Genomic DNA, 56,051 nt, shown 5'->3' with positions numbered 1-56,051 from the left:
CTGGCCAACTACCTTACCGAAAGGCTCTTACGAATAGAGCAGTTTTCCACTGCTATCTCCACCTTCGAGTCGGCGGAGGCGGCGCTGGCCATGCTCTTGCAGCAGCCCCGACGGAGGCGCCGGCCGTTATTTTCCTGGATTTGAATATGCCCCTTATGAATGGCTGGCAGTTTCTGGATGCGTTGGCTCCGCACGAGAATCTATTGCGCGGCCATTGCCATATTTTTATTCTTACTTCTTCTTTGGCGCTGACCGACATGGAAAAGGCGAAGACCTATGACCTGGTTACGCGCCTCATTCATAAACCCATAGACCGCCTGGAAATACAGGCCATCTACTCGCAGCTACAAGGAGAAAGGGCCGAATAAGCAGCGCTATTTCAGCTCTTTGAGCTTGATGCTGCGAAACGACACGCGGTTGCCGTGGTCTTGCAGCAGCAGGTGACCGGCTGGGGCCTCGCCGAAGTTGGGCCAGACGTGGTACTTGCTCTGGGCTACCAGGCGGCGGAATTCGGGCGAGCCCCGCTCATACTCCAGCACTTTGGCCCCGTTGAGGTAATGCTCGACGTGGTTGGTGGTGTACACGACCACGCGGCCCACGTTCCACTCCCCGATGGGGTGCACGAAGCGCGCCGGCTTATCGGCCGTTTTTAAATCGTAGAGGGAGGCCAGGGTGCGGTCGCCATCCCGCCCCAGTTTGGCATCGGGGTGCAGCGCGTCGTCGAGCACCTGGTATTCCAGGCCAATGGCCGAGCCTTCGGTTTGCTCGGCCAGCGTCACAAAATACTTTACCCCGCTGTTGGCTCCCGGCGTCAGCTTAAACTCGAACGACAAGTCAAAGGCCTTATACTCGTCGGTGGTCACGATGTCGCCGCCGTTGGCAGCCTCCTTCCCTTCCGAGGGCAGCACCGTCAGAGCGCCGTCGGCAATCTGCCAGCCCTGCGCCGGAAAACTCTTCCCCCTGGCGCTACGCCAGCCCTGACTGGTCTTCCCATCAAACAACAGCTTCCAGCCCTGCTGCCGCTCGTAGGCCGTCAGGTAGTTGGGGACGAAGTTGGCCACGTAGACACCGGCCGGAAAAGCCCTCGGCTGCAGGTGCGTGGTCTTGATACGAATGTTCTTGAAATATACTTTTTTACCCGCCTGCGCCGCCTCGCTGATGGCATGGACCTGCAAGCCGATAAAGCCTTTGGGGTCTACCGGGTCCACCACGTAGGCCACGGGTACATCATTAACCCAGGTTTTCATCTCGTTGCCCAGGCATTCTATCCTGAAGTGGTTGTATTTACCGGCTTTAAAAGCCGTTTTGGCCTGCGGATGCAACTCGAGCGGGTAGAGCCACTGGCGGCGGGCTTCGTCGTAGATACCTCCCGACCAGCGCCGCGCCGAGGGGTCAATCTCGACTTGCCGTCCGTATACGTTGCCGGGCTGGGCCAGCGAGTCGCAGTGGCTGCGCGTCTGCACGCCCGAGTTGTTTTGTGCGCCCTCAATTTTGACATCCAGCTCCAGGTCAAAATCGCCATACTCCCGCTCCGTCACTAAAAACGTGTTGCCCGAATTCAGGACTGTCGTTCCCACAATAGCGCCGTTTTCAACGGTATAGCGGGCCGTACCCCCAGCCTCTTCCAGCCCGTAAGGGTTTTTCCATCAAATAGACTGTGCCAGGTATCGTCAGGTGCCGCTCCAGGCCGGGGCAAGAAGGACATGAGCAGTAACGAAACCGCGCAGGCAGTCAGCAGGCCAGTCTTCTGAAGGAACGTCATGGGTGGGAAGTAAGGCAAGCCAGCAGCAGGCGCTTGTCGCATTAAAACTAGCAACCAGCAAGATACGGCCTACCGGAATTTTTCAACTAAGCGGCGCTTTTATACCTGACGAAGCCATTCCGACACGCCATTTATGTCCTCTGAAAGTGCAAGGGTTCCAAGATTTCTACCAATTAAGCTAAAAGCGCTTCATTTTACATCTTTTCAGGAGGGAGCGCAATAACCGCCAAAAATGACTAATAACGCCTTTTCTTGAAGTATTGTCCCGGTGTTTGTCCCGGTTTATGGTAGTTACTGCGGGGAGTGCTTTTATGCGGAAACATTTATTCCAGCTTCCTATCTACTGCGTGGTCGTGCTCAGATTGGTTGTTCTAGCCAAGGTGTTTCTCAAGCTCCGCTTTGTCGCATACTCCCCCAAGGGCAGCTTTGTTAGCGCCTATCTAACAAGTATCATGATGCTTAAGTGATTATTCTGACTTACTTGGTTCTCGACGGTGAGCGTAGCGACGTGGCCCTGGGCATTGATGTAGTGCAAGAGCGGAAGGCCCGGCCCCGTGCCCTCACTCGTGGGCGTGGTGATGAAAGGCTGGAATATTTTGACCTATTTCTCCGAACTCATGCCCGTACCAATATCAGAAACTCGGTTATGCACCTGCTGGGTCAATTAGAACCTCTCTGTTTGTGTAGCCGCAAACGAACGCCCAGCCAACGGATAGCCTCCTGGCCCGGATTGATACCCAAACCACCAGCATTTGCACCTGGTATCTGTGCGCGATAGTGGGTACTTTTGGGCATGCTGGCCGCCGCTCCACCTCTGGCGCAACCTGCTGCCTATCAACTATGGACCAACCTATTAATCCTTTTTCGACCTGGCCCGCGCTCCCCGCTGCGGACTGGGCTGATACCCGGCAGACCCTGCACCTGTGGACGCAGATAGTAGGCAAAACGCGCCTGGCCCTTAGTCCCATGCTCAACCACTGGTGGCAGGTGCCGCTGTATGTCACGCCCCGCGGCCTGAGCACCGGCCCGATGCCTTACGCGGGTGGCTCCTGCGAGGTGGTATTTGATTTTCGCCAGCATAAGCTGCGGGTGCACACCAGCGCCGGCCGCAGCCTGGAGCTGGCGTTACAGCCCCGCTCGGTAGCCGATTTTTATCGCCACTACCGGGCCCTGCTACGCGAAGCCGGCATTGCCGTTAAGCTCTGGCCCGTGCCAATGGAGCTGGAGGACACGACGCCGTTTCATCAGGACGAACATCATAAATCGTACGATGCGGCAGCCGTAGGCCGGTTCTGGGACGTGCTGCTGGCGGTCGACCAGCTGCTGAACGCCTTTCGCGGGCGCTTCACGGGCAAGTGCAGCCCGGTCCACTTCTTCTGGGGCTCCTTTGATTTGGCGGTAACGCGCTTTTCGGGACGGCCCGCGCCGCCGCACCCCGGCGGCATGCCCCACCTGGCCGACTGGGTGACGCGCGAATCCTACTCCGCGGAGCAGATTGCTGCCGGCTGGTGGCCCGGCGGCAATGGCCAGGAAGCGGCCTTCTACAGCTACGCCTACCCCGGCAACCCCGCTGTGGCCGACGCAGTCATTGAGCCCGTCGCGGCATTTTACAGCGGCGAGATGGGGGAGTTTTTCCTGCCCTACGAAGCCGCCCGCACGGCCCCTAACCCGGCCGACGCAGTCCTCGGCTTCCTGCAAAGCACTTACCAGGCCGCGGCCAGTCTGGCTCACTGGGACCGGGTCGTGCTGGAGCGAGCGTAGGTTGCGAGTGGGCAAGGGAATCTACGCCAGCGCTGGCCTCATTAGCTGCTGTAGAGACCCAGGCGGGGCAGCCAGGATTCGTACCAAAGCCGCCCGCAATGGGACTACCCGGATGGTAGGCGCGACCGATATTTTTGAGCTACTAATACACTAATAATCTGCTTACTATCTTGCTCTCATGATGCGCGCCGACTGGATTGGCTTGGCTACCCCCATTCACCTCGAAACCGAGCCCCACAGCGGTTGCGCCCACACCGGCCCCGCCCACGTGCATCCGGTACTGCCTTCGGCCAAAGGCTGCGAAGAGTGCCTGGCAAACGGCGACGACTGGCTGCACCTGCGCCTCTGCATGGAATGCGGCCACGTGGGCTGCTGCGACTCTTCGAAAAACAAGCACGCCACCCACCATTTTCACGCCACCGGCCACCCCGTCACCCGACGGAGGTGCGCGTGCGCCTCTGGTACGGCGCCGCGGCCCGGCCCGACGAGCAAACTACCGTCATCCGCCGCGAGATTGAGCGTTAAGCTAGGGTGCTACAGCCTTCGTTCGGGGCTCCCATGCCACCGCATAGTTAAGAACTTGGGGAGTCCCCACAATAAATAATTCACCACCGTCAGTAAACGCAACCTCTACCGTTGGCTCCTGCCAAATGCGCAGGGCATCGTCCTCTTGCACGGCAGCGCCGCCGAGATGGCCCGTGACAGCCAGCACGTACATAGTGTAGGCACAAGTAGGGTCGAGCGGGAGTGTCATAGTAGCCCCGGCCGAAAAGGCAAGCCGGCGAATGGTCAGCCCGGCGGTTTGGCAGTGCGCGGGGCTGCCGGCCCCGAGGTAGGTACGCGTCGTAACACCCTGCACCTGCACGGGCGCAAAGTCCTGGTCGTGGTAATCGACGTAGGCCGGGGCCTGGCGCAGGGCCTGGGCAAAGTCGGGGTCAAACCAAAGCTGGAACGAGCGGGTGCCGGCGCTGATTTTCTCGGCGTGTTGCAAGCCGCTACCAGACTGAATAACTTGGAAATCGCCGGTTTGCAGCGGAGTCCAGACCTGCGACGCCGTATCGAAGTGGCACACGCTGCCCTCCAGCACGAATGTCATGATTTCGAAGCCCTGGTGTGGGTGCAGGGCGAATTCGCAGTCCTCCAGCGCCACGGCGTGCGACCAGTAGAATACGTTCGAATACGGGGCCGTGGCGGCCGTGGCCCCGCTGGCCACCGGCTTGTTGACAACGAAGCGCCCCCCAAAAATGCGGGCTTGGACTTGCTGGCTTTTCTTGAGAAGCTGAACCATGAGGAAATCGCAGATGGGGTAAGGCAATAAGTTTGCGGCCGCCGGCTCCGGACTGCGCCACCAAACTAGGGGCTAGATACCGCGGTTGGTAGCAGCGGGCCGGGTAATCAAAAGTACCGACTTGCCTTTTTCTTACCTTGGTAGCCATCAGACTCCCAGTTACCTTTAGGTTACCTCACTCAACCGTTCCGGTTATGGATATCCCACACGTTCCTGCCTGCCCCGAGCGTCTGCGCTCGGCCCGGGCTACGCTCAGCCTGATTGACGGCAAGTGGAAAATCCCCATTATCATTGCCCTAGGCTACGGTCCCGGCGGTTCAAGGAGCTGAGCCGCGAAATCGAAGGCGTGTCGGCCAAAATGCTCAGCAAGGAGCTTAAGGACTTGGAAACGAATGGGCTGATTACCCGGCTGCCGCACGGCTCGCCTACCATTGCCGTTACCTACGTGCTGGCCCCGTTGGGCAAGTCGCTCGATAAGCTGCTGGTGGAGCTGCGCGAGTGGGGCGCGGCGTTCCGGGCGAGCACCGCCGTGGCTGGTTACCCCAAGGATACCGCTAACCTTTTGGTTACCAAATAGCCAGAAGTCCGGACGGATAGGTTTGTGACATCATTTTCACCAACCTCTTTTACGTCTGATGAAACCTTTCCTCCTTCTGCTGACCGTGGCTGCCTTGGGCCTCGGCAGCTGCAGCACCCCCACCCAAGCCAGCTCCGAGCCGGCAGCCGCAGCCAAACCCACCGCTTTGCCGGCCGCGTTTACGCCGCAAAACAGCGCCATCCTGCTCGTCGACCACCAGGACATGACTGTGGGCTGGATTAAAAGTCAACCCAAGGAAAACGTGCTGGCCAACGTGCGCCTGCTGGCCCGCCTCGGCACCGAGATGCACATCCCGCTCGTGGTTACGAGCACGATGGAAGTCCAGATTGGCACCAATATCAAGGAAGTGCAGCAGCTGGCTCCCGCAGCCTACGCCCAGCGCGTGAAGCGCGGCGGCACCCTCAACTGCTTCCTCGACCCCGCTTTCGCGGCCGCCGTGAAGGCCACGGGTCGCCAGAAGCTCATCGTCGCGGGTCTCACCACAGACATCTGCCTTATGCACACCGTGAAAGGGGCCCTGCGCGCCGGCTACACCGTGCAGGTGGTGGCCGACGCCTGCGGCAGCATGACGCCCCTGGCCGATGAGGTGACCTTCGCCCGCCTGCGCGGCCTGGGCGCGACCGTCACCGACGGCAACCAAATGCTGTCGGAGCTCTACTCCGATTTCGGGACGCCCGAAGGCCAGCGGGCGCAAAAAATCAACCTGGAGGAAGTCATCAGCAAGCTGCCCAAGTAAGCGGGCGCGCCGGAGCCCGGCTTCGCAAGAGCCGGGCATTTCTGCCACCTTGTTTTTTGCTCGATGAAGTTCTTTCCACTCAGCCTCACCCTGCTGCTGGCCGTACCCGCCGCAGCCCAAACCGCCGAGCCGGCGCCGGGCGCCGCCCCGCACCCGGCCGGCGCCCCCTTGCCCGTGGAGGTCATGGCCGGCCATCAGCAGCTCATCCTGCAAACGGTAGTCAACAGAAAGTTTGCGCCCGACAGCCGGTTCGCGTTTTTCAACCTGACCACTTTCGGCGCCGATTATCACAATGAGCCCACCAAAAACAGCTACCTCACCAGTGCCGCACTCAAGGTTGAGTTGCTGCCGCGTTTCTCGGTGTTTGGGGGCCTGAACATGAACTCAACAGTGGGGTTTCGGCCCACCGGCGGCCTCGATTACGTGTTCACCAACCCGACCTGGCTCGTGGTGGCCGAGCAAAGCGTGGACCTGACCGAAACCCACAACCTGCAAAGCCTGGTCCTGGTCGAGTTTAAGCCTCAGCTCACGGAGCGGCTGGCTCTCTACAGCCGGGTGCAGGGCCTCTACAACTATAACACCCAAGAAGAAGCCCACGACCTGAGCTACCTCTACCTGCGCCTGGGCCTCAGCTACCGCACGGCCGGCTTCGGCCTGGCGGCCAATCTCAGTCGCTTCGGTCCCTTCAAGGTGCTAAAAGAAAACTACGGCGTGTTTCTTCGCAAGGAATTTTTCTGATTTGCCCATCCCCCATGCCCGAACATTCGCATCCCGCATCCGAAAAAGAAACCAGTCGCCTGGAGGCCTTCAGCGATGGCGTATTTGGGGTGGCCATCACGCTGCTGGCCATTGAGATTACGGTGGACCACCATACGCCCGCTACCGACGCGGGCCTCCAACGCGCCCTGCTGGCCCTGTGGCCCGTGTACGTGGCGTATTTCGCCAGCTTTGTGCAGATACTGTTTATGTGGCTGGCCCACCACACCATTTTCGGGTTGGTGCGGCGCGTGAATACCGAGCTGATGCTGGCCAATGGGCTGCTGTTGCTGCTGGTAGTGCTGGTGCCCTTTCCCACCAAAACCCTGGGCGAATTCATTCACACCGACGCCCGGCATACGGCGGCCATTTTCTACACGGGCTACTTTGTGCTCATCAGCGCGGCCTTCGTGCTGCTCACACGGGTGGCCACGGCCCCACGCTACCACCTGCTCCGCGAAGGCGTGGCGCCGGCCACGCTGGCGCAGCTCCGGCGCAGCCAGGACCTGGGACTGCTGTGCAATGTGCTGATTGCCGCCACGGCGTTCCTGAATGTCTGGCTGGCATTGGCGCTCAGCACCAGTATGTGGATGTATTGGGCGTCGCTCTCGCGTAAAAATCAACTACCCGAATCAGCCCTACAATCACCCGCTAGGCCGGGCGGCAATGATTGAGTTCCGCGCCGCTTATCCCAGAGCCGGTTATACACGGAGAATGGGATAAACCACCCGAAGAGCTGCTTCCTTAAAGTCGATGTAGACAAAAAGCTTCTTATTACACAGCGCCAGAATTTGCTGAAAGGTGGGAATGGCGAAGGTCACCCCCGCTTGTTTCTGCGGGCTGGTAACGCAAACCTGCTGCAGTTGCTGTAACGACTGGTCTTCGACGGGTCCAGTGCCCGTGGTTACGCGGTCGAGGGTGGCATCGTGAAGGCTAATGAGCTGGCCGTCTTTGGTCGTGCGCAGGTCGATTTCTACATAATCTGCGCCCTCCCGGATAGCTTGCTCGTAGGCCGCCAACATGTTTTCGGGGAAGGTAGTGTCGTACCCCCGGTGGGCGATAACCACAAAGTGGTGCCGGGGCGTCGGGAGCGGATTTGGCACAGGCGGTGGTGCCTGCCAGGCCCCACCAAAGCACGGCGCTGAGCAACCAGTTCTTCGGCATTCAGGAGTAGGGGGCTTAGCGCGGATTCTGGGGCAGTGTACGTTTTTTGCCAGCCTGGCTCCCCCTCTCCTTTTCGGAGAGGGGGCCGGGGGTGAGGCGTACGCAAGAACAGAACCCGTACACTGACCCAGAATTCGCGCTAGGTGTTAAATTTTCCCAAAAGGACGGCCGTACTATGGGGTTCTGGTTGCTTAAACATGATGAGCAAGTTATCTCTAATAGTAGGGTGAATTCGGTAGTTGTTGGGATAGTGGCCTGGGTTAAAACGTTGGTCTAAAGGTTGAGAAATTACCACCCTGTTCTCTCTCGCTTAACTTCGCCTCACAATTTCTTCTTTGATAAATACTAAGCATAATCCAGCAATCATGCTGAGGTAACTGCCGCGCCGGTGCTTTGCAGTGCTTTAATACAGCACCTACCAAGCACCACTAGCGCGTATGAAAAACGGGTACTTTTCCTTCTTATTCTGGCAGGCTACGGCGGGCCTGCCCTGGCGGGGCATGCTGCCGCTGCTGGTGCTGACGCCTGCCCTGGCCCTGGCCCAACAGACCATCAAGGGCACCGTAACAGACGAAAAAAACGCGGCGCTGCCCGGGGTGACAGTGCGCCTCAAAGACGGCAGCAATGCCGTGGGCACCGGCACCGACGGCACGTACAGCATCAAAACTACTGGGCCGGCCGACGTGCTGGTTTTCTCCTTCGTGGGCACTGTGACCCAGGAAGTTATTGTCGGTAACCAAACCACCGTCAACGTGACGCTGCTACCCGATGCCCAGCAGCTGAAGGACGTGGTAGTGATTGGCTACGGCACCCAGAGCCGGCAGGACGTCGTCGGGGCCGTCACCTCCATCAAAGCCGAGCAGTTTAACCCTGGCGTGCTCACTACCCCGCCGAACTACTGCAAGGCAAGGTGGCGGGCCTCAACATCACCAAAAGCGGCGACCCCAACCAGCGGCCCTCGGTGGTATTGCGCGGGCCGAGCACTATTCGCACCCTGAACGGCGGCATTACCGAGCCGTTTTACGTGATTGACGGGGTGCCGGGCGCGAGCATCGACCTGCTGGCCCCTGACGATATTGCCAGCATCGACGTGCTGAAGGATGCCTCGGCTACGGCCATCTACGGCACCCGCGCGGCCAACGGGGTTATTATCGTGACTACCAAGCGGTCCAAGCCCGGCCAGACCCGCCTCACCTACAGCGGCTACGGGGCCGTGTCGAAGGTATCGAAGCGCATCGACATGCTGAGCGCCGACGAGCTGCGCCAGTACCTAAAAACTAACAATGCCAAGCCGCTGGCAATGCCTACCGACGACGACGGCTCAAACACCAACTGGCAGGACCTGATTGAGCGCACCAGCTACGCCACCAATCACAACGTGTCGTTTACCGGCTCGGCCAATGCCACTGACTACGGAGCCAGCGTCAATTATCTGAAAAACAATGGCATTCTGATAAATACCTCCCTGGAGCGTCTTATTACCCGCGGGTTTATCAACCAGCGTTTCTTTAACAACCACCTGCGCCTGGGGCCAACATCATTAACAGCAGCACTACCCAAAACGATATTCCGCAGACCTACGTGCTGCCGGGGATGCTGTTTTACCTGCCCACGGTGAGCCCTTTTAACCCCGATGGCACCTACAAGGAAAACTTTACCCGCACCGGCAGCGGCCCGCTCAACCCGCTCTCGCTGGCCAACAACAATAGCTACGTCACTAACGATAATAAGACACTACTCAACGGCATCGTGCAGGTCGACATTATCACGGGCCTGAAGCTGACGCTGAGCGGCTCAACCCAGCGCGACCAAGCCAACTACAGCAGCTACCTCAACAGCCAGTCGGGCCTGGCCGTGAACCTGGGCGGGGTGGCCCGCCGCGCCGAGTACCAGACCACCAACGACGTGCTGGAGGCCTACGCCAACTACGATAAAACGCTGGGGCTGCACAGCGTTCAGCTACTAGGGGGCTACTCGTACCAGCAGGACCGCACCAACGATGGCTTCGGCATCACGACCCAGAACTTTGCCAATGATGCGCTGGGCTCTAATAACTTATTCCTGTCCAACCCATCGTCGCTGGCCCAGATTGCTTTCGACAACAACCCCATCTCGACCCTACGGCTCCTCTCGCAGTACGGCCGCGTGCAGTACCAGTACGGCGAACGTTACCTGGCGCAGGCTTCGCTGCGACGCGATGGCTCGTCGGCCTTCGGCGTGAACAATCGTTACGGCTACTTCCCCACGGCGGCCGTGGGTTGGCGCATCATCGGCGAAGATTTTATGCGCCGCTACGAGGCCGTGAGCGACCTCAAGCTGCGGGCTGGCTACGGGGTATCGGGCAATAGCCAGGGCTTCGACGCCTTTTCGGCCATCCTCATCTATGGCACGCCGCCCGGTAGCAGCAAGTACCTCAACAACGGCACCATCTCGAACGTGGTGAACGCGGTGCGCAACGAAAACCCCGACCTGAAGTGGGAGAGCACTGCCACCTACAACGTGGGCCTGGACTTCGGCTTTTTGAAGAACCGCATCACGGGCTCGGTGGACTACTATGTGAAGAAAACCAGCGACCTGATTGACGACGTGCTGCCAGTGTCGAGCACCGAGTTTCAGTACACCACTTACACGGCCAACGTGGGCAGTATGACCAACCGTGGCGTGGAGGTGGCCCTGAGCGTGGTGCCGGTGCAAACGGCAGCCTTCACCTGGCGCTCGTCGCTCAACTTCTCGCACAACTACAACAACATTGACAACCTCTCGACCGACCGTTTCACGATTCCCTATATCCAAACGGCGCAGCTCGGGGCAAGGGGCAAAGTGGCAACTACAGCCAGATTGTGCAGCCCGGCTCGCCACTGGGCACCTTTAAGCTGTGGCACTACCTGGGTAAAAACGACCAGGGTGTGAGCACTTACCAGAAGGCCGACGGTACTACCACCGCTACCCAACCCCTGACCACCGATATGCAGCTGGCCGGCAGCGCCCAGCCTACTCTCATCTACGGCTGGGTCAACACGTTTAGCTATCAAGGCTTCGACCTCAACTTTTTAGTGCGCGGAGTACTGGGTAACAAAATCCTAAACGCTACCCTGGCTGGCCTTAATAACCCGGCCGACGCGCGCCTGCAAAACATCCCGCGCTTCACGCTGGGCGAGTCGCCCAACGACATCAATGCCTACCTCATCTCCGACCGCTTTCTGGAAAGTGGCTCGTACCTGCGCCTCGACAACGCGACCCTGGGCTACACCCTGCGCCCCAGAACCGAATATGTAAAGGCTATCCGGCTCTACGTGACGGGTAGTAACCTGTTTGTCATTACCAAATACCGCGGCGTCGACCCGGAAATCAACATCGGCGGCCTCACGCCGGGCATCGACAACAACAGCTTCTACCCCAAAACTCGCACGTTCACGCTGGGCCTTACGGCTTCGTTTTAAGCGCAGTAACTTATCAGTGGGCGGTCCATGCTGAGCCTGCCGAAGCATCTCTACCGCTTCGTTGAGCAGTTTGCGCATAGCGCGGCAGGGATGCTTCGACAAGCTCAGCATGACCGCTTTTTGGTGTAGTGCTTCTCAAACTTAATCTTATGAAAAGTAAAGCTATTCTCCTTACTCTGAGCGTACTGGCCGTGGGCGCTTACTCCTGCAAAAAGCTGGACGTGCCGGTCGAGTCGCAGTTCGTGGCCTCCAACTTTCCCAAAACGCTGTCGGACTACAACGCCTCGATGGGGGCCATTTACTCCAACCTGTCGTCGCAGTTTGCGGTGCCCTACTGGCGGATGCAGGACATGAGCACCGACGAGGCCATTTTGCCCGCCCGCGACGGCAACTTCGACGACGGCGGGCAGTACCGGCAGCTGCACTACCACACCTGGACGCCCGACCACCCCAACGTGCTCACCATCTGGCAGTGGGCCTACGGCGGCATCACCACCTGCAACCGCCTGCTCAACATTACCAACTCGTTTGGCTTTTCGGATGCCGAAAAGGCCAACCACCTGGCCGAAATCCGGGCCATGCGGGCGCTCTATTACTTCTTTCTGCTCGATTTGTACGGTAACGTACCCATTGTGACTGACTACCCGGTGGTGAGTTCGCCAGCCACCCAGCCCCGCGCCGACGTGTACAAGTTTATCGAGAGCGAACTGACGAGCCTCACCGGCAAGCTGCCGGCCAAGAGCAGCAATGCGGCCACCAACACCCAGCAGTATGGCCGCCCCACCAAGGGCCTGGTGTATGCCCTGCTGGCCAAGCTCTATCTCAACTCGGAGGTGTACGGCGGGGCAGCCCGCTACCCCGACGTGGTGCGCATGGCCGACAGCGTGCAGGCCAACCCCAACTACAGCCTCGATGCCCGCTACCGCGATATTTTCCTGCCCAACAACGGGCCGCAGATTAAGGAAACCATCTTCGCCATTCCCTACGACCAGCAAATTCCGGGCAATCAGTTCACGCGCTTCGGCTTCTTTTACTACCTGGTTAATGCCTATGGCTTCAACGTGGGCCTGAGCATTGCCATGAGCACCACGCCCGAGTTTTACGCCCGCTTTAACCTACCCGGCGACTTCCGCACTACTACCTGGCTGGCGGGCCCGCAGTTTGTGCCCGATGGCAACGGCGGCTTCACCAGCACGCCGGTGTACTACCCTGGCACCACCACCCAAATTAACATCAACCCGGTGCTGACGTTGGTGCCACCCAAGCCCATGGACGTGGGCAATACCATCGCTACCCAATCGGAGGGCGTGCGCTCCATCAAGTACTACCCCGACCCTACTATCATTCAGGCTACCCGCCTCAACGGCAACGACGTGCCCGTGCTGCGCCTGGCCGACGTGCTGCTGATGAAGGCCGAGGCCATTTTGCGCGGGCCAGCGCCACTACCGTGAGCGGCGAGCTGCAAACGCCGCTGCTGCTCGTTAACAAAATCAGGGCCCGCGCCGGGGCGCAGCTGGCCACTAGCATCACCCTGGATGGGATGCTCGACGAGCGCGCCCGCGAACTGAGCTGGGAAGCCTGGCGCCGCAACGACCTCATCCGCTTCGGCCAGTTTGAAACCGAGTATCCGCTGCCTAACGACGTGCTTAAGATGGACAAGAGCACCTTCCGTCGCCTCTACCCCGTGCCCACCATCGAGCTGCGCCTGAACTCGGCCCTGCAGCAGAATACCGGGTATTAGCGGCGCGCCGGCCCCATCTTCCTTTCCCACGAAAAAACCATGAAAATCACGCTGCAACTATCCGCGCTGGCGGGCATCCTGGTGCTGGCTGCATTCACCAAGCCCGCCGAGCCGCTGCGAATGAATCAGATTCAGGTCATCGGCTCGCACAACAGCTACAAGCAGGCCATCGACCCCAAGCTGTTTAAGGTGCTGCAAAAGGCCGACTCGGCCAGCATGAGCCGGATTGACTACGAGCACCTCTCGCTGAGCGAGCAGCTCAACAAGGGGCTGCTGGCCCTGGAAATTGACGTGTACGCTGATACCCAGGGCGGCAAATACGCCCACCCCAAGGGCCTCGACCTGGCCCCCGGCCAGGCGCCCTACGACGAGGCCGGGCTGATGAAGCAGCCGGGCTTCAAGGTCTTCCACATTCAGGACCTCGACTACCGCAGCAACGCGCCCACCTTCAAGCTGGCCTTGCAGGAGTTAAAAAAGTGGTCTCTGGCCCACCCCACGCACCATCCGGTGTTCATTACCATGAATGCCAAAAGCGAAGCCCTACCCCGGCCGGGCCTCACGGTGCCCGAGCCCTTTACGGCAGCGGTGTTTGATGCCTTGGACAAGGAAATCCTGGATAACCTGGGGGCCGACAAACTCATTACCCCCGACCAGGTGCGCGGCGCCTACCCCACTCTGGAGAGAGCGGTGCTGCACCAAAACTGGCCTACCCTGGCGGCGGCGCAGGGCAAGTTCGTGTTTGTGCTCGATGAGCTGGGTGAGAAGCGGGCTACCTATATCCAGGGTCACCCCTCGCTGAAGGGCCGGGTGCTGTTTGCCGATGCCGAGCCCGGCACGCCTGAGGCCGCCATTCACATCATGAACAACGCCAAGAAAGACCTGGCCGCTATCAAGAGCTTGGTGGAGAAGGGCTATATCATCCGCACCCGCGCCGACAGCGATACCCAGGAAGCGCGCCGCAACGACCCCAGCAGCTTCATAGCAGCGCAACAGTCGGGCGCCCAGATTATCAGCACCGACTACTACCTGCCCAGCACGCACTTCCAGTCGCCCTACGTGGTCAGCTTCGCGGGCGGCACCTACTTTCGGCCCAACCCGGTGAATACGGCCTCGTCGGCTTCGGCCGCCGTCAAATAGCCCGGTGAGCGCGCGGAGGAAAACGTGGCAGCATTGGGCCGGCTGGTGGTTAGTACTGGGGCTGCTCGCACTGGCAGTCCCGACAGCGGCCCAGGCGCCGGTAGAGGTAGTGCGGCAGGGCCACGTAGCGGCCGACAGCCTATATCAGCTTTTTTACCTGCCCATTGAGGTGCCGGCGGGCACGACCGAAATCAGGGTGCAGGAAGACTACGACCACGCGGGCGGCAACGTGCTCAACATGGGCATTTATGACCCTAGGGGCTACCAGCCAGGTACTCCAGCAGGCTTCCGGGGGTGGTCGGGCGGGGCCAAAACGACCTTTTTCATCAATGCCCAGACCGCTTCCACGGGCTACGTGCCCGGTCCCGTCGGGGCCGGCACCTGGCACGTGCTGCTCTACCCCTCCACCATTGCCCCAACCGGTATCAACTGGAAGCTGACCGTGACGCTGGTGCCGGGCGCGGCGGGGCAGGCGTTTCGGCCCACGCCCGCGCCGGCCGTGGCCAACACCCGGCCGGGCTGGTACCAGGGCGACCTGCACCTGCACACACTGCACTCGGATGGCCGGCGCACCCCACAGGAGCTGGCCGACGAAGCTGTGGCCCAGGGCCTGGACTTTCTTATCTCGACCGAGCACAACACCAACAGCGCCAACCTGAGCTGGGGGACTTACGCCCGACCCAACCTGCTGCTTATCAACGGCGAGGAAGTGACCACCACGGCCTTCGGGCACTGGAACGCGCTGGGCCTGGACTATACGACCCTGATTGACTGGCGCTACGCGCCGCGCGACAGCGCCATTGCCCGCTACGTGGCCCAGGTACACGCCGTTGGCGGCCTGGCCATTATCAACCACCCCTTCTTCCCCGATACCGTCAACCGGTTCCGGTTCGGGGTGCGGCATTTCGACGGCATCGAAGTGTGGAATGGCCGCTGGGATGCCCGCAACGAGCGCGCCCTGGCCTGGTGGAATGCCCTGTTGCGCCAGGGCCACTCCCTGCTGGCCGTGGCTGCCAGCGACACCCACACCGCCGCCCCCTCGCCCAACCAGCTCGGCCGGCCCCGCACGGTGGTGCGGGCCAGTAGCTTGTCGCGGGCGGGCATTATGCAGGGGCTGTGTCGGGGTAGGGCCTACCTGGTGGCTAACCGGCCCATCGGGCTAACCTTGACCGCGCGGGCCGGCACCCAAACGGCAGATATCGGCGACACGCTGGCGGTGGCCGCCGGGCACGCCGTGCGGGTGACCCTGGCGTTGCGTGGCGCGCCGGCCGGCACCGTTACGCTGCGCGGTGAGGGCGGCGTACTGGCCCACGGCCCGGTGGCGGCCCGCGGGACCACGGCGCTGCACTGGCGGCTGCCGGCGGCCGGGCTACCCCATTACCTGCGGGTGGAGGTGCGCACCCCGGCCGGCGCCGTGCTGGCGCTCACTAACCCCATCTGGGTGCTCCCTGCGCCTCGCTGAGGCACTTTTTGCAAGTTACTGAAGGTATTTTTCTATGCGTTTTGCTAAAATATGGCTGCTATTTGGCGGCCTGCTCGCCCATTTGGGCCCGGCTGCGGGGCAAAGCTACAGCCAGTACGTAGACCCGCTCATTGGCTCGGAGGGGCTGGGACGAGTGTTTATTGGCCCCACCGCGCCCTTTGGGATGGTGAAGCCCGGCCCCGACTGCACCAGCAGCCCCAACAGCGGCTGGCTGCCCGAGCCTACCCCCGTTACGGGTTTTGCCCAGGTGCACGTGAGCGGCACCGGCGGCGGCCCCAAGTACGGCAACATTCTGCTGATGCCTTTCAGCGGGCCGCTGGTGCTGGGCGACAAGTCGGCGCACCGCCAGGCTGAGCACGTGGCGCTGGGCTACTACCGTACCCAGCTTGCGCAGCCAGCCATCAGCGTGGAGATTACGGCCTCGCCCAAGGTGAGCTTCTACCGCCTGGCTTACCCCCCTGGCCAGCCCCGGGCGTTGCAGCTCGATGCTGGCTTTTTTCTGGGCGAGCAGCCCGAGCCCGACGCCCGCGAGGCCCAGCAGTTTGTGGGCTCGGAAATCGAAATCGTGTCCGATACCGAAGTGAGGGGCTACAGCCGCATCCGGGGCGGCTGGAACAACGGCCGGGCCTATACCGTGTACTTCGCGGCCGTGTTCGACGCGCCGGTGGCCGAGTTTGCCACCTGGAAAGGCACCCGACTGCAACCCGGCCAGCGGTTGCAAGCCGACTCGGGCGAGAAAACCGGGGCCTTGCTGCGCTTTGCCAGCGGCCCCGGCGACTCACTCAAAGTGAAGGTGGGCATCTCGTTTCTGAGCGCGGCCAGGGCCAGCGACAACGTGCGGGCCGAGCTGCCGGGCTGGAACTTTGCCCAAGCGTTGGACCTGCTGCGCACCCGCTGGAACGAGCTGCTGGGCCGGGCCGAACTTGGGGCTGATACGCCCCTCGACCAGAAGAAGCTGTTTTACACCGGCCTCTACCACACCATGCTCATGCCCGTGGACCGCACCGGCGAGAATCCGCTCTGGAACGGGCCGGCACCGTACTACGACGATTTTTACGCCATCTGGGACACGTTTCGGACTTCCAACCCGCTCATTACCCTGCTTACCCCGGAGCGCGAAACGGCCATCGTCAACGCGCTGCTCAACATTTATCAGCACGACGGCTACCTGCCCGAGGCGCGCAGTGGCAACGCCAACGGCCGCACCCAGGGCGGCTCCAACGCCGAGGTGCTCATTGCCGATGCCTTCGTCAAGCACCTGCCCGGCATCGACTACGCCCAAGGCCTGGCCGCCATGCTGAAGGATGCCACCGTGCCGCCCGGTGGTAATGAGGAGCAGGAGGGCCGCGGTGGCCTGCCCGATTACCAGCGCCTGGGCTACCTGCCCTACGGCGTGCCCCGCGCCGGCAACCGTACCCTCGACTACGCCTACGACGACTACTGCATTGCGGTGGTAGCCAAGGGTCTGGGGCAGCAGGCCACGTATGAGCAGTACCACCGCCTGGCCGATAACTGGCAAAACCTATGGCGCGCTGATTACCGCAGCCACGGGGCCACGGGCTTCATCATGCCCCGCGACGCGGCCGGCAAGTGGCTCGATACCATTGCCTACGGTACGTCCAACATCCAGCACCCCACCTTCGTGTATACGCCGCTGATGCGCGAGTACCCGTGGTACGTGTGCCACTGGTGCGGCTTTTTCTACGAGGCCACGTCCTGGGAATACTCGCTGAGCGTGCCGCATCAGGTGCCAGCGCTCATTGCCAAGTCGGGGGGTGGGGCAGCGTTCCGGGCCCGGCTCGATACGCTGTTTGAGCGGAAATACTACAACGTGGCTAATGAGCCGTCGTTCCTCACGCCCAGCCTCTACCACTGGCTGGGGCGGCCCGATTTGAGTAGCCAGCGCATCCGCCAGATTATTGCCCAGAGCTTCCGCCCCACGCCCACCGGCCTGCCCGGCAACGACGACTCGGGCGCCATGTCGTCGTGGCTGGCCTTCCAGATGATGGGGCTTTACCCCAACGCCGGCCAGCCCTACTACCTGCTCAACGCCCCGCTGGTGCGCCAAACCACCCTGCACCTGGCCGGCGGTAAGAACTTTACAATCACCGCCCATAACCTCTCGGCTACCAACTGCTACGTGCGAGCGGCCCGCCTCAACGGCCGGCCCCTGCGCCAGGCCTGGCTGGCCCATCAGGACCTGGTGCGCGGCGGCGAGCTGGTGCTGGAAATGGCCGCCCAGCCCGGCGACTGGGGCACCCAGCTCCTACCCCCCTCCGCCGACTAGCTCGCGCTCCCATGATGAAAAAACTCCTGCTCCTGCTGCTACCTGCGCTCCTGGCCCGGCCGGCGGCGGCCCAGCTGCTGAAGCCCGTAGTGGGCCCCGGCACTACCTTCGGCTACGTGTTTGACCTACACGGCCAGCACGCGCCCTTTGAGCTGGCCATTGCCGGCGCTACCGATACCCTGCGCCTGAACTGGCGCATTCGAGGCCTCGCGGGCGGGGCCTACGCCGTGTCGCCCACGGCCTGGCAGCGGGCCGACAAGCTGAATTTTGCCCAGCCTACCCCCGGCCGCACCGTGCGCCTGCCCAACGACCAGACGTTTATGCTGCTCTCTAAAAGTGCTTTCGCGGCGCTGGTGGCCCGGCATCGCTACGAGTATGACCACACCGTGTATGAGCTGCGCGCCGACACCGCCCCGCTGCTGCTCGGCGGCCGGCCGCTCGATGTGCTGCATGTAGTGGCCCTGGGCGACCCCACCGAGCTGTGGATTCTTAACAACCCTGACTTTCCCGTCATTTGCCAGGCACGGCATAATCCGCTGGGTATTGACTTTGTGCTGACCGGGATAAAGTAAAAAATATGTCTTGAGCACTACCCTACCCTCTCAATCGTCGTCATCGTCGGTGGCCGGGCCGCTAAGGGTGGCGGGGTAGGGCTGCCGGCCCTTGGCAGCAAACCAAAGGATGCGGTTCAGCACGTCGTCGCGACCGTTGTCAATGTGGTCAAACTCGGGGCTGCTGGAGAGCCGGCCGAAGTGCAGGGCCGCGCCCGTCAGCTTTGAGAGCGGCGGGTTGAGCTGGTTGAGGGGCACGCGGTTGGGCAGGCTGCGGAAGGGGCGAAGTTGGGCCGGTCGGTGAAGCACTCGAACAAGGGCAGGGCCGTAGCATCGATGTTGTTCATGGGGGTAGGCCCAGAATCTGCTCAATGGAGCGTACAATGCCGGTCTGATTGTAATTCTTGTGCACCGGGCGGCGCAGGCGGCTGTAGGCGCTCACCACGAAGCCCGTGGTGCGGTAGGCCGACACGTGGTCCCAGCCGGCCTGCGAGTCGTCTTCGGTCACAAACACCACCGTGTTTTTCCAGAACCGGCTCTTGCTAAGCGCGGCCAGTATGCGGCCCAGGGCCAGGTCGTTGTCGGCCACCATAGCACGCGGGCGGGCATGCCCGGCCGGGTGCCCACCGTGTGGTCGGTCGAGAGGGCCATCACCGACAGCTCGGGGAAGGCATCGCCGGGTTGCTTCTCATAGGTCGCTAACTCTTTAATGAATGCGGCGGCCCGAATCTGGTCGGTAATGCGTAGCTCGTCGGAACCGGGGTAGTTGGGCGAGAGCAGCGGCCGCACCCGCGAAATGGTACTGGTATTGGTAAAATTGAAAGGTTTGCCGGCCTGGTAGTTATTGTAAATGTCCGTCCAGCTCAGCTGGGTGTCGTAGTGCGGCTTGCTGGCCTCGCCGTAAATGCGCACCGAATGACCGTGGTCAGCGGCGTGGTTCCAGATAAAGCCCGTTGGGCTGTACACCAAGGCATCTTCCTGCACGTGGGGGTAGCTGCGAAACCAGGCCCGCACGTTCTTTTCCACGTAGTCCGATACCATGCCTGCGTCGGTCCATTGGTGGCCCTCGGCCGACGACTTGCCCGACACGTAGTAGTTATCCAGCAGCAAAAAATCGCGGGCCAGCTGGTGTTGGTTGGGCGTCACGCTGTCGCCAAATATGCACAGCGACTTATCGCCCCGGCCCTGCGGCAGGTCGCCGAGCACCTGGTCGTAGGTCCGGTTTTCCTTGATAATGTAGAGCACGTGCTTGAATACTGAGGGCTCGCCGATGCGCTCGGGCAGCGGTACCGGCGGCTGGCCGGGCCGCGGCAGCCGCTGGGCCAGTTCCTTACGAAACGCGAAAGCCAGCTCGCACACCCGCGCCGTGTACCGGGCCAGCTGCGCGGCGTTGGGCAGCGCAATCAGCGACACCGTGGCCCGCTGGTGGTGCGAGTTGAAGGCCGGGGCGGCGGGGTGCAGCAGCGGTTCCAGCGCGCCGCCTGCCTGCAGCAGGTCAGTGGTGCTCACGCGGGCGCCTTCGCCTTCTAGGTTGGCCACAAACAGCGCGTGAGCCCCCAAAGCCAGGCCGCCGGGATAGGCCTCGGTGGGTATAAAGCCCGCAGCTGGCTGGCACCCGGCGCACCGGCGCGGGCGGCGGCCTGGCCCAGCGCCACCACGGCCACGGCATTGTCGAGGCCGTTGGCCACGTAGAGGGTAGTGCCGTCGGCGCTCAGGGCCAGCGCGTTGGGCGAGTCGCCGCCGTAGCCGGGCGGGGTGGGCAATAGCTGCACGGCAATGGTTTCGCGCAGGCGCAGGGTACTGGTTTCCAGCACGCTCACTGCGTCGCTGTTGCCGTTGGCCACGTACACGTGCTGCTCGTCGGGGCTGGTCAGTACGGCATTCGGGTGCAGGCCCACCGGTATTTCCCGGATAAATTTGCCGTCGGCCTGCTCCAGAACTGATACGGTGCCCTGGGCAATGGCCCCGGTTTTAGGGTCGATGTAGGCGCGGCCGTAGGGCACGCCAGCCACTTCGCGGTGCAGGGTGTCGGTGGGTAGCGGCCCGCCCCAATTGCTCACGAACACCCGCCCACCGGCCACGGCCACGCCGTAGGGTGCTACCCCCGTAGTCCGGGTCCAGAGGCGCTCGCCAGTGGTCAGGTCGAGCTTGGCTAATTGATTATTACCGTTGAGTACCACATAGAGGCAGCGACGGCCGCCCTCAGTGGTCAGGGCCAGGTCGTTGGGCAAGGCCAGCGGGGCATGCACTGGGGCAAACGAGAATACGCGCCGCAGGCGTAGCTGACCATCTGTGTACTCTGCATCGAGCACGCCGCCCTGGTGAGTCTGGCCGTTGTCGGCGCTCCAGAGCAGGTGCACTACCCCCTCCTGGCGCAATACCTTCAGGCCCGAGTAGGTGCTCATCATGCCCTTAGTACGGGCGTCGGCAGCATAGGTCCAGCGGGCTGCCACGGTGCGCTGCAGGGTATCTATCAGGGCCACGCCGTAGCGGTCCTCTACCGCCAGCAGCGGGGTGTCGGGCACCAGCTGCACGTCGAGGGCGTGGTTTTCAAGGTCGGTGCTGCCATAGGCCACTACCCGGCCGGCGGGCGCCAGCAGGCGGTTGTAGGGCATGAGCACCGGCAGATGGGTGCTGTGCAGGGTGCTGTCGTCGTAGAGGCTGTGCTGGGTAGCCTGCTCGGGAGTGAGCACGGACTGAGCGCGATGCGGGCCCGAGCAGCTTAATAAACCAAATACCAGGTAACTAAGTAAGGCGCAACCACTATACCACGTGTGCTTCATCATTTCAGAACGACCAGGTGGCAATGGCCATGTGGCCCGGCCCCCGGCCGGGACGTAAAAGTAGAGTTGGCGATAGGGTGACAATATGTGTAAATTGTTACCATTCTAATTATTACCCTACTGCTGCTGAGGTGGTCGGGTAAAGCCGGACAGAACCTAATTGCCCGCATTCTGAGCCATCCCAACCCGCCAAAATCCGGCGCGAGGCCCTAACGGGAATTTCTGTTCTCACTCTTGCGCCACTCCTGTTACCCGGACGAGCACCCGCACGAGGTAAGTAGCCCGCTGCTGACTGGAGCAGTTTCAGAGTCAGTGTACAGCCGAGCAAGTAGCGCGGACTTTTAGTCCGCGAGTGACAAGCGGCCTAGTTTGCGAACTGAAAGTCCGCGCTACTGTACGGTGACTTCGAAACCACTCTAGTAGAAGGAAAAGGCGGAGCAGAAAAGATTGATGTCTACATCAATCAGCTAATGCAAGAGTTTCTAGATAAATGCGCTTACTATTATAAATTGACTGAAGCACTCAGGGATTTGTTCAGGCATATATTTAAAACTAAGGCTGAAAGCAATACTTTTTGGGCTAAAATAATTTCAATAGCTTCAATTATTATTTCGATAACCAGCGCAGGTCTTAATTTTTATACTGATTCTCAAAAATCGAAGAAGGTAGAACCACAAATAATAAAATTAGATACTAGCAGTATTGATTATTACATTAGAAACAATAAAAATTCTAGAAACCCCAGGCAGGAAGACACACTGGCGAGGGAGAGCAAGCAAAGGCTTCGTTTAGATTCTTCTAAAATAAGGGAAAAAATATAGAAAAATCTCACGTAGCTGGCACCCCATCATACCACTCCCCCAAAATCTTCTGCCAGGCATCCAGCACCGCCGGGGCCAGCAGCCGTGCCTTGTCTTTAGCGTAGCGGTCTGTCACATCCTCTTCAGCGTGCCCGAGCACCAGCTTGGCCAGCGCCTTGTTGCCGTTGCTCACCTGCTTGAGCAGCGTGCCGGCTGTGTGCCGCGCCGTGTGGGTGCCGATGACCTGCCAGATAGGCCGCCAGTTGTGCACCACCTTACCACCCGTAATCAGCCGGTCGTCCCATTCCCGCGTGAGGCCCGCCGACTGCGCAATCTCCTTAATTCAGTCGCCGCGCTGCTGCCAGGTACGGGCCGGAAACCGCCAGCCGCGCCGCTCCCCGATTTTCACCGCGATGGGTGGCAGCGGTACCGCCGCTTCATTACCCGTTTTCCCTTGCGCGTGGAGCAGCGCGGGCACCTGGCTACCATCCGCCAGGGTAAGGGTAATCCGCTCGCGTACGTCAAACTTTTCAAGGTCTTCATACCGCCGCCCGCTGAACAGCTGAAACAGCCACCGGTCCCGCTCCTCCGCCAGGTGCTCCGCCGTGGGCCGCCACCGGATGAGCCTGCGCACCTCCTCAATCTCCAGGTCCAGCTGCGGCGCGTTCTTGGCCGAGTATTGCAGCCACGGCACATCGGCCTTCTCCCCAGCTGCTCGAAGCACTTGCGCAGCCCGGTAAAATGCACCTTGATAGTAGCGTCCGACTTCTGCAGGTCCAGCAGGTGCTGCAGGTATTCCTTTGCGACCTTCTGCGTCACATGCGTCGGTCGCGGGTCCGGCTGCCAGCTCTCCATCATTGTAGCCAGCTGGTCGTACTTGCGCAGCGAGTCCTTGCCCAGGTTGCGGTTTTCCGCTTTCCATTCCTCCAGCACCTGCCGGAAGGTGCGAGCCTCGGCAGCTTTCACCGGTATGGGCTCAGGAGTCGCCGGCTGAGCAGCCGGCAGCAGTTCAGCTACCATCGCAGCCTTGGGCAGCTTCTGGCCCGGTGCCAGGTCGTACAGCCGGTTGAAGGTATCCGTAACCTCCTTGGTGAAGGCGCTCAGCCGGGTATTGATGTTAATGGCCGTATCAGGATGGGTAGGCACGGTGCCCTTTTCCTTCTCTGTAAGCTTACGGCCTTCCAGCACGCTCTGCGAGCCGTCGTGCCACAGCTCCTCCACCTCGCCATCCCTGCCCACCCGCCTGGGCAAGACCAGTTCGCCCGTATTCACCTGCAATTCCTCCCCATGCCACCGCGCTGTGAGCCGCACCGGGCACAAGCCCTGTCGGTTAGTAGCCGCTGGCCGCAGATACAGCCGTACGCTGATTATCTTCTTGTAGGTAGTAGGGCGTAGCATGCTCTTCGGTTGTGTCCCGGTATTGTTCCCGGTTTGTGTCCCGGTTCACACCCAAAGATAACCGACAACACCCGACTAGCCAACCCCAAAAAGTGCCCCTATAGCCTAGAAACGAAGAATGCCCACCGGTTAGGGTGGGCATTCAAGGTAGTAGCGCTCCCTCCTGGGCTCGAACCAGGGACCCTCTGATTAACAGTCAGATGCTCTAACCGGCTGAGCTAAGGAAGCTTTATATTCCGAAACCGGCGCTTTCGGGCTGCAAAGATAGGGAAGGTGTTTTTCAAAAAACAAGCTTCCATCCATAATTTGCGCGCTTTTTTCAAAAAAAGTCCTTTAGTTTGTGATTGTCAATAAGCTACCATCGAGGTTGGTCGTGTACTGCCGCAGGGAACGGGTAGCGGGGCCCGACGTCACCTGGCCTTGCAGACTGAAGTGCGAGGTACAGCAGCTATCCTGAAAGTAGAGATGTGAGCTGTGGTCGAGGCTAATAGTAGCGCAGGCACTTAGCGGTTGGTAAGGGCAATTGCGCTCAAAGGCCAGGTAGCTGGTAGCATTCTGCCGGACCACGTAGATGCCCTTTACGCCACCGTGCCCATTAGCGCTACCCGGTGGAATAGCTACTACGCCATTATCGAAACGCAGGGCCTTATTTTGCTGGTCGAGCAGGTCAAGCTGCACGTTTACTGGCACATACGGGATGGTAGAGGCTGCATCGGTATTGCTGTTGCAGGCGGCCAGCAGCCCACTGGCTAACAACCCTAGAAGAAGAATGCGCATCACAGAGATAGCTAATAACTGAACTTCTCAACGCACAAAAGCGCCCGGTAGTCTACCGAACGCTTTTTGCGGGAGTGTTTTTACAGAAAGGCTATTTTTTAAACAATGAATTGACGAACGTGTGGCGGTCAAACAGCTGCAGGTCAGTCATCTTCTCCCCAACTCCTATGTAGCGAACCGGAATACTAAACTGGTCGGAAATGCCAATAACCACGCCGCCCTTGGCAGTGCCATCGAGCTTGGTGATGGCCAGGGCCGATACCTCGGTGGCGCGGGTAAATTCCTTGGCCTGCAAAAAAGCGTTCTGGCCGGTGCTGCCATCAAGCACGAGCAATACCTCGTGCGGGGCTTCGGGGATAACCTTTTGCATGACGCGCTTGATTTTACTCAGCTCGTTCATCAGGTTCACTTTGTTGTGCAGGCGGCCAGCAGTGTCGATGATGACCACGTCGGCACCCATCTCTACACCTTTTAGCACGGCATCGTAGGCCACGGCGGCAGGGTCGGTGTTCATACCGTGCGAAATAACGGGCACGCCCACTCGCTGGCCCCACACAATAAGCTGGTCTACGGCCGCCGCCCGGAAAGTATCGGCCGCGCCGAGCACAACTTTCTTGCCCGCCGCATGAAAGCGGTGCGCCAGCTTGCCGATGGTCGTGGTTTTGCCCACGCCATTTACCCCAACTACCATAATGACGAACGGATGGCCTGGGCTATCGGGCCGGTCGAGGATAGCCCGCGAGCCGGTGCGGTCGCCGTGCGCATCGAGCAGGCCCACAATCTCTTCGCGCAAGATGCGGTCGAGCTCGCTGGTGCTCACGTACTTGTCGCGGGCCACACGCTTCTCAATACGGTCGATGACTTTCACGGTGGTATCGATGCCTACATCGGCATGCACGAGCAGCGTTTCGAGGTCGTCGAGCACCGCTTCGTCCACGGTATTTTTACCCACCACGGCCTTGCTCAGCTGGTCGAAGAAGCTGGTTTTCGTCTTCTGCAAGCCTTCGTCGAGAGCCTGCTGCTGCTCTTTATTTTCCTTGTCTTTCTTAAAAAAGTCGAAGAGGCCCATATACCAGAGTTATCATGCTGAGCGGAGCGAAGCACCTTGTCACGTTCGCGCCGGAGGGTGAGGGTAGGATATCTGACGAAAGCAGCCGTGATAAGATGCTTTCCCGACTGACGAACCGAAGGTCGGCGTCAGCCTGACAGAATAGAAATTGGTAAACACGAAAAAAGTCCCACGAAGGTGGGACTTTTTTGCTTCATCTGCGGCTGGGCAGCTTACTTATTGCTGGCCAGTACTTCCTGCACCTTGTCAACTGGTACCATTTCCTCCTTAAAGGTGTAAGCACCGGTCTTCTCCGAGCGCACGGCACGAATTACTTTCGCCCAGTCTTTGCCGGTGGCAGTTTTCAGGGTTGCTACTACTTTCTTAGCCATGACTCAGGTTATTTAATTTCCTTGTGAACAGTCATTTTACGCAGAATCGGGTTGAATTTCTTCAGCTCGATGCGCTCGGGGGTGTTCTTGCGGTTCTTGGTGGTGATGTAGCGCGAGGTGCCCGGCATACCCGAGTTTTTATGCTCGGTGCACTCCATGATAACCTGCACCCGGTTTCCTTTCTTGGCCATCGCGACGGGAGGGGGTTAATTTTTTAATTTAGGACTGCAAAGGTACGGTTTTTTTTCGAAAAACCGCAACGTATTGTCGGCCTGCTTTCTGCCCATCCAGCCCGGTGCGCCTGGCACGAGGGACTTTTTAGCAACAAACCCGAAAAAGATGTCCTTTACAGTACCGAAAGCGGATACTAATACACAATAAAGCCTTGCTCCTTGGCCTTCTTCAAGGTGGCCATGATGCCGTTCTTGTTGATGGTGCGGATGGTCGAAGCAGCAACTTTCAGCGTAACCCAGGCATCTTGCTCAGGAATGTAAAAGCGCTTTTTCTGCAAGTTGGGGTAGAACTTACGCTTGGTCTTGTTGTTGGCGTGCGACACGTTGTTACCTACGCGGGTGCGCTTGCCGGTCAAATCACAAACTCGGGCCATGATATCGAAGGGTTAGATGATGCTATTCCGAAACGGGCCGCAAATATCGGCAAAATTCAGCCAACCACCAAATTAGTGCGTAGGTAAAGCGCGGATACGCTTTGGTCGCCCACCTGCTTAGTGAAAATAATATTGTTTTTTTAAATATATTATATATTCAATATTATTCCGACTTCTTTCTTTCTTTTTGCCAGGGGCAATGGCGGCAGCCGCTGCCGCAGCAGGTGCCCCGGCGCAGGTGGTATTGGGCCGTAAACACCAGGTAGCCTTCGGGCGTGTAGTAAAAGTCGCCGGGCTGCAAGGGCTGGGGCCGGGCGTTAGCGGGCATCGGGCAAGGCGGCGATGCACTCGATTTCAACCAGCGCGTCGAGGGGCAGGCGCGATACCTCGACGGTAGTGCGGGCCGGGCGATGCGCGCCGAAAACATCGGCGTACACCGTATTCATGCGGGAAAAATCGGCGAAATTTTTCAGAAACACCGTCGTTTTCACGATGTTGGCCAGGTGCAGGCCGCGGCTCGATAATACGGTATGCAGGTTGGCGAGCACCTGACGGGTTTGCTCCTCAATAGTAGTGGCCTCGATGCGCATGGTGGCGGGCACGAGGGGCGTCTGGCCCGAGCAGAAGACAAAGCCGCCCGCTACAATGGCCTGGGCATAAGGACCCACGGCCTGAGGGGCATCGGGGTGGTGCAGGGTTTCCATAGGCCGCAAAGGTAGCCGAAGCCCGGCGGCGGGCCGAAAAAGCCGCTGCTTTGTTTGTAATTTTGAGCGACCCGACAGTCTTCTCTCCCACCCTTTTAGCCGCCTTTTCCTTATGCAGTCGACCACCGATAACACGCTGACCAGTTCGCGCGCCGAAGAGCTTATGCAGCTCGAAGACCAGTACGGGGCGCATAACTACCATCCGCTGCCCGTGGTGCTAAGCCGGGGCCAGGGCGTGCAGCTCTGGGATGTGGCGGGCAAGCAGTACTTCGACTTCCTTTCCGCGTATTCGGCCGTAAACCAGGGCCATTGCCACCCGCGCATTATCGGGGCGCTCACCGAGCAGGCGCAGAAGCTGACGCTGACTTCGCGGGCATTTTTCAACGACCGGCTGGGCGCGGCCGAAAAGCAGCTTTGCGAGCTGTTTGGCTACGAGAAAGCGTTGCTGATGAACTCGGGAGCGGAAGCCGTGGAAACGGCGCTTAAGCTGGCCCGCAAGTGGGGCTACCAGGAAAAGGGCATCGCGCCCAACCAGGCGCGCATTGTGGTGGCCGAGCACAACTTCCATGGGCGCACTACGGGCATTATTTCGTTCAGCACCGACGGCGACAGTACGGGCGGCTTCGGGCCTTTTGTGCCGGGCTACCAGGTGGTGCCATTTGATGATAGCGAGGCGCTGGCCGAGGCACTGAAAGACCCGCACGTCTGCGGCTTTTTGATTGAGCCCATTCAGGGTGAGGCGGGCGTGGTAGTGCCCCACGAGGGCTACCTGAAACGAGCCGCCGAGCTGTGCCGCGAGCACAACGTGCTACTCATCACCGACGAGATTCAGACCGGCCTGGGCCGCACCGGCAAGCTATTGGCTACGGACTACGAAGAAGTGCGCGGCGATATTCTTATTCTGGGCAAAGCCCTGAGCGGCGGCGTGCTGCCGGTATCGGCGGTGCTGGCCGATGATGCGATAATGCTCACCATTCAGCCGGGGCAGCACGGCTCCACGTTTGGCGGCAACCCGCTGGCCTGCGCCGTGATGCAGGCCGCGCTCGACGTGCTGCTCGACGAAAAGCTGGCCGACAATGCCTATCGCCTGGGCGAAATTTTTCGCCAGCAGATGCGGGCCGTGCAGCAGCGCCGGCCCGACGTGGTGGAGCTGGTGCGCGGTCGGGGCCTGCTCAACGCGGTGGTTATCCGGCCCGCCGCCGATGGCCGCACCGCCTGGGACGTGTGCGTCAGCCTCATGGAGCACGGCCTGCTGGCCAAGCCCACGCACGGCGACATTATCCGCTTTGCGCCGCCGCTGGTGATTACGGAAAGCGAATTGCGCAAAGCCTGTGGCATTATTGAGGCAGTACTTATGGCCTTCTAAGCGCAAGGTTTCGCGAGGCTTGAGATGCCTGGCTGACTAGTCCTTTGCGAAACCTTTGTTGACCTCGTGAAACCTTGCGCTTATGCTTTCTTACTGGGAACACCAGTCTTTTTTCGGGCCGGCCGATGTGGTCATTATCGGGGCGGGGCTGGTGGGCCTTACGGCGGCGCTTTATTTGAAGCAGCAGCGGCCTGGCTGGCGGGTGGTGGTGCTGGAGCGTGGGCTGCTACCCAGCGGAGCTTCGACCAAAAACGCCGGCTTTGCCTGCTTTGGGTCGGTTTCGGAGCTAATCGAGCAGGAAAAACGCGGCGACCTGCAAGCCGTGGTGGCCGCCCGCTACGCGGGACTGGCCCGCCTGCGCGAGCTGCTGGGCGACGCCACCCTGGATTACCAGCCCGTGGGCGGCTACGAGCTGTTTCGCCACCAGGAAGCCGCCCTGGCCGCCGAATGCCGGGCTAAAATCGGGTATTTCAACGAGCTGCTGCGGCCGGTAGTGGGCCCCGCTTGCACTTTCCGCGATGCCAGCGACGAAGCGGGCCGCTTTGGCTTCGGCGGCGTAAGCGCATTGCTGAAAAATGAGCACGAAGGCAGCCTCGACGCGGGCCGCATGATGCGCGCCCTGCTGGCCCGCGCCTGGGCCGCCGACGTGCCCGTGCTCACGGGCTGTGATGTAGCAGCCCTGGAAACTGTGGGCACGGGGCAGCTGGTGCACCTGGCGGCCGGCCCCGCCGTGCAGGCCAGCCAGGTGCTGCTGGCGACTAATGCGTTTGCTGCCGAGCTGCTGCCCGAGCTGGCCGTGACGCCCGGCCGCGGGCAGGTGCTCGTGACCGAGCCGCTGCCCGACGTGGCACTGCCTGGCACCTTTCACTACGACCACGGCTATGCCTACTTCCGCCAGCTGCCCGACCACCGTATTCTGCTCGGCGGCGGGCGCAACCTCGACTTTGCGACCGAAGCCACTACTGCACCAGGCCTCACAGCTCCCGTGCAGCAGTACCTGGAGAATCTGCTGCACGAGGTCATCGTGCCGGGTCGGCGGCCCCGCATCGACTACCGCTGGAGCGGGGTCATGGGCTTTGGCCCGGCCCTGGCCCCACTTATCGACTGGGTGCGGCCCGGCGTGCTGGCCGCCGTGCGCTGCAACGGCATGGGCGTGGCCCTGGGCGCCGGAGTTGGCTATGCTGCCGCCGTTAAACTGGCCGGGGCGTAGCGGAAAGCGCCCGGTATCCGTAGAGTAGACTCCGCGTCTTTCTTTTGACTTTTTCCTATGCCTTTTGCTACGCGCTTTCGCCTGGTTCGCTCCTATTCGCTTGCGCTCGTGCTGGCAATTGCCGGCCTGGCCAGCAGCTGCCAGAGCAGCCGACCCAGCTTCTCATTTCAGCCGGTACCGAGCCAGACGGTAGTGGCCAGCCCCGTATCGGTCCCGGTCGGCCCGACCAGCGAGCCGGCGCCGGAAGCTGCGCCAGTGCTTACCACTACCGCGCACCATATGTCCGCGTCGGCTCGCCCACTGCGCCGCGCCGCGCCGGAGGCCCCGCTCCGGCACCTGGCGGCAGTAGTCACCGGACATCAGCTGATGCCTCGCCCTGGCCGCAAGCCTACCACTGAAGGAGCGGCCGAAAGCGGGCTGGGCCGCGTGGCGCTATTTTTTATCGGGGTAATAGCGGTGGTGCTGGCCGGTCTGGCCGCGCTGGTAAACCTGATTTTCAGCGTCGGCTTCTTTACCGCGCTGGGCTACACAGCGGCAGGGCTGGTCGTGCTGGCGCTACTGTACTTGTTAGTAAGTGGCAAAAAGAAAAAGACGTGATATAATATAGAATTTACCCTATTTTTATGAAATAAAGCCCAAGCTTATTCTGGAAAGCCGTTATTTTGCGGCTTAGCGGGCACACAAATAACCCGGCCGCTTGTTGTCTTTGCTATGATTCCAACTCACCGCCCCCGCCGCAACCGTAAGTCGCAGGTTATCCGCGATATGGTGCAGGAAACCCGCCTTACCGCCCACGATTTTATCTACCCGGTTTTTATAGTTGAAGGCCAGAACCAGCGCCTCGAAGTGAAGTCGATGCCCGGCGTGTATCGCTACTCGGCCGACCGTATTATCGACGAGATTGGCGCGGCCGTGGAGCTGGGCATCAACGCTTTTGCGCCTTTTCCGGGCCTCAACGACGCCCTGAAAGACCCGCTGGCCCGCGAATCGGCCAACATGGACGGACTGTACCTGAAAACAGTGGCCGATATCAAGCGGCAGTTTCCCGACGTAGTACTTATGACCGATGTGGCCATGGACCCCTACTCGTCGGATGGTCACGATGGCGTGGTAAACCAGGAAACCGGCGAAATCCTGAACGATGCCTCGCTCGAAGTGCTGGGGCAGATGGCGCTGGCCCAGGCCCGCGCCGGGGCCGATATTATCGGGCCGTCGGACATGATGGACGGCCGCGTGGCCTGGATACGCGACGTGCTCGACCGCAACGCGTTTCAGCACGTCAGCATTATGAGCTACACGGCCAAGTACGCCTCGGCGTTCTACGGCCCATTCCGCGATGCGCTCGACTCGGCGCCCAAAAAAGGCGACAAGAAAAGCTACCAGATGAACCCCGCCAACCGTCTCGAAGCCCAGCGCGAGCTACAGCTCGACGAAGCCGAAGGCGCTGACATGGTGATGATTAAGCCCGCCCTAAGCTACCTCGACATCATTCGGGAGGTGAAGAACAACACCAACCTGCCCGTGACGGCCTACAACGTGAGCGGCGAGTACGCCCTCATCAAGGCCGCTGCCCAGCAGGGCTGGGTCGATGGCGAAAAGACCATGATGGAAGTGCTGCTGAGCATCAAGCGCGCCGGGGCCGATGCCATCCTGACGTATTTTGCCAAGGAAGCGGCCGAAGTGCTACGGCGGGGTTAGCGTGATGAGCAGTGGACGCCTCCGTATTTGCTTGATTATAAGCCCCGCGCTACTGCTCGTTTCCCAGCCTGCACTGGCGCAAAAAAAGCGGCCGCCCACTCCGGTGCCGAATCCTTACGCGGCCGTTGACCGGAAAATGGCCGCGCTGCCTGATTCCACTACGCGCAGCGTGGCCAGCTTGGCTCGCTACATCAACGCAACCTTTACCACGGAAGACGATAAGGCGCGGGCGGCCTTTGGGTGGGTCGCCCGGTCTATTCGCTACGATGTGGCCAACCGCTATAACTTCTTCTATGCCCAGGTGCCGGCCGACTTGGTGCATGAAACTCTTGCTCAACGAGTTGGCGTTTGCACGAATTATGCGGAGCTGTACTGTACCCTGACCAAAGCCAGCGGCCTAAGCAGCTACGTAATAACGGGCGGCACCAAGCACCGCGACGGTACGCCGGCGGCCATCGGCCACGCCTGGTGCGCTACCCGCCTGCACGGCCAGTGGTACCTGATGGACCCTACCTGGGCGGCGGGCTACGTAGTGGAAGAAACCTTTGTACCCCGCCTGGACAATAGCTTTTACAAGGTTAGTCCGGCCGTGCTGATTCGCACGCACCTGCCCTTCGACCCCATGTGGCAACTGCTGACCACTCCTTACACGGCCCAGCAGTTTCAACAGGGTAAAGCGCCGAGCGTAGCTGCGCAGCCGCCCTTCAGCTTTGCCGACTCAGTAGCGGCCTACGAACAGCAGGATTTGCCGACGCAGCTCCGAGCTACCCGGCGGCGGGTGGAGCGGAATGGGGTGAAGAACGATTTGACCTTCAATCAGGTGCTGCACCTTAAGCAGCAGGAAGACAACTACTTTATCTCCCGTTACAACGAAGCCCTGGAGGCGGCCAATGCTGGCAACGAGAAGCTGAATACGTTCATTAGCTACTTCAACCGGCAGTTTCAGCCGCCCCGGCCCGATGCGGAGTTGGCCTCGCTGCTGCTGCCCGCACAGGCCGATTTTATGCACGCCCGCGCGCTGCTTGCCAGCCTGGGCAGCCCCTTGCCCGAAGTCATTCGTCAGGCGCGCAGTGGCCAGTTGCTGGATTTCGTGCAGCAGTGCGAAAGTCGGCTCCAGGAAAGCCAGGCCTTTGTGGCCAAGTACTTGCAAACGCGCAAGCTGTTTCGCCCGCTGCTATTTCGGGGAAGCGGCGGCGAATACCTGACGCGCTAAGGCGCGCCACGACGCCAACCCCTGCAACTTATTACCCATGACAACTGACCTGACTACCCGCCGCGCTACGACGGCCGACCTGCCGGCCATCGTAGCGCTGGTGCGCGCCGTGGTACCGCTGATGAATGCCAGCGGCAACTTTCAGTGGACCACCGACTACCCCAACGAAGGCGTTTTCCGTCGGGATATTGAGCAGCAGCACCTGTGGGTGGCCGAGCGCCTGGGCGAAATCGAAGGCGTAGCCGCCCTTACCCAGGACAAGGACCCTGAATATGCCGATGCGGACTGGGATGCGAACGAGCCGGCCCTCGTGACGCACCGCCTGGCCGTGCTGCCCGCAGCGCAAGGCCGGGGCGTGGCCGCCGCGCTGCTGCGCCAGGCCGAGCACGAAGCCAGCCAATTAGGCCTACGCACCCTGCGCGTCGATACCAATTCGGAAAACGCGGCTACGCAGCGGCTTTTCCCGAAGCTGGGGTATCGGTTTGCAGGCGAGATACAGCTGGCATTTCGGCCGGGGCTGCGGTTTTTCTGCTACGAAAAGCGGCTGGGGTAATGGGGCGGACTACAGTCGGTCAGTGAGCTGAAAATCGGCCGCCAGCAGGTCGGTAAGGGTCTGGTCGATGACTACTCCGGCGAGCGGGTCTTTTTCAACGGGCCAGTTGGACTTATAATAGACCACCGATTGGGTTTGCGCATCGTAGATAAACACCCCAACGCGGGTAGCAGACTGCGCCACAATGGGCGTCAGCACACCCAGGCTTAACAACGCAATTCCCAGCCCTTTAGCCAATTGACCGCGATAATTGCTGGCCGTGCGCGTGTAGCCGGCTACGTAGCTCAGCAGGCAGTAGCCGCTGCCGGCGGGCCAGCAGCAGGGTATCGAGCCAGGGTACGGGCATAGCCAACGGGCGCTTGCGGGCGTGTTCCAGTATCACCACGGCCCTGACGGTTAACAGGGCTGCCGCTTGCTGGCGGGCCGTATCGGGCAGGGGCAGCGGGCCTACGAGGCGCAGCTTTTCCTCGTGGCGCAACAGGGCCTGCCGCAGGGCATCGCTGGCATCGGCCGAGGCGGCGGGGTCATAGGCCGCCTGGTTGCCCTGGCTGATGCTACGCACGATGCCTACGGGCGGCAGATACACCATCTCATGGATGTCGGCCACCCGAAAGCCGGACGAGGCCTTATACGAAAAAGCACTGACTGCCAAGGCCCCGGCCAAGAGCAGCCCCCCGAAGTAGGCACGCATCGCAGAGAGTTTACGTAGTGATAACTGTGCGGGAAGTTAGCCACCCAACCGGCGTCTTTAAGAAGTAGCGCGTTGAAACGGCCACTTCCCGGCACGCCGGCTCCATAGCAAAAATGCTATACTCCCCAGCGCCATCATGCCCACGGCGGCCAGCTGAAAATACAGCTTGAAATGCACCCCGCCCCAGCTTACCTCGGCCGGCGCAATACCCACGAACACCGTCAGCCACACCAGGATAACGACGATGACGGGCAAGGGATAGAGCGGCATTTTGAAAGGCAGCGACGCTGTACCGCGCCGGCGGCGCAGCAGCACCAGCCCCACGGCCTGCCCCACAAACTGCACCAGAATGCGCATGGCCAGAATGGCCGAAATAACCTCGCCCAGCCGGAACAGCAGGCTGAATACGAAGCCCACGCCGCCCAGCAGCAGCAGCGACACGTAGGGAAACTGCTTGGTGGGGTGCAGCTTGCCAAAAACCGGCAGAAACTCGCCATCGGCCGCCGCCGCGTAGGGAATGCGCGAGTAGCCCAGCAGCACCGCAAACAGTGAGGCAAATGCCACCAGCAGCACCAGCGCGGTGGCTGCCTGCGCCGCAGCCGGCCCGTAGAGCCGCTCCATAAACACGCTGATAATGAACTGTGACTTGTCGCCCGCCCCAGCCTGCCAGGTCTGTACTTCCTGCCACGGAATAACGGTACCCACGCTCCAGTTGAGCAGTAGATACAGCGCTGCGATGCCCAGAATACTCAGAAAGATGCTGCGCGGAATGACGCGCTCCGGGCCTTTGATTTCGGCGCCCAGGTGGCACACATTGTAATAGCCCAAGTAAGAATAGACGGTTTTAACGGCCGCCTGGCCCATTGCCACCGAAATGAGCAGCCCCGGCAGCCTGCCCACGCCCCGGCCGGCAGCCAGGCCACCGGGTGGTTGGCGTGGGTGAGGCCGCCGAAAATCAGCCAGCCCATGAGGCCCAGCACGCCCACCCACAGCGCCACGCCCAGCTTGCCAATATCCTCAATACGGCGGTAGAGCAGCGCAATCAGCAACAACACGACCGAGCCGGCTACCAGCTTGGGCTGCCACCACAGCGGCAGCGGCACGAGGTAGCTGAAGTACTGGGCAAAGCCAATGGCCCCCGACGCCAGCACCAGTGGCGACTGAATAAGCGTTTGCCAGACGTAGAGAAACGACATGTAGCGCCCCCACTTCTGCTCGCCGTAGGCCAGCTTGAGGAAGCGGTACGAGCCGCCCGCCTCGGGGTAAGCCGCGCCCAGCTCGCTCCAGATGAGGCCATCGACGGCGGCCAGCGCCGCGCCTACCAGCCAGGCCAGCAGGAAATTAGGCCCCATAAACCCCATGACAAGCGGCAGGGTCACGAAGGGGCCGATGCCCACCATGTCAATCATGTTGAGGGCGGTGGCCTGAACCAGGCCCAGGCGGCGCTGCAGAGTCGGTTGCGACATTTATGTAGCTGTCAATTGATGGCAGTTAGCGGTTAGCTACAGGCCCTACCGGGCAAAGCTAGCAGCTAACCGCCATCAGCTGACTGCTGGCAAGCTACCGCACGCCTAGCGGCTTGGTGACCGGCGCCAGTCCCTCGGCCAGCTTCAGCAGGCGCACCAGCTCGGCACGGTAGCCATCGGGGTCGGGGCCGCGGCCGGCTTCGGCCAGGTGGATGGCCGTGGCCCAGGTGGTAGCTCCGCTCTGCTCACTCTGGCGCAGCAGCAGGCCAAACTCGGCCACCGCGGCCGCAAACTGCTGGTCGGCCGAGGCTTGCCCGACGGGCGTGGCTGCCCCGGCCAGCGGTTGGGCCAATAGCTTACTTTTCAAGCCTTGCGGCTCCTTGTAGCGCAGCTTCACGGTAAGCACCTCGGCGGCAGGGCTGGCGGGCGTAGTCGGGGCCGGCGGCTGATATTTCAGCCCATCGACCAGCGGGCTGGCCGAGCCCACGGGCACCAGTTCGTAAAGGGCCGTGACGGTGTGGCCCGCCCCCAGCTCCCCGGCATCTTTGCGGTCGTTATTGAAGTCCTCATTAGCCAGCAGGCGGTTTTCGTAGCCGATGAGGCGGTAGCTGGCTACCCGCGCGGGGTTGAACTCAACTTGAAGCTTCACATCTTTCGCCACCGTGAAGAGCGTGCCGCCAAACTGAGCCACCAAAGTGCGGCGAGCCTCGTCGAGGTTGTCGAGGTAGGCATAGTTGCCGTTGCCTTTGTCGGCTAGCAGCTCCATGCGGCTGTCGCGCAGGTTGCCGCGCCCCACCCCTAGCACAGTCAGAAACACACCGGTTTCGCGCTGCTCCACAATAAGTTGCTCCATAGCCGCCTCGGAGCTTTCACCTACGTTGAAGTCGCCATCGGTGGCCAGGATGACGCGGTTATTGCTTTCTTTCTGAAAGCTTTGCTGCGCCACTGCGTAAGCCAGCCGCAGGCCCGCGCCGCCCGCCGTAGACCCGCCCGCCTGCAAGCGGTCGATGGCCTCCAAAATATCGGCCTGCCGGCTGCCGGCCGTGGGCGGCAGCACCAGGCCGGCAGCTCCGGCATAGGCCACCAGCGCCACGTGGTCCTGAGGCCGCAGCTGGCGGACCAGCAGTTTCAGCCCGGCCTGCACCAGTGGCAGCCGGTCGGGCTCGTCCATCGACCCCGATACATCGACCAGAAATACCAGGTTGGCGGGCGGCAGGCTGGCCGTTTCCATTTTTTTGGCCTGAATACCGATGCGAGCCAGCTGGTGACCGGCAGCCCAGGGGCATTCGCTCAGCTCGGCGCTGATGCGCACCGGGTCGGGGCTGGCGGCGGCCGGCGCGGGCAGCTGGTAGTGGAAGTAATTGAGCATTTCTTCCACCCGCACCGCGTCGCGGGGCGGCAGCTGGCCTTCGTTCAGGAAGCGCCGCACGTTGGTGTAGCTGGCGTTGTCCACGTCGAGGCTAAAGCTGCTCAGCGGCTCTTTGCCTACCGACAGGAATTTGTTTTCCTCTACCCTGGCGTAGGTATCGCCCGCGCCGGCTTCGGGGCGGGCAGGCAGCACTGCCTGGTCATAGGCGACTACAGGTGGTGCGAAGCGGGCGGTCTTGCGCGGGTTAGATGCGGCGCCCCGGATTTGCACGCCGGCTGCCCGGCCCTGTAAGGCTTGGGGCACGGCTGATACAGTGGCCACGCTGCCCGTCACGCTTTGCTTTTGGGCAGCTCCATACCCAATTACCACCACCTCATTCAGCGACTTCTGGTCTTCTGGCAGCACTACGTTCAGCGGCTTGCCATCGGTGGACACGGGCTTTTCCTGCGTCACGTAGCCCACGAAGCTGAATACCAGCTTGCCTTTACCGGGCACGCCGGCCAGCATATACTGCCCGTTTTGGTCGGTACTCGTGCCCAGGGCAGTGCCTTTCACCAGCACCGTTACGCCGGGCAGGCCCGCGCCTTTGACATCCGTGACGCGCCCGCTGACGGTGCACGTGGCAGCCGTGGCTAAGACGGGAGCGCCTGTTTGCTGAGCCGCCGATACAAGTGCCGGCCCCAAGGCCAGCAGCAGCGGTAAAATCATTTTTTTCATGAGGTGGAGCAGGTTTGGTGAAACACTACCCACCCGATGCCGGGGTAGTCGAATTGCACACCAGGCTCGCCTCACTTTCCGCGCTTTGCCCTAAGAGTCAGGTTGCCCGCCCGCCACACGGCCCACATCAGCAGTGGCTGCAGCGGCAGACGGGCCCACGCCAGCCAGGCCGGAATATGCAATTTTTCGAATATTGTTAGCATATACACATTGGCCGGAAACACCGCCACCAGCAGCGCCAGCAGGCCCCACGCGGCGAGGCGCCGGGTGGCGGGCAGCAGCAAGCCCAGACCGCCGGCTACTTCGGCCGCGCCGCTGAGCAGCACCAGCAGCCGGGGCGCGGGCAGGGCCGGCGGCATAATGCGCAGGTAGGTTTCGGGCCGGATGAAGTGCAACAGGCCCGCGCCCACAAACAATAGCGCCAAGCCGTAGCGCAGCCAGCGCCGGCCGGCGGGCTCCTTCACCGCTGCCACGCTAGCGGCGGCCGGCGCGCAGGGCCGCCAGGCCGGCATCGAGGAAGCGCACGAAATTGTCGGGGTCGTAGTTGGCGCCCTGCGGGGTGGCCAGCACGCGCTCGGTAGCAGGGTCGAGCTGCACGTAGAAGGGCTGCGAGTTGGCGTTGTAGCGGCTGGCCTGGAACTCGCTCCACTTGTTGCCGATGGTGCGAATGGTTTTGCCACCACGGACTTTCGACTCTACCTGCTCGTTGGCGGGCAGCTCGGTTTTGTCGTCTACGTAAAGCTGCACCAGCACGAAGTCGTTTCGCAGGCGCTGGAGCACGCGCGGGTCGGGCCACACGGTGGCTTCCATCTTGCGGCAATTGACGCAGGCGTTGCCGGTGAAGTCGATGAGAATCGGCTTATTGACCTTCTGGGCGTAGGCGCGGGCCTCGTCGTAGTCGAAGTACGCATCGAGACCCAGCGGCGCGCGAAACAGGTTGCCGTACTTGTGCTGCGCGTGGGGCGCGGCGGCCGGACCAGCGCCACCGCCGCCCAGGGTAGGCGTGTAGAGGTCAAAATCCTGGGTGTGCTGCGGGGGCAGGAAGCCTGCTACGGCTTGCAGCGGTGCGCCCCACAAGCCAGGCACCAGATAAGTGGTAAAGGCCAGAACGATAATGGCCAGAAAAAGCCGGGGCAGCGACACATATTCCAGCGGGCTGTCGTGCGAGAACCGGATTTTACCCAGCAGGTAGAAGCCCAGCAGCGCGAAGATGATAATCCAGAGCGAGAGAAAGACCTCGCGGTCGAACCACTGCCAGTGGTAGGCCAGGTCCACGTTGGAAAGGAATTTCAGGGCCAGCGCCAGCTCCAGGAAGCCCAGTACCACCTTCACCGAATTCAGCCAGCCGCCCGACTTAGGCAAAGATTTGAGCAGCGCCGGAAACGCGGCAAACACCGTGAACGGCAGCGCCAGCGCCAGCGAGAAGCCAAACATGCCCAGCGCCGGCGACAGCAAATGCCCCGTGCTGGCCGCCTGCACCAACAAGGTGCCGATGATGGGCCCGGTGCACGAAAACGACACCAGCGCCAGCGTAGCCGCCATAAAGAAGATGCCCACCAGGCCGCCCTTGTCGGCCTGGGTGTCGGTTTTGGCAATCCAGGAATTGGGTAAGGTCAACTCGAACGCGCCCAGAAATGAGGCCGCGAATACCACCAGCAAGGCGAAAAACACCAGATTAAACACCCCGTTGGTGGCCAGACTGTTGAGCGCATCGGCCCCGAACACAACGGTTACCAGCAAGCCAAGCGCCACATAGATAACAATGATACTCAGGCCATAAAACGCCGCCCGGCCCACCGAGCCGGCCTTCGAATACTCACCCTTGGTGAAGTAGCTGACCGTGAATGGCAGCAACGGGAAGATGCACGGCATGAGCAGCGCTGCCAGCCCGCCTACAAAGCCCGCCAAAAAAATGGCCCATAGCGACTGCTCAGTCGCTGGTGCGGATACTGCCTGTGCCGTGGCCGCGGCCACGGCCGGCTTACTGGCCGCTACTGCCGAGTCGGCCGCTGCGGCGGGGGCCAGCGTCGGCGCCGTGCCAGCGTCGGGCCGGAAGGCAACCGTATCGGCCGGCTTCGTAGCGGCAGGGGCAGGCGTAGCTAGGGGGGTAGAAGCCACTTTCGGGGTCGTTTTGGCGGCCGACGCGGGCAGCGGAGCGGACTGGGCGGCCGCGGCCGGCGCGGCAGCCCCTTTCACGGCCACGCTGAAGTCAAGGTCGTCGGGCGGCAGGCACTTCTCGTCGTTACACACCATGAAGGTGACAGTGCCCTTCACGGTAGATTTGACGGCTTTGAGGCGGATTTTCTGGCTGAACACGGCCCGCTTGGGGAAGTAGGCGATGTTCATGTTAAACGCCTTTTCAAATGCCTTCACCGGCTCGGGGCTTTCCGCTACCTTACCCACCAGCTCGTAGTCGGCCGAAGGCCCAAACTTGAAGCTCGTAGGCTCGGGGCCTCCTTCCTCGATAAACTGCGAGTAGATGTGCCAGTTACCGGCGATGGTGGCCGTGGCTGTAAAGGTGACTAAGCCGGTTTTATCGGCTGGGGAAGCGGCAAACTTCCAGGTTACGGGCCGCTCAATCTGGGCCTGCGCCACCTGGGCGCACAGCAGCACCAGCGCCAGCAGCCAGCCCAGCCGCCCGGCCGCAGCGCGGCGAAAAACAAATTCTACCATAGATAGCAGCCGCCCGCGGGCCGGCAAGAAAGTACGAAGCCGCAAAGGTCGGGCGCGGTGGCCTCAGTAACAGCACCAACGGGCCGGCAGTTTGCGGCGTCACTTTTCCGGCGGCCACGCCTAGCGGCCGAAATCGTCCTGCACGCGCACAATATCATCCTCATCCGATGGCCGGGCAGCGTCGGTGTGTTGCCAGATTTCGGCAATCACGCCCCAGCCCGCCAGGCCCACCAAGCGGTGGCGCTCGCCCTGCTTCAAAATAACGCGCTCGCCGGGTTGGTACGATTTCACTTCCGTCTGCTCGTCGGTATCGCTGATGGCCACGCCCACCGGGCCTTCCACCACCTGCCAGATTTCGGCGCGGCGGTGATGGTACTGCCAGCTCAGGCGCTGGTGCGGCGCCACGAGCAGCACCTTGGGGCTAAGCTGGCCCGAAATACGCAGCTTCGCCACGTCCAGACCATTGAAATATCTATCGGCAAACAGCTGCGCCTGGCTTTCATCGAGTACGAAGAATCCTCCCCAGGGGCGGGTCGGGTCCTGGCGCTCCACGCGCAAGCCCTGCGCCTGAAACCGCGCCATGATTTCGTGAAAAAACTGTTGCTTCTGAGCGTCAGGGGTCATTATATAGATTATTTCTACTGTTTTTAAGCGGCCGCTGGCTTTGCCGCTTACCCGGGAGCCCGGCCCGCGCAAAGCTAGGAAGAGAGTGAGACTGAAAATGAAAGCCGGCCAGCCGGGATGGTTGCCTTGCACGATAAGCGCAATTTTTACCTGCCGGCGGCGCTAGTAGCCAAACCACCGCCGGCTGGCCCCAGCCGTTTTACCTTTGTTCCAAGTCTATGATTCTTCGCGCCGAGCACCTCGTCAAGCAATACAAAGCCCGCACTGTCGTCAACGACATGTCGCTCACCGTGGAGCAGGGCGAAATAGTGGGGCTGCTGGGCCCCAATGGCGCGGGCAAAACCACCTGCTTTTACATGATGGTGGGCATGGTAAAGCCCAATGGCGGCCGCATCTTTCTCGACGATGAGGAGGTAACCCGCCTGCCCATTTACCAGCGGGCCCGGCGCGGCATGGGCTACCTGGCCCAGGAAGCCAGCGTATTTCGCGACCTGAGCGTGGAGGAGAATATCCTCTCAGTGCTCGAAATGACGGATATGCCCAAGCCCGCCCAGCGCGACAAGGTGGAGCAGCTACTCGAAGAATTCAGTCTGGGCCACGTGCGCAAAAACCTGGGCAAAGTGCTGAGCGGCGGTGAGCGCCGCCGCACCGAGATAGCCCGCGCCCTGGCCGTGAGCCCCAAATTTGTGCTGCTCGACGAGCCCTTTGCCGGGGTAGACCCGATTGCCACCGAAGAAATTCAGGGCATCGTGGCCCGGCTTAAAAACCAAAATATCGGCGTGCTCATTACCGACCACGATGTGCACAAAACCCTCGAAATTGTGGACCGCGCTTACCTGCTCTTCGAGGGCAAGCTGCTGAAAGCCGGTACCGCCGAAGAGCTGGCCGCCGACGAAACCGTGCGCCGCGTGTACCTGGGCCGCGACTTTGAGCTGAAAAAGCGTAAGACGTTTGAATAAGTGAGCAGGAAAGTGACGGAGGTAAATAAAGCGCTTGCCAGAACCACCGTTTTTCCCTTAATTATAATCTAGTAAGAAGTGCTCGACCAGCTACTTGCCCGCGCCGTTCAGCTTGGCAGCCTGCCCCGGCTGGCGCGGGTGCGGCACGAGCCGCTGGCCCGGCAGGCGGCCGTGCTGCGCTACCTGCTGGGCCGGGCGCAGGGCACGGCCTGGGGCCAACGCTACGGCTACGCGGCTAGTCTGAGCGCCCGCGAGTTTGCCCGGCGCGTGCCGGTGAGTACCTACGAGCAGCTCTACCCCGAAATCGAGAAGATACTACGCGGCCAGCCCGATGTGCTGTGGCCGGGCCCGGCCCCGCGCTGGCAAGCCCGCAGCAGCGGCACTACCAACGCCCGCAGCAAGTACCTGCCCGTAACGAGCGAGGCGTTGCACTACAACCACTACCGCGCCGGGCGCGACATGCTGGCTCTTTCGACCCAGCTCTACCCCACCCAGCGCCTGCTGCAAGGCAAAACGCTGAGTCTGGGGGGCAGCCTGGAAGCCAGCCCGTTTGGCGCCGCCCAGGCCGGCGATGTATCGGCCCTCGTGATGCAGAGCCTGCCCGGCTGGGCCCAAACCCTGCGCACGCCCCCTTTACCGCTGGCCCTGCTCGAGGAGTGGGAAGACAAGATTGAGCGCATTGCCCGGCACGTGCTGCGCCAGGATGTGCGCGTGCTGGCCGGCGTGCCCACCTGGATGCTCGTGCTGCTGCGCCGCGTGCTGGCCCTGGCCGGGGCCGCCGACCTACGCGAGGTGTGGCCGCGCCTGAGTTTGTTTCTGCACGGCGCGGTGGCCTTTGGGCCCTACCGTGGGCTATTTGAGCAGCTGGTGCCGGGCGGGCAGCTCCACTATCTCGAAATCTACAACGCGTCGGAAGGCTACTTTGCCTTGCAGGACGAGCCCGGCAGCCCCGACCTGCTGCTACTGCTCGACCACGGCATTTACTACGAGTTTTTGCCGGCCGAGCAGTACGACAGCCCCGACCCGCGCCCGATACCGCTCGAAGACGTGACCATCGGGCCAAGCTACGCGCTGGTTATCAGCACGAACGCCGGGCTGTGGCGCTACCTGGTGGGCGATACCGTGCGCTTTACCTCGCTGCGGCCCTACCGGGTACGCATTACGGGCCGTACGAAGCACTTTCTCAATGCGTTTGGGGAAGAAGTAGTGGTCGAGAATGCCGAGGCGGCCATTGCGGCGGCGGCGCATGCTACGGGGTGCGCCGTGCGCGACTTCACGGCCGCGCCGGTGTATTTTGAGGCTGGCCCCGGCACCTCGCGCGGGGGCCACGAGTGGGCGGTTGAGCTAACTGGCCCGCCGCCCGCCGATGCCGCCCGCTTCGGGCAGCTGTTGGATGAGGAGCTGCGCCGCCTCAACTCCGACTATGACGCCAAGCGCCACCGCGATTTGGCGCTGGCTCCTCCCCACGTACACTTTGTGCCGGCGGGCACCTTCGAAAGCTGGCTGCGCGGCCGGGGCCGCCTCGGTGGCCAGCGCAAAGTGCCGCGCCTGGCCAACTCGCGGCAGGTGCTGGAAGAGGTTCTCTCGCTCATGCCTGCTGGGCCGACAGGGAACGACTTACAGCAATAAAGTCCGCTACCTGCCTTCGGGCTACTGTGCCGTAGCTTGGCCAGCAAACCCCGGCGGCCGGGCAGACCCCTGCCGAGCTGCGGCCGCAGACTGCCCACCTCAACGCCGAGATGTTGGCCGCTTTCAACGCCTACAACGCCCTCATTATCATTGGCTGACCACGCCCGGCCCGGAACTTTACCACGACAAAGGCGGGCGGGCTATGCCCAAACGGAGCAAGGCTTCGAAGTCATTGCCGCCTCTCCTTTAGGGAATTAATATCTGGTTGAGCCTCAATAAATGGCGTTACTATATTTGTGCTAAATGTTAAGCGGTGAAGCATTTTAAAGGTGGATTATTATAAAATTTCTAATTTGATGCGCGATATATACATATTAACAAAGTTAATTTTTCATTGCCTATCTATACTCATCCTACCTGCCATAGGCTGTTTCACGGCCCACGCGCAACCTACCACTAGCTGCGACTTATTCACGCTTGAGTCCCCGTCCCCCAGCTTCCGAGGATTATACGCTAGTCATACCAGTGTTAGTGAACATTTTGCCATTGTGGGCGCCGAAGTGGGTGCCTCACAGACCGGGCCTGGTAAGGCCTACATCTACGAATACACCGGTGGGAACTGGGTGCTTCGCCAAACGCTGACTGCTCCGGTTCCCAAGCCTGGCGATACATTCGGGGCGCAGGTGTTTATTGATGAGAATACGGCGTTGGTTGCGGATATAAATTTCCTGCTGCCCGGCGCGCCCGGCACAAGCCGGGGGGCAGTCTACGTGTTCACCCGGCAAGGATCCACCTGGGTGCAAACCGGGTTCATCCTCAACCCCAGTATCGATATCTACGGGTTTGGAGCAGCACTCGCCAAAAGCGGCACCGATGTCGTCGTTGGCTATCCGGCCGGTAACATACTCCCTTTTGCCGTACACGTTTTTCGGCAGCCCACGCAGCCTATGCTACCCTGGACACTGGTAGCCACACTCACCCCAAGCACGCGCCCGCTGGGCTGGGCTTATGGCTTTAGCGTCGCGATTGAGGGCGATAATCTACTGGTAGGGGCCCCCGACTTTGATTCTAATGGCCAGCCCGCGGCTTATTTCTATCACCGCAGCCCCGCCGGCGTTTGGACGCTGTCACAGATGGAAGTCTATCCTGAAGCCAGTGACGCCGGGTTTAGAGTTGGCATTCATGGCAACTATGCCATCGTAAGTTCCGATAATAACTTAGGGGTGCGGTTCTACGAGTTGACTGCTAGCAAATGGGCGCTTCGGCAGACTTTGTTCAACCCCGATAGCCAGACGGGGCAATTCGGCTTTTCTGTTGCCCTGAATGGCTCAGTTTTATTGGTTGGGGCGCTGCTCGAAAGCTATCTGGTTAATGGAGTAAGAATTGATGCAGGGGGCTCCGTGTACCGCTACGAGCGGCGCAATGGGCTCTGGGAACTACGTCGGCGCTATAGGGCACCTGGGCCGGCCACCGGCGATCTTTTCGGGTCGTGGGTAGCCGTTGACCAGCGCAGCAACAACTTTATTGTAAGTGCCCCCGGTCGGTCGTCCCAGGGTGTGGCTATCGCCGGCCAGGCTTTTGTGCAGTGGAGCCCCGCTATCCTGCCGGCCGGTCCCTTCTGCGCCGATGCTCCCGCCGTGCTACTTCAGGCTACGGCGGCTGGCGGTATGTGGTCTGGCCCTGGCATTACCGATGCGCTAACCGGACGCTTCGACCCCGCTCAGGTCGGCCCCGGTACCTATGCCGTGGCGTATACGCTGGCGGCCGGTGGCTGCACCTTCCGCGACACGGCAGTTATTATGGTGCAGCCGGCGCTGCATGTTACCAGGCCCAGACTACCTGCCCTTAGCTGCGCGCACGATACTATCGTTACCCTGTCGGCCAACGTAGCCGGGGGCCTCTGGTCGGGCTCCGGTATTAGCAACGGCTCAGCGGGCTCTTTCAGTACCGCCGCTGCCGGGCCTGGCCGTCACGTCCTGACCTATTCGCTGGCGGGGGCTGCCGCTTGCAGTGGGCAGGATACGCTGAGCCTCGTCGTGCACCCGACTGTAGCGCATATCCTTAGCCCCACGCTTTATTTATGCCGCCTCGATACGGTATTCCAGTTGGCCGCTAGCCCTAGTGGGGGCAGCTGGCACGGCGCGGGTATCCTGAACGCCTCCCTGGGTAACTTCTCGGCCGCGGCCGCCGGGGCCGGCCGCCATGTGCTGCGCTACGAGCTAGGTAATGGAGCCTGCCAGGTAGCCGATTCCGTAATCGTGAACATCACGTCGCTGCCCGCGCCAGTGCTAACGCCCACCGGCCCCCTGCTACTGAGCTGCGGTCAGCTGCAAGCCACGCTGAACGTGGCCGCCGCTACCCCCGCCACGGTGCGCTACGAGTGGCAGTACGCCCCCAACGGGACCACCCCTGGCAAACCCTTGCCACGACCAACAACCAGACGGTTTATCAGGCGACGCAGGCGGGGCTCTACCGGGTGCGGGCCTCCGAATGGAATTGCGTGACCTTTTCCGCCCCCGTCGAGGTGCGGGTTGAGCCGGCCCTGGCTATATTCATTCCCAACATCTTCACCCCTAATCACGACGGAAAGAATGACGTGTTCGAGCTGAAGCTGCAGTATCCGCGTACCTTCCAGTTGCAGGTGTTCAACCGCTGGGGCCGCGAAGTATTCAACACTTCCACCTATGGCGACTTCTGGACCGGGAGCGGCGCGTCGGAAGGGGCATACTACTACCTCTGTCGCTACTCTACCGACTGCGACCCTGCGGAGCAAACGGTCAAAGGCTGGATATCGCTAGCCCCTTGAATAAGTAGCTGAAGGAGTGAGGTGGTCTAGCTGTATAGTCCCAAGGTGACTTTTCTACGGATAGGGACACAGCCGCGAAGCCTGGCGCGAGGTTTAGAATCAGGGACTGATGTTCGGGCTAGGGCGCCAGGCGTGGCTTAGGGCGCTTGTATGCCACTGCGCAGGGGTTGGCTGCAAATACTAGAGCACCCGGCGGTTGCGGCGCTGCTGAGCACGGGCTACGTCGCGGGGGTACAAGGGCATCTGCTTGGTGGCGGCTTTTTAAGAAACACACTCTGCCGGCCCGGTTGCGGCGGTTTTGGGATGCGGGTTAGGCCACCAGCGAGCAGTCACCTCTCTACTCGGTCTGCGTCACGATGTAATTGACCTTCACCCCACCAATGTTTACAGCGGAGCTGGAAGAGCCGAACGTAGCGCGCAGGTAGTAGGTGTAGGTCGTGTTGTCGATAGTCGCGCCTAGCACCGGAATGGTAGCCTGCGAAATGCCGGGACGATTCGTAGAGCTGAAATTAGCCAGGATTTGCGAATTGCCGTATTGTAAGTTGACAGCTACCAAGGCTAGGCCGACGCCGAAACTGCCGCCGTTATTGTAATCCTCGTAATACAGCACCAGGCTGTTGACCAGCGCTCCCTGCGGCAGGTGCAGGGGAGCGCGCAAAGAACCGTTGGTAGCACCAATATACACTCCTTCAGGAGGGGGGCCCGTGGTTAGGTACTTCGCATTGGCAGCGCTAGCGTCGGTGGGCTGAAAATCGTTGGTGCCGCAGGAGAAGGCATAGGCCTTGGGGGTGGCGTAGCGGTAAGCATTGGCGGCAGGCACTTGCACATTGCCGGCTACGGTCGCATCGCCAGCGCTACTAAGGGTGAGGCCGGCCGTGCCGCCGTTGCCCACCAAGGCATTAGTGCCGAGGTTCAGATTTTGGGTGGCCATATGGTTGCCCAGGTTGTCGCCACTACGCGCCTTATCGGCAAGGAAGAGCCAAGCGCCGCCACTATAGTAGTAGAATCCCTGGCGCGGGCCAGTTTGGAACACTAGAAGCCCGGTGGCAGGTGTGGCAATGCCGATGCGCGCAGCCGAGTCCATACGTGGAATGAGCAATCCCTTGCCGCTGGCCGTGATGTCGAGAACGGCCGAAGCGCTAGGGGGCTGGTTGGCACCGATAGTTACGCCTTGGGCAAAGGTGAGGACAGGGGCGAGTAGTAGGGCGCTGACTAAGAGTACTTTCATACCCGCGAAGGTACAGGCGGGTGGGGCTATGCTACGCCCTGGCGGCGGGCTTCATCGAGAGCGACGAGCTACCGATTACCCCACCAGAGTAGCGCGAACAGGGCGAGAACTAGCATAATGAGCCACGGTGGGGCCACGCGGACGCGATACCGTAGGCGACGACGGATTGGGGGCATAAGGATTATTATACGCTTAGGCGGCGGGGTAACAAAGGGGTGGGGATATTAGAGGCTACCTAGCCACAACAACGCACCAATTAGCACAGCAGCTGTTGCTACGTAAAAGAAGCCCGCACAGCAGCGCTTGGGGGTGCCCCTCGTCCGGGCCAGTCCCCTTAGCAGCCTTGTAGAATACGCGCAAAAGCACGAGCGCCAGCGGGATAGCCACTAGGCCCGCGCATAAATGATAAATGGGGCGCATCGACGGCGTATCATCCCATAAGAGCAGAGAGGGCATAGAGGCCGGAAGGATGGGGCTACTCTATACCCAGGCGGCGGGGTAACAAAGGGGTGGCGGGGTGAGCTAGGGCTGATGCGCTAAGGGGGTGCTTTTCGGCCACTCGGCATCGGTAAAGAAAAGGGTGCGGGCTATTTTCTAGTATTTCTACCGGCAATGAAGTTATACCCGACGAATGCTAGTATCGCAACGCCCACTATCTTGACAAGCAGGAAGGGCAAATCAAGCATAGATGTTTCGTTCAGCAGCAGGGAGACGAGCAAAGGATTCATACCTGCGAATGTATGACTGCGAGGCTACTCTACAAAAAGCCATAGCTGCACTGGGCAACCACGGCTTTTTGCGTCTATATATATCTTATATATTATATGCATACTCTGCCACCCAGCGTAACGCACGAACGACTTGGCCAGCAGCGGCCTGCACCAGATACAGGCCAGGCGCCAGACCTTGTAACCCAACGCTGGCCGAAGGGGCGGTGATCACCAGCTGGCCCTGCGCGTCAAATATCCGCACGGCTACCGGCCCGGTGGGCAGGCCCAGCAGCTGCACCTGGTGGCGGGCAGGGTTAGGGGCTAGGCTCCAAGTGGCAATAGCAGCAGGAGCAACTGTGGCCAGCGCGGTAAGGTCGGGAATGTAGATAGGCAGTGGGTTGGCCGGCGACTGGCCCAATTGGCCCCAGGCAGCCCTCTTGGCCACGACGGGAGCGCCTCCGGTTGGTCGGAGGCCCAGCGGTCAAGTACCTTGCTCCTCGTCCAGCCTAGTCTATTATACTCAGTTACTTGATCAATTCAGGCCAACAAGGTACAGTAGCTATTGCAGAACTTCCTGGGCAGCTTGCTTAGCAGCAGTTGCTGAATGCGTGAAAAAGCGCGTTTGATAGCCTTTTTAGGTCGGTTTAACTTATAGCGTCCTCGTTGAACGATGTTACGTCGAGTTCTGCAACAGCCACTCAAGCTTTTAGATTTGGTACCTTATTCCTCTATTTCCCTTGCCACCTTCGCTTCTATATGAACAACACTTACTATGAACAACACTTACTCTTTTTTGCTAATTCGTTGGCTGCGCGGCTTGTCGTTAGTGCTGGCCCTTGGGCTAGCAGCAGGACCAGCTCAGGCACAGTTTGGCGCGGTCATGAATTATTCGACCGGCTCGGGTACTACGCCATTTTGCCTGACTTTACACGATTTTAATAATGATGGACTATTAGATATCGCCACAACTAACTATGGAACCAAGACGGTGGGTGTACTGCTAGGGCAGGTGGGTGGCGGCTATGCCCCTGTCGTGACGTATGCCACGCAATCAGCGGCTCATCCTTTTGGGATTGCTGCCGGTGATATAACCGGCGACGGCCGACCAGACCTAGTAGTTGCCAACAGCATTAGTGGCGCAACTACTGGCACGGTGAGCGTGCTACCGGGCCAGGCGGGTGGCACCTTTGGCACGGCCACGCTGGTAAACGTCGGAGGCAACCCGGTAACCATAGCGCTGGGCGACGTGACGGGCGATGGTCGGCTCGACATCGTGACGAGTCTCAGTAATGGTAGCGGCAGCAGTGTAGTGAGTGTGGTGCCAGGACTGGGCAGCGGCACTTTTGGTACGCCGTACGTATATGGTGACAGCTACGGCAGTCGAACGGGCTACGGGGTGGCGCTGGGCGACCTGAACGGGGATGGCCGCCTTGATATTGCCGTAACCAACTTGGACTCCGGTTCTGGTACCACCGTGGAAGTATTACTAAACCAAGGCGGCAATGTATTCAGTGCTCCGACTGCCTACGCTACGGGCAGCGGCAGCACGCAGCCTACGGGCATAGCTATAGGCGATATAAATAACGACGGTCGGCCAGACCTAGCCACAACCAACTATGGAACCAACACGGTGGGCGTATTGCTCGGGCAGGCGGGTGGCACCTTTGGAGCGGCAACCACCTATGCCACGGTGAATGCGGGACCGCGAGCACTGGCACTAGGCGACGTGAACGTTGACGGCCTACTGGATATCGTGACGGCTAATTTTAACGGCAGCTCAGCTAGCGTATTACTAGGTCTCTCAGGCGGCGGCTTCGGCGCGGCCTCTCCTTATACTATTGGGGCTAATAGTGCTCCCTGGGATGTGGCGCTGGGCGACCTCGATGGCAACGGCAGCCTTGATATTGCCGTCACTGGTCGAAGCAATAATGCTATCGGGGTATTGCTTAATACCCTGACAGCACCGACCAGCGTGGTGTCCATCAACCGGGCGGGCAGCAGCCCGACCAATGCCAGCACCGTGAACTACACCGTCACCTTCGCCGCTCCGGTCACGGGGCCCACGACGGCCAACTTCGGGCTCGCCACTACCGGCAGCGTGGCCGGCGCCAGCGTGGCCAGCGTGAGTGGCTCGGGCACTACCTACACCGTGAGCGTGAACACCGGTACCGGCGACGGCACGGTGGGCCTTAACCTGACTAATGCTGCTGGCCTGAGCCCCAGCCTCAACAATACGCTGCCCTTCATGGGACAGGTGTATACCCTTGATAAAACCGCACCCACAGTGGCTATCAGCTCAACGGCCGGTGCCCCGGGCAGTCAGACCTCTACATCTCCGCTTGCCTTCACTGTGATCTTCTCGGAAAGCGTTACGGGCTTCGCACAGGGCGACCTAACGGTGACCAACGGCACGGTAACGGGCTTCACGGGCTCGGGCACGACATATACTTTCAACGTGACCCCGACCACAGCCGGCACCGCCACCACGGTGAACGTGCCCGCCAACGTGGCTGTGGATACGGCCGGCAACGGTAACACGGGTGCTACGAGCGCCTACTCGCTCACGTACCAGCCGACGGCGGTTACCTGGAACGGTAGCGTCAGCAGCGACTGGTTTACGGCTGGCAACTGGACCCCGGCGGTGGTACCCACTACGGCTGTTGATGCCACCATCCCGGGCGCGCCCAGCGGCGGCCGCTTCCCCGCCATTGCGTCCGGCACGGCTAACGCCCGCAACTTGGCTCTCAATAGCGGGGCCACCCTCAACCACAGCGGCGGCACGTTGACCCTGACCGCCAACCTGACCAACAACGGTAACTATATTGCCACCGGCACCAGCACTACGATGTCGCTGGGTACTACCACCCTAGCTAGCATCCTGGGCAGCAGCAACACCCGCTTCTACAACCTGACCATCGGTGTTAGCGGGGCACAATCGAGCACCTCGGCCAGCACCTCGGTGCAGCGCCTGCTCACGCTCAATGGCAACCTCGCTACCAATGGCAACCCGCTCACGCTGCTTTCCTCGGCTAGCGGCGATGCGCTGGTCTACAACAACGGGGGCGTGGTAACGGGCGCGGCTACCGTGCAGCGCTACATCGACCCCAGCCTGAACCCAGGCCTGGGCTACCGTCACTATTCAGCGCCGGTAAGCAATACCACGGTGGCTGACCTGACGACCAGCGGCTTCACGCCCGTCGTAAACCCGACCTACAACACGTCGCCTACGCCTACGCTGGAACGGCCTTTCCCCACCGTATATGGCTACGACCAGAGCCGACTCTCGCTCACCAACAGCTCGGCGCTCTTCGACAAGGGCTTCTTCTCGCCCAATGCCCTGAGCGACCCGCTCGTGGTGGGGCAGGGCTACACCGTCAATATTGGCGCCTCGGAGCTGGTAGATTTTATGGGTACGCTCAACAACGGCAGTCTGACGCTGAACCTGGCCAGCAACCGCAGCACCTACAACAACGATGGCGGTTGGCAGCTGCTGGGTAACCCCTACCCCTCGCCGCTCGACTACAGCCTGGTAGCTACTACTGACCGCCAGGGCCTCGATGCCGCTATCTACGTATTTGGCAGTACTGCCCAGTACCAGGGCCAGTACCGCAGCTACGTTAATGGCATCGGCGGCAACCCTGTGCTGCCCTCGGGGCAGGGCTTCTTTACGCGGGTAAGCAGTGGCCAGGCCAGCGGCTCGCTCACTTTCCGTAACAGTCAGCGGCTGACTTCGCCCAATGGCACTACGTTCCAGCGCACTACCGAAACCCGGCCCCTGGTAAAGCTCACGCTGAAAGGCACCAGCGGTACTGCCACCGACGATGCCTACGTGTACTTCCAGAATGGGGCTACCGATGGCTTCGACGCCCAGTATGATGCCGTGAAGCTGCCCAATACCTCCGGGCTGAACCTCTCGACCAGCATCACTGGCCAGCAGCTGGCTATTGATGGCCGCGCCGAGCTGGGTACCAGCCAGCGCGTAGTACCCCTGGCCGTGGGCGTGCCCGCCTCAGGCACCTACACGTTCACGGCCGCCCAGCTGCTGAACCTGACCAACGTGCCGGTGTACCTGCGCGACCTGCAAAGCGGGGCCGTTATCGACCTCGCCCAGCAGTCTACTTACCAGTTTACGGTCACCAACGCCACTACCCTGATTACCGGCCGCTTCGAGCTGGTGTTCTCCCCGCAACAGGCACTGGCGACCGTATCGGCCGCCCTGGCCCAGCAAGTTGCCCTCTACCCGAACCCCGCCACAAAGCAGGCGTTCGTGGAGCTGCCCGTCAGCCTCGGCCGCCAGGCCGTAACGGCTACGCTGCTCGATGCGGTAGGCCGTGAGGCGCGCACGGTAGTGCTTCCGGCCCAAGGTGCTGCTCCCCATCAACTCGACCTGACGGAGCTGCCTACCGGCATCTATATGCTGCGCCTTAGCACCAGTGCCGGCGTAGTGGTGAAGAAACTCGTGGTAGAATAACTCCACGGCTTGGCGGGCGGCCGGCAAGCGTCGGTTGCCCACCAAGGTTCTTTGGTTTCATGCATTCAGCTTTTCACTTTCTTGCTTTGCCCCTGGGTCGTAGTAGTCCGTTGTTTTTGATACGCCTTCAAAAAACCCTATCTGCCTCAGATGGGGCTTTTTTGTGACCTTACCCCACCTGTTTATGAGTACCCCTGCGACTGTGCGCCAGGCCAACCTCGACCAGCGTAACCTGCGGATTCGGGATGCCTTTTATAAGCGCTTTACCAACGTACCCCGGGCCCAGCGGCCCGAACGGGAGCTAGTAGTAGCGCAGCTGGCAGGGGAGTACTTTCTGAGTGCGAAGCCAGTGGAGCTGATTGTCATGCCGAAAGCGCGACAGTGCCTCAGATAATTAGCCAAAAAGTTCCGTTGTAAACCAGTGTAAAGCCTTGGGCGGTAGTGCCCCCGCAATCCTGGAAGGTTGAGACATTAGGATACGCGGTTTTGTTCTGCCGAATGCCCCGCGTACCGGCGTTTATCATCGCCTTTATGTCGTCGGTGAAGAAGAGCAGGACTTGTCCAATGGCCGGATTCGTGGGCAGGTTTACCGTATAGATACCTGTGAAATATACTGCCTGATTGGCCGTCGAGAGCGTAATGCCGCTGTTACTACTAGTAATGGTAATTGACGAAAAGCCAGGACCCTGCGGCCCCACTGGGCCAGTAGCACCGGTAGCACCAGTGGCACCGGTTGGTCCCTGCGGCCCGGTCGCGCCGGTGGCACCGGTTGGTCCCTGCGGCCCAGTAGCGCCTGTTGCGCCAGTAGCGCCTGTCGGGCCGGTGGCCCCCAGTCGTGTCCATGCGGGAGCAGCGGCGGTACCCCCGTTATAGAAAAAGCCGGGTGTGCCATCCGTTTGGTAGACGAGCAGGCCCGGAGCCGGGCTTCCAATCGTACTTATCTGCGAAGCGAGTAGGCGCGGCACTAGCAAGCCCTTGCTTGCGCTTCTCAAATCCAACACGGCACTATTGTCGGGTAGGGCCGCGGCGCCAATGGTGACCCCTTGCGAGAAGCCAGAAAGGCTGGTGCCTAAAAGCACGAGTACAAGGAAAAGTCTAACCATAAGGGTATTAATGACTTATTGGCTGGAAATATACCGAGTATATTTGAATTACGCAAACCCATTTGCCTAAAATGCAAAACCAGCGGAAGGTCATTAGAAACTCGTTACCTGTTCGGTGTTATTAAGCAGCCTGCAGTTCAAACCGGAGCTCTCCTATAGCTAAACAATTGTGTAATACAGGGCGTTAGACCATAAGCAGTCTAGCTGCTAAGTTAGTTTGTCTTCATAGCTCAGAAAGGCCTACTCGTTTCGGGTAGGCCCTTTTATTTCAAACTCCGCTTAGTAAGGAAACTCCGCAATTTTAATTCGGTAATTCCAATCCTGTAAATAAGTATTTGTGCTGAGGGGCCAGAGAATAGATTGTCGGAATTTTACATACGAAAACAAACAGCCTTTTCCGCTACTATCCTTAAGCCCAGCGTCGGCCCCCCATACTGGCGACTGGCACTACTTGGCAGCCAGCTAAGCCTTACCAGAAACTGGTACACCTAACAAGTCCTGGCCTTGCGGTCAGGACTTTTCTTTGCGCCCAGGACCTTCTACGCCTTCCGCTTGCTCTGGCCCGTGGCGCAGCTCAAGCACGGCACCTACTTACCCCAGCGGCTACAACCCACGCCGGCGCCGGCGAGCTAGCCTATCCTCTTCGCGGGTCAAAGCCGGGTGCAGTTGGTGCTCGTAGTAGCAATCCCAGGGTCGTTGTCAATCCGGTACACGGGCGCCTCGTGGGGCTGGCCAATGATATTGGGCACTCTTGCTTGCCGCGCCAAATGACGCGCTGCATGGGCGCGCCCTGGGCCAACTTCACGAAGCTGCCAATGACATACTTAAAGAAGGCTTGTGGACGACGCATGGGTGGGTATGAAAAAGCCCCGCTGGCGTGTGCTGACGGGGCTTTTATTATTTAGGCATTGAACTGATGGTATCCAAATACAGCAATTCGGCATCAACATAATGGACAACTAGGTTTATTAAAGACTTTAAATCTTTCATATCTTTTTCAATCCACTTACGCACATAATGAGTTTCGTCATTACCTAGCCAAGTTGCACGCTCTGCTACTTCCTTTATCCTTTTGTCATCAATCTTTTTAACGCACGGGCCCAGCATAGTTTTCTTGATAACCTCAGCGTCACCAGGCACTTTATCAATCAAATAATCTTTAACGAGGAACTCAAGAGCTTTGCGATATCCTACCCCTGCGATTCTATCAAGCTCTGCTGCTTCAGCACGTTCAGTCTGATGATAAATAGCCACAAAATCCGGAGAAAGTTTCTCTATGAGCGGAGAAAAGCTTGAGCTTACAGTTTGATTAGGGATAGATATTTTAATAAAATCATAGCAAAAATTATTAGAAGTAAAGCTACTTTTATGATGTTGTCTGTACTCAGCAACAAAGACTTGCTGACAGACTTTGCTAGTACATTTAAAAGCAACATCCAATTGCCCCATATTGGAGAAGTCTCGCAAGGATGCTCCCATTGCGGTTGGGTGTATGAAGCAATGGCAAAAAGGACATTTGTTAGGTGATGTACCTAGCTTAACAGACAGTTTCCCGAATGTTGTGTCAATTACTATTTCTTCCATTAAGGGTGCGAGTTACGGTTTATGATTTTAGTCAAACCGGGGGCAATAACTTAAAATACCCCTCCAGCGCACCGCTAGAGGGTATATGTGGGCAATATCGGACTCGAACCGATGACCTCTACCATGTCAAGGTAGCGCTCTAACCAGCTGAGCTAATTCCCCGGTTTTGAGCGGCGCGGCGGGCGCTTCAGGACAAAAGTACGGCAACCGACGCGTTGCCGGGTACTTTTCGCGCAACTTTCGGCGCCGCCGGGCGTTGCTAAGCGAATGAAATACCTGCTTTTACTCCTCGTTTCGCTGGCGGCCACCGAAGTCGCTCATGCCCAGGTGCGCGGCCTGCCCTCGGCCGGCGATTATTCGGAAGGCCAGGGCACTACCTCGCGCAATACCGGCTTTGGCATTAAGGGCGGCCTGAGCTACAGCGACTTAAAAGGCAGCGGGGCCGGCATTTTCACCAATCTTAACCAGCTTAAGACGTTTCACGCCGGGGTGTATGGGCAGTATGGCTTCACGCACTTTGCCTCGGTTCAAGTCGAGCTGCTGTACTCGCGCAAGGGTTTCCAGGCCGATTCCAACGGCTTGAAAAGCCAGCAGACGACGCAGCTTAATTATATAGAATTACCAATATTATTTGTAGGCAATATTACCGAAACCCTGAGTATTCACCTGGGGCCACAGGTATCGATGCTTTCCAGCGCCCGCACCGGCAGCCAGGACCTCGATATCGGCCAGAGCGGCTACAACCGCTTCGACTTTGGCGGCATTGTG

60 protein-coding genes and 2 tRNA genes (2 of these 62 running past the window's edge) are annotated in these 56,051 nt (G+C 60.5%); 32 read left to right on the top strand and 30 right to left on the bottom strand.

All coding sequences use genetic code 11. The annotated features are described in order from the left end of the window. Both GKZ67_RS18865 and GKZ67_RS18860 read left to right on the top strand, forming a co-directional pair. On the top strand, positions 1–144 hold the 3' portion of the coding sequence (locus GKZ67_RS18865; RefSeq protein ID WP_173245508.1) for a hypothetical protein. The gene continues 30 nt to the left of window position 1, outside the view; 144 of the gene's 174 nt are visible here — the last part of the coding sequence; the start codon falls outside the window, past its left edge; it ends in the stop codon at positions 142–144. A gap of 2 nt (positions 145–146) precedes the next feature. Further along, complete coding sequence (locus GKZ67_RS18860) at positions 147–368, top strand: hypothetical protein (protein ID WP_254245285.1); 222 nt, start codon at positions 147–149, stop codon at positions 366–368. A 6-nt stretch (positions 369–374) separates the two neighbouring features. On the opposite strand, the gene GKZ67_RS18855 is transcribed toward GKZ67_RS18860, so the two are convergent. Continuing rightward, positions 375–1,628, bottom strand: coding sequence for a DUF1080 domain-containing protein (locus GKZ67_RS18855; protein WP_317172316.1), 1,254 nt, complete (start codon positions 1,626–1,628; stop codon positions 375–377). Between the two features lie 974 nt (positions 1,629–2,602). Between GKZ67_RS18855 and GKZ67_RS18850 the strand changes: the two genes are divergently transcribed. Both GKZ67_RS18850 and GKZ67_RS24805 read left to right on the top strand, forming a co-directional pair. Then, a complete protein-coding gene (locus GKZ67_RS18850) occupies positions 2,603–3,523 on the top strand; it encodes a DUF5996 family protein (protein WP_173245505.1) in 921 nt (306 codons plus the stop codon). A gap of 178 nt (positions 3,524–3,701) precedes the next feature. Next, positions 3,702–4,127, top strand: coding sequence for a UBP-type zinc finger domain-containing protein (locus GKZ67_RS24805; RefSeq protein WP_317172187.1), 426 nt, complete (start codon positions 3,702–3,704; stop codon positions 4,125–4,127). Here the strand turns inward: GKZ67_RS24805 and GKZ67_RS18840 are convergent. Further along, positions 4,050–4,811 carry a pirin family protein gene (locus tag GKZ67_RS18840; RefSeq protein ID WP_173245502.1) on the bottom strand — a complete coding sequence of 254 codons (762 nt, stop codon included), beginning with the start codon at positions 4,809–4,811 and terminating at the stop codon, positions 4,050–4,052. The genes GKZ67_RS24805 and GKZ67_RS18840 overlap by 78 nt on opposite strands. A gap of 271 nt (positions 4,812–5,082) precedes the next feature. On the opposite strand from GKZ67_RS18840, the gene GKZ67_RS18835 reads away from it, so the two are divergent. From GKZ67_RS18835 to GKZ67_RS18820, 4 genes are all read left to right on the top strand, one after another. Next, the gene (locus tag GKZ67_RS18835) at positions 5,083–5,388 is read left to right on the top strand and encodes a winged helix-turn-helix transcriptional regulator (RefSeq protein WP_173245498.1); all 306 of its coding nucleotides are present in this window, start codon (positions 5,083–5,085) and stop codon (positions 5,386–5,388) included. Positions 5,389–5,446: 58 nt separating this feature from the next. Further along, positions 5,447–6,145 (top strand): isochorismatase family protein, encoded by a 699-nt coding sequence (locus GKZ67_RS18830; RefSeq protein ID WP_173245495.1) that lies wholly within the window; start codon positions 5,447–5,449, stop codon positions 6,143–6,145. A gap of 63 nt (positions 6,146–6,208) precedes the next feature. After that, complete coding sequence (locus tag GKZ67_RS18825) at positions 6,209–6,883, top strand: hypothetical protein (RefSeq protein WP_173240525.1); 675 nt, start codon at positions 6,209–6,211, stop codon at positions 6,881–6,883. 14 nt (positions 6,884–6,897) lie between these two features. After that, positions 6,898–7,575, top strand: a complete 678-nt coding sequence (locus tag GKZ67_RS18820; RefSeq protein ID WP_173245492.1) for a TMEM175 family protein — start codon at positions 6,898–6,900, stop codon at positions 7,573–7,575. Positions 7,576–7,602: 27 nt separating this feature from the next. Here GKZ67_RS18820 and GKZ67_RS18815 read toward each other — a convergent pair whose 3' ends face one another. Then, positions 7,603–8,004, bottom strand: a complete 402-nt coding sequence (locus GKZ67_RS18815) for a glycerophosphodiester phosphodiesterase (RefSeq protein ID WP_173245489.1) — start codon at positions 8,002–8,004, stop codon at positions 7,603–7,605. A gap of 498 nt (positions 8,005–8,502) precedes the next feature. Between GKZ67_RS18815 and GKZ67_RS22760 the strand changes: the two genes are divergently transcribed. The 10 genes from GKZ67_RS22760 (at position 8,503) to GKZ67_RS18785 (ending at position 18,725) form a co-directional block, all read left to right on the top strand. Beyond that, a complete protein-coding gene (locus GKZ67_RS22760; protein ID WP_217278635.1) occupies positions 8,503–9,063 on the top strand; it encodes a carboxypeptidase-like regulatory domain-containing protein in 561 nt (186 codons plus the stop codon). Then, entirely contained in the window at positions 8,976–9,683 is a 708-nt protein-coding gene (locus tag GKZ67_RS22755; RefSeq protein ID WP_217278634.1) for a TonB-dependent receptor plug domain-containing protein, read from the top strand. The genes GKZ67_RS22760 and GKZ67_RS22755 overlap by 88 nt, the downstream gene beginning before the upstream one ends. Continuing rightward, positions 9,659–10,975 (top strand): TonB-dependent receptor domain-containing protein, encoded by a 1,317-nt coding sequence (locus tag GKZ67_RS22750; RefSeq protein WP_217278633.1) that lies wholly within the window; start codon positions 9,659–9,661, stop codon positions 10,973–10,975. Before GKZ67_RS22755 ends, GKZ67_RS22750 begins: the two co-directional genes overlap by 25 nt. After that, a complete protein-coding gene (locus tag GKZ67_RS22745) occupies positions 10,906–11,505 on the top strand; it encodes a hypothetical protein (protein ID WP_217278632.1) in 600 nt (199 codons plus the stop codon). The genes GKZ67_RS22750 and GKZ67_RS22745 overlap by 70 nt, the downstream gene beginning before the upstream one ends. Before the next feature lie 149 nt (positions 11,506–11,654). Further along, positions 11,655–12,956 carry a RagB/SusD family nutrient uptake outer membrane protein gene (locus GKZ67_RS18805; RefSeq protein ID WP_217278631.1) on the top strand — a complete coding sequence of 434 codons (1,302 nt, stop codon included), beginning with the start codon at positions 11,655–11,657 and terminating at the stop codon, positions 12,954–12,956. Next, positions 12,953–13,246, top strand: coding sequence for a RagB/SusD family nutrient uptake outer membrane protein (locus GKZ67_RS22740; RefSeq protein ID WP_217278630.1), 294 nt, complete (start codon positions 12,953–12,955; stop codon positions 13,244–13,246). The genes GKZ67_RS18805 and GKZ67_RS22740 overlap by 4 nt, the downstream gene beginning before the upstream one ends. Positions 13,247–13,285: 39 nt before the next feature. Next, positions 13,286–14,383 carry a phosphatidylinositol-specific phospholipase C1-like protein gene (locus GKZ67_RS18800; protein ID WP_173245486.1) on the top strand — a complete coding sequence of 366 codons (1,098 nt, stop codon included), beginning with the start codon at positions 13,286–13,288 and terminating at the stop codon, positions 14,381–14,383. A 4-nt stretch (positions 14,384–14,387) separates the two neighbouring features. After that, complete coding sequence (locus GKZ67_RS18795; RefSeq protein WP_173245483.1) at positions 14,388–15,845, top strand: CehA/McbA family metallohydrolase; 1,458 nt, start codon at positions 14,388–14,390, stop codon at positions 15,843–15,845. Between the two features lie 34 nt (positions 15,846–15,879). Further along, positions 15,880–18,153, top strand: a complete 2,274-nt coding sequence (locus GKZ67_RS18790) for a GH92 family glycosyl hydrolase (RefSeq protein WP_173245481.1) — start codon at positions 15,880–15,882, stop codon at positions 18,151–18,153. An 11-nt stretch (positions 18,154–18,164) separates the two neighbouring features. Beyond that, positions 18,165–18,725 carry a hypothetical protein gene (locus GKZ67_RS18785; RefSeq protein ID WP_173245478.1) on the top strand — a complete coding sequence of 187 codons (561 nt, stop codon included), beginning with the start codon at positions 18,165–18,167 and terminating at the stop codon, positions 18,723–18,725. A gap of 30 nt (positions 18,726–18,755) precedes the next feature. On the opposite strand, the gene GKZ67_RS22735 is transcribed toward GKZ67_RS18785, so the two are convergent. Genes GKZ67_RS22735 through GKZ67_RS22720 form a run of 4 tightly spaced genes read right to left on the bottom strand, consistent with a single transcriptional unit; the run spans position 18,756 to position 21,397 of the window. Further along, positions 18,756–19,013, bottom strand: a complete 258-nt coding sequence (locus tag GKZ67_RS22735; protein WP_217278629.1) for a hypothetical protein — start codon at positions 19,011–19,013, stop codon at positions 18,756–18,758. Positions 19,014–19,047: 34 nt separating this feature from the next. Next, entirely contained in the window at positions 19,048–19,296 is a 249-nt protein-coding gene (locus GKZ67_RS22730) for an alkaline phosphatase family protein (RefSeq protein WP_217278628.1), read from the bottom strand. After that, positions 19,209–20,243 (bottom strand): hypothetical protein, encoded by a 1,035-nt coding sequence (locus GKZ67_RS22725; protein ID WP_217278627.1) that lies wholly within the window; start codon positions 20,241–20,243, stop codon positions 19,209–19,211. The genes GKZ67_RS22730 and GKZ67_RS22725 overlap by 88 nt, the downstream gene beginning before the upstream one ends. Continuing rightward, positions 20,231–21,397, bottom strand: a complete 1,167-nt coding sequence (locus tag GKZ67_RS22720) for a YncE family protein (protein WP_217278626.1) — start codon at positions 21,395–21,397, stop codon at positions 20,231–20,233. The genes GKZ67_RS22725 and GKZ67_RS22720 overlap by 13 nt, the downstream gene beginning before the upstream one ends. 599 nt (positions 21,398–21,996) lie before the next feature. On the opposite strand from GKZ67_RS22720, the gene GKZ67_RS18775 reads away from it, so the two are divergent. Beyond that, positions 21,997–22,308: a hypothetical protein gene (locus GKZ67_RS18775; protein ID WP_173245475.1), complete on the top strand. Its 312-nt coding sequence runs from the start codon at positions 21,997–21,999 to the stop codon at positions 22,306–22,308. A gap of 7 nt (positions 22,309–22,315) precedes the next feature. On the opposite strand, the gene GKZ67_RS18770 is transcribed toward GKZ67_RS18775, so the two are convergent. From GKZ67_RS18770 to GKZ67_RS18725, 10 genes are all read right to left on the bottom strand, one after another. Beyond that, positions 22,316–22,561, bottom strand: a complete 246-nt coding sequence (locus GKZ67_RS18770; RefSeq protein ID WP_173245472.1) for a hypothetical protein — start codon at positions 22,559–22,561, stop codon at positions 22,316–22,318. A 131-nt stretch (positions 22,562–22,692) separates the two neighbouring features. Further along, positions 22,693–23,685 (bottom strand): hypothetical protein, encoded by a 993-nt coding sequence (locus GKZ67_RS18765; RefSeq protein ID WP_173245469.1) that lies wholly within the window; start codon positions 23,683–23,685, stop codon positions 22,693–22,695. Positions 23,686–23,839: 154 nt separating this feature from the next. Beyond that, a tRNA-Asn gene (locus tag GKZ67_RS18760) sits at positions 23,840–23,913 on the bottom strand. Between the two features lie 105 nt (positions 23,914–24,018). Continuing rightward, the gene (locus GKZ67_RS18755) at positions 24,019–24,462 is read right to left on the bottom strand and encodes a hypothetical protein (protein ID WP_173245466.1); all 444 of its coding nucleotides are present in this window, start codon (positions 24,460–24,462) and stop codon (positions 24,019–24,021) included. Between the two features lie 91 nt (positions 24,463–24,553). Further along, a complete protein-coding gene (ftsY, locus tag GKZ67_RS18750) occupies positions 24,554–25,531 on the bottom strand; it encodes a signal recognition particle-docking protein FtsY (protein WP_173245464.1) in 978 nt (325 codons plus the stop codon). Positions 25,532–25,743: 212 nt separating this feature from the next. Then, positions 25,744–25,902 (bottom strand): DUF4295 domain-containing protein, encoded by a 159-nt coding sequence (locus GKZ67_RS18745; protein ID WP_151086837.1) that lies wholly within the window; start codon positions 25,900–25,902, stop codon positions 25,744–25,746. A gap of 8 nt (positions 25,903–25,910) precedes the next feature. Then, positions 25,911–26,093, bottom strand: coding sequence for a 50S ribosomal protein L33 (gene rpmG, locus GKZ67_RS18740; protein WP_133659579.1), 183 nt, complete (start codon positions 26,091–26,093; stop codon positions 25,911–25,913). Positions 26,094–26,269: 176 nt separating this feature from the next. Beyond that, a complete protein-coding gene (gene rpmB / locus GKZ67_RS18735; protein WP_068339669.1) occupies positions 26,270–26,509 on the bottom strand; it encodes a 50S ribosomal protein L28 in 240 nt (79 codons plus the stop codon). A gap of 163 nt (positions 26,510–26,672) precedes the next feature. After that, a complete protein-coding gene (locus GKZ67_RS18730) occupies positions 26,673–26,837 on the bottom strand; it encodes a DUF5522 domain-containing protein (protein ID WP_173245460.1) in 165 nt (54 codons plus the stop codon). Further along, a complete protein-coding gene (locus GKZ67_RS18725) occupies positions 26,827–27,213 on the bottom strand; it encodes a RidA family protein (RefSeq protein ID WP_173245457.1) in 387 nt (128 codons plus the stop codon). The genes GKZ67_RS18730 and GKZ67_RS18725 overlap by 11 nt, the downstream gene beginning before the upstream one ends. A 112-nt stretch (positions 27,214–27,325) precedes the next feature. Between GKZ67_RS18725 and rocD the strand changes: the two genes are divergently transcribed. The 6 genes from rocD to GKZ67_RS18695 all read left to right on the top strand — a co-directional run bounded on the left by rocD (position 27,326) and on the right by GKZ67_RS18695 (position 33,253). Beyond that, on the top strand, positions 27,326–28,579 hold the full coding sequence (rocD, locus tag GKZ67_RS18720; protein ID WP_173245455.1) for an ornithine--oxo-acid transaminase: 1,254 nt from the start codon (positions 27,326–27,328) through the stop codon (positions 28,577–28,579). Between the two features lie 82 nt (positions 28,580–28,661). Further along, positions 28,662–29,789: an NAD(P)/FAD-dependent oxidoreductase gene (locus GKZ67_RS18715; protein ID WP_173245452.1), complete on the top strand. Its 1,128-nt coding sequence runs from the start codon at positions 28,662–28,664 to the stop codon at positions 29,787–29,789. 57 nt (positions 29,790–29,846) lie between these two features. Continuing rightward, positions 29,847–30,386, top strand: coding sequence for a hypothetical protein (locus tag GKZ67_RS18710; RefSeq protein ID WP_173245448.1), 540 nt, complete (start codon positions 29,847–29,849; stop codon positions 30,384–30,386). A gap of 114 nt (positions 30,387–30,500) precedes the next feature. Continuing rightward, positions 30,501–31,487, top strand: coding sequence for a porphobilinogen synthase (hemB, locus tag GKZ67_RS18705; protein WP_173245445.1), 987 nt, complete (start codon positions 30,501–30,503; stop codon positions 31,485–31,487). Positions 31,488–31,590: 103 nt separating this feature from the next. Further along, positions 31,591–32,700 (top strand): transglutaminase domain-containing protein, encoded by a 1,110-nt coding sequence (locus tag GKZ67_RS18700; RefSeq protein WP_173245442.1) that lies wholly within the window; start codon positions 31,591–31,593, stop codon positions 32,698–32,700. Positions 32,701–32,737: 37 nt separating this feature from the next. Further along, on the top strand, positions 32,738–33,253 hold the full coding sequence (locus GKZ67_RS18695) for a GNAT family N-acetyltransferase (RefSeq protein ID WP_254244935.1): 516 nt from the start codon (positions 32,738–32,740) through the stop codon (positions 33,251–33,253). 9 nt (positions 33,254–33,262) lie between these two features. Here GKZ67_RS18695 and GKZ67_RS18690 read toward each other — a convergent pair whose 3' ends face one another. From GKZ67_RS18690 to GKZ67_RS18660, 8 genes are all read right to left on the bottom strand, one after another. Continuing rightward, on the bottom strand, positions 33,263–33,451 hold the full coding sequence (locus tag GKZ67_RS18690; RefSeq protein ID WP_173245439.1) for a hypothetical protein: 189 nt from the start codon (positions 33,449–33,451) through the stop codon (positions 33,263–33,265). 31 nt (positions 33,452–33,482) lie between these two features. Next, a complete protein-coding gene (locus tag GKZ67_RS18685) occupies positions 33,483–33,944 on the bottom strand; it encodes a hypothetical protein (protein ID WP_173245436.1) in 462 nt (153 codons plus the stop codon). Between the two features lie 57 nt (positions 33,945–34,001). Next, the gene (locus tag GKZ67_RS23900; RefSeq protein ID WP_254244934.1) at positions 34,002–34,757 is read right to left on the bottom strand and encodes an APC family permease; all 756 of its coding nucleotides are present in this window, start codon (positions 34,755–34,757) and stop codon (positions 34,002–34,004) included. Beyond that, positions 34,694–35,410 (bottom strand): APC family permease, encoded by a 717-nt coding sequence (locus tag GKZ67_RS23895; RefSeq protein WP_254244933.1) that lies wholly within the window; start codon positions 35,408–35,410, stop codon positions 34,694–34,696. Before GKZ67_RS23895 ends, GKZ67_RS23900 begins: the two co-directional genes overlap by 64 nt. A 94-nt stretch (positions 35,411–35,504) precedes the next feature. Next, on the bottom strand, positions 35,505–37,496 hold the full coding sequence (locus GKZ67_RS18675) for a vWA domain-containing protein (protein WP_173245433.1): 1,992 nt from the start codon (positions 37,494–37,496) through the stop codon (positions 35,505–35,507). A gap of 71 nt (positions 37,497–37,567) precedes the next feature. Then, on the bottom strand, positions 37,568–37,960 hold the full coding sequence (locus tag GKZ67_RS18670; RefSeq protein WP_254244932.1) for a DoxX family membrane protein: 393 nt from the start codon (positions 37,958–37,960) through the stop codon (positions 37,568–37,570). A gap of 10 nt (positions 37,961–37,970) precedes the next feature. Further along, on the bottom strand, positions 37,971–40,169 hold the full coding sequence (locus GKZ67_RS18665; RefSeq protein WP_173245427.1) for a protein-disulfide reductase DsbD family protein: 2,199 nt from the start codon (positions 40,167–40,169) through the stop codon (positions 37,971–37,973). A 120-nt stretch (positions 40,170–40,289) separates the two neighbouring features. Continuing rightward, positions 40,290–40,793: a phosphoheptose isomerase gene (locus GKZ67_RS18660; protein WP_173245424.1), complete on the bottom strand. Its 504-nt coding sequence runs from the start codon at positions 40,791–40,793 to the stop codon at positions 40,290–40,292. Positions 40,794–41,011: 218 nt separating this feature from the next. Here GKZ67_RS18660 and lptB point away from each other — a divergent pair, with 218 nt between their 5' ends. The 4 genes from lptB to GKZ67_RS18640 all read left to right on the top strand — a co-directional run bounded on the left by lptB (position 41,012) and on the right by GKZ67_RS18640 (position 46,187). Then, entirely contained in the window at positions 41,012–41,752 is a 741-nt protein-coding gene (lptB, locus tag GKZ67_RS18655) for an LPS export ABC transporter ATP-binding protein (RefSeq protein WP_173245421.1), read from the top strand. Positions 41,753–41,830: 78 nt separating this feature from the next. After that, entirely contained in the window at positions 41,831–43,381 is a 1,551-nt protein-coding gene (locus tag GKZ67_RS18650) for a GH3 auxin-responsive promoter family protein (protein WP_173245418.1), read from the top strand. Between the two features lie 548 nt (positions 43,382–43,929). Beyond that, positions 43,930–45,885, top strand: coding sequence for an FG-GAP repeat protein (locus tag GKZ67_RS18645; protein WP_173245415.1), 1,956 nt, complete (start codon positions 43,930–43,932; stop codon positions 45,883–45,885). Then, positions 45,882–46,187 (top strand): gliding motility-associated C-terminal domain-containing protein, encoded by a 306-nt coding sequence (locus GKZ67_RS18640; protein WP_173245412.1) that lies wholly within the window; start codon positions 45,882–45,884, stop codon positions 46,185–46,187. Before GKZ67_RS18645 ends, GKZ67_RS18640 begins: the two co-directional genes overlap by 4 nt. A gap of 337 nt (positions 46,188–46,524) precedes the next feature. Here the strand turns inward: GKZ67_RS18640 and GKZ67_RS18635 are convergent, their stop codons facing one another. Together GKZ67_RS18635 and GKZ67_RS18630 are read right to left on the bottom strand one after the other, a co-directional pair. Next, on the bottom strand, positions 46,525–47,415 hold the full coding sequence (locus GKZ67_RS18635) for a hypothetical protein (protein ID WP_173245409.1): 891 nt from the start codon (positions 47,413–47,415) through the stop codon (positions 46,525–46,527). An 813-nt stretch (positions 47,416–48,228) separates the two neighbouring features. Next, positions 48,229–48,570, bottom strand: coding sequence for a T9SS type A sorting domain-containing protein (locus tag GKZ67_RS18630; protein ID WP_173245406.1), 342 nt, complete (start codon positions 48,568–48,570; stop codon positions 48,229–48,231). Positions 48,571–49,005: 435 nt separating this feature from the next. On the opposite strand from GKZ67_RS18630, the gene GKZ67_RS18625 reads away from it, so the two are divergent. Then, positions 49,006–52,596, top strand: coding sequence for an FG-GAP-like repeat-containing protein (locus GKZ67_RS18625; RefSeq protein WP_173245403.1), 3,591 nt, complete (start codon positions 49,006–49,008; stop codon positions 52,594–52,596). Positions 52,597–52,780: 184 nt separating this feature from the next. Then, positions 52,781–52,990: a hypothetical protein gene (locus GKZ67_RS18620; protein ID WP_173245400.1), complete on the top strand. Its 210-nt coding sequence runs from the start codon at positions 52,781–52,783 to the stop codon at positions 52,988–52,990. Here GKZ67_RS18620 and GKZ67_RS22715 read toward each other — a convergent pair. The 3 genes from GKZ67_RS22715 to GKZ67_RS18605 all read right to left on the bottom strand — a co-directional run bounded on the left by GKZ67_RS22715 (position 52,983) and on the right by GKZ67_RS18605 (position 55,445). Continuing rightward, positions 52,983–53,675 (bottom strand): hypothetical protein, encoded by a 693-nt coding sequence (locus tag GKZ67_RS22715; protein ID WP_217278625.1) that lies wholly within the window; start codon positions 53,673–53,675, stop codon positions 52,983–52,985. The genes GKZ67_RS18620 and GKZ67_RS22715 overlap by 8 nt on opposite strands. Positions 53,676–54,596: 921 nt before the next feature. After that, positions 54,597–55,283, bottom strand: coding sequence for a DUF4145 domain-containing protein (locus GKZ67_RS18610; RefSeq protein ID WP_217278624.1), 687 nt, complete (start codon positions 55,281–55,283; stop codon positions 54,597–54,599). Between the two features lie 88 nt (positions 55,284–55,371). Next, a tRNA-Val gene (locus GKZ67_RS18605) sits at positions 55,372–55,445 on the bottom strand. 105 nt (positions 55,446–55,550) lie between these two features. Here GKZ67_RS18605 and GKZ67_RS18600 point away from each other — a divergent pair. Continuing rightward, a protein-coding gene (locus GKZ67_RS18600; RefSeq protein WP_173245397.1) for a porin family protein crosses the window boundary here: on the top strand, positions 55,551–56,051 show its 5' portion. It continues 183 nt past the right edge of the window; 501 of the gene's 684 nt are visible here — the first part of the coding sequence; it begins with the start codon at positions 55,551–55,553; the stop codon falls past the right edge of the window.

It is taken from the genome of Hymenobacter sp. BRD67 (assembly GCF_013256425.1).
GTDB lineage: Bacteria > Bacteroidota > Bacteroidia > Cytophagales > Hymenobacteraceae > Hymenobacter.
Note: the sequence above shows the minus strand (reverse complement) of the source record. Positions and strands in the feature narration are given on the sequence as shown.

Excerpts from the sequence above, each read along its gene's own strand:
- GKZ67_RS24805 (WP_317172187.1), top strand. The coding sequence starts at position 3,702 with ATGATGCGCGCCGACTGGATTGGCTTGGCTACCCCCATTCACCTCGAA.
- GKZ67_RS18695 (WP_254244935.1), top strand. The coding sequence starts at position 32,738 with ATGACAACTGACCTGACTACCCGCCGCGCTACGACGGCCGACCTGCCG.
- GKZ67_RS18755 (WP_173245466.1), bottom strand. The coding sequence starts at position 24,462 with ATGCGCATTCTTCTTCTAGGGTTGTTAGCCAGTGGGCTGCTGGCCGCC.
- GKZ67_RS18730 (WP_173245460.1), bottom strand. The coding sequence starts at position 26,837 with ATGCCCGCTAACGCCCGGCCCCAGCCCTTGCAGCCCGGCGACTTTTAC.
- GKZ67_RS22730 (WP_217278628.1), bottom strand. The coding sequence starts at position 19,296 with ATGGTGGCCGACAACGACCTGGCCCTGGGCCGCATACTGGCCGCGCTT.
- GKZ67_RS18665 (WP_173245427.1), bottom strand. The coding sequence starts at position 40,169 with ATGGTAGAATTTGTTTTTCGCCGCGCTGCGGCCGGGCGGCTGGGCTGG.
- GKZ67_RS18620 (WP_173245400.1), top strand. The coding sequence starts at position 52,781 with ATGAGTACCCCTGCGACTGTGCGCCAGGCCAACCTCGACCAGCGTAAC.
- GKZ67_RS22760 (WP_217278635.1), top strand. The coding sequence starts at position 8,503 with ATGAAAAACGGGTACTTTTCCTTCTTATTCTGGCAGGCTACGGCGGGC.
- GKZ67_RS18860 (WP_254245285.1), top strand. The coding sequence starts at position 147 with ATGCCCCTTATGAATGGCTGGCAGTTTCTGGATGCGTTGGCTCCGCAC.
- GKZ67_RS18685 (WP_173245436.1), bottom strand. The coding sequence starts at position 33,944 with ATGCGTGCCTACTTCGGGGGGCTGCTCTTGGCCGGGGCCTTGGCAGTC.
- rocD (WP_173245455.1), top strand. The coding sequence starts at position 27,326 with ATGCAGTCGACCACCGATAACACGCTGACCAGTTCGCGCGCCGAAGAG.
- GKZ67_RS18635 (WP_173245409.1), bottom strand. The coding sequence starts at position 47,415 with ATGAAAGTACTCTTAGTCAGCGCCCTACTACTCGCCCCTGTCCTCACC.
- GKZ67_RS18790 (WP_173245481.1), top strand. The coding sequence starts at position 15,880 with ATGCGTTTTGCTAAAATATGGCTGCTATTTGGCGGCCTGCTCGCCCAT.
- rpmG (WP_133659579.1), bottom strand. The coding sequence starts at position 26,093 with ATGGCCAAGAAAGGAAACCGGGTGCAGGTTATCATGGAGTGCACCGAG.
- GKZ67_RS18830 (WP_173245495.1), top strand. The coding sequence starts at position 5,447 with ATGAAACCTTTCCTCCTTCTGCTGACCGTGGCTGCCTTGGGCCTCGGC.
- GKZ67_RS18805 (WP_217278631.1), top strand. The coding sequence starts at position 11,655 with ATGAAAAGTAAAGCTATTCTCCTTACTCTGAGCGTACTGGCCGTGGGC.
- GKZ67_RS18715 (WP_173245452.1), top strand. The coding sequence starts at position 28,662 with ATGCTTTCTTACTGGGAACACCAGTCTTTTTTCGGGCCGGCCGATGTG.
- GKZ67_RS18800 (WP_173245486.1), top strand. The coding sequence starts at position 13,286 with ATGAAAATCACGCTGCAACTATCCGCGCTGGCGGGCATCCTGGTGCTG.
- GKZ67_RS18840 (WP_173245502.1), bottom strand. The coding sequence starts at position 4,811 with ATGGTTCAGCTTCTCAAGAAAAGCCAGCAAGTCCAAGCCCGCATTTTT.
- GKZ67_RS18710 (WP_173245448.1), top strand. The coding sequence starts at position 29,847 with ATGCCTTTTGCTACGCGCTTTCGCCTGGTTCGCTCCTATTCGCTTGCG.
- GKZ67_RS18625 (WP_173245403.1), top strand. The coding sequence starts at position 49,006 with ATGAATTATTCGACCGGCTCGGGTACTACGCCATTTTGCCTGACTTTA.
- GKZ67_RS18675 (WP_173245433.1), bottom strand. The coding sequence starts at position 37,496 with ATGAAAAAAATGATTTTACCGCTGCTGCTGGCCTTGGGGCCGGCACTT.
- GKZ67_RS18610 (WP_217278624.1), bottom strand. The coding sequence starts at position 55,283 with ATGGAAGAAATAGTAATTGACACAACATTCGGGAAACTGTCTGTTAAG.
- GKZ67_RS18820 (WP_173245492.1), top strand. The coding sequence starts at position 6,898 with ATGCCCGAACATTCGCATCCCGCATCCGAAAAAGAAACCAGTCGCCTG.
- GKZ67_RS18725 (WP_173245457.1), bottom strand. The coding sequence starts at position 27,213 with ATGGAAACCCTGCACCACCCCGATGCCCCTCAGGCCGTGGGTCCTTAT.
- GKZ67_RS22750 (WP_217278633.1), top strand. The coding sequence starts at position 9,659 with ATGCTGTTTTACCTGCCCACGGTGAGCCCTTTTAACCCCGATGGCACC.
- lptB (WP_173245421.1), top strand. The coding sequence starts at position 41,012 with ATGATTCTTCGCGCCGAGCACCTCGTCAAGCAATACAAAGCCCGCACT.
- hemB (WP_173245445.1), top strand. The coding sequence starts at position 30,501 with ATGATTCCAACTCACCGCCCCCGCCGCAACCGTAAGTCGCAGGTTATC.
- GKZ67_RS18745 (WP_151086837.1), bottom strand. The coding sequence starts at position 25,902 with ATGGCTAAGAAAGTAGTAGCAACCCTGAAAACTGCCACCGGCAAAGAC.
- GKZ67_RS23895 (WP_254244933.1), bottom strand. The coding sequence starts at position 35,410 with ATGTCGCAACCGACTCTGCAGCGCCGCCTGGGCCTGGTTCAGGCCACC.
- GKZ67_RS18825 (WP_173240525.1), top strand. The coding sequence starts at position 6,209 with ATGAAGTTCTTTCCACTCAGCCTCACCCTGCTGCTGGCCGTACCCGCC.
- rpmB (WP_068339669.1), bottom strand. The coding sequence starts at position 26,509 with ATGGCCCGAGTTTGTGATTTGACCGGCAAGCGCACCCGCGTAGGTAAC.
- GKZ67_RS18785 (WP_173245478.1), top strand. The coding sequence starts at position 18,165 with ATGATGAAAAAACTCCTGCTCCTGCTGCTACCTGCGCTCCTGGCCCGG.
- ftsY (WP_173245464.1), bottom strand. The coding sequence starts at position 25,531 with ATGGGCCTCTTCGACTTTTTTAAGAAAGACAAGGAAAATAAAGAGCAG.
- GKZ67_RS18660 (WP_173245424.1), bottom strand. The coding sequence starts at position 40,793 with ATGACCCCTGACGCTCAGAAGCAACAGTTTTTTCACGAAATCATGGCG.
- GKZ67_RS18850 (WP_173245505.1), top strand. The coding sequence starts at position 2,603 with ATGGACCAACCTATTAATCCTTTTTCGACCTGGCCCGCGCTCCCCGCT.
- GKZ67_RS18765 (WP_173245469.1), bottom strand. The coding sequence starts at position 23,685 with ATGCTACGCCCTACTACCTACAAGAAGATAATCAGCGTACGGCTGTAT.